Source organism: Microbulbifer rhizosphaerae, from assembly GCF_014191725.1.
Classification (GTDB): domain Bacteria; phylum Pseudomonadota; class Gammaproteobacteria; order Pseudomonadales; family Cellvibrionaceae; genus Microbulbifer; species Microbulbifer rhizosphaerae.
Genome location: NZ_JACHWZ010000009.1, coordinates 57,672 through 115,342, shown reverse-complemented (window position 1 = coordinate 115,342; position 57,671 = coordinate 57,672). Strand labels below are relative to the sequence as shown.

50 protein-coding genes and 3 tRNA genes (2 of these 53 cut by a window edge) are annotated in these 57,671 nt (G+C 60.7%); 41 read left to right on the top strand and 12 right to left on the bottom strand.

Annotated elements, in window-relative coordinates; genetic code table 11:
- Positions 1 to 620 carry the end of a bifunctional 2-methylcitrate dehydratase/aconitate hydratase gene (locus FHS09_RS10885; protein ID WP_183459722.1) on the top strand. Its footprint begins 877 nt before the window's first position, so 620 of the gene's 1,497 nt are visible here — the last part of the coding sequence; its start codon lies off the left edge, out of view; it ends in the stop codon at positions 618 to 620.
- Between the two features lie 149 nt (positions 621 to 769).
- Here the strand turns inward: FHS09_RS10885 and FHS09_RS10880 are convergent, their stop codons facing one another.
- Positions 770 to 1,705, bottom strand: a complete 936-nt coding sequence (locus FHS09_RS10880) for a porin (protein WP_183459720.1) — start codon at positions 1,703 to 1,705, stop codon at positions 770 to 772.
- A 276-nt stretch (positions 1,706 to 1,981) separates the two neighbouring features.
- Here FHS09_RS10880 and FHS09_RS10875 point away from each other — a divergent pair, with 276 nt between their 5' ends.
- The 14 genes from FHS09_RS10875 to FHS09_RS10810 all read left to right on the top strand — a co-directional run bounded on the left by FHS09_RS10875 (position 1,982) and on the right by FHS09_RS10810 (position 17,379).
- Entirely contained in the window at positions 1,982 to 4,462 is a 2,481-nt protein-coding gene (locus FHS09_RS10875) for a DNA internalization-related competence protein ComEC/Rec2 (protein ID WP_183459718.1), read from the top strand.
- Between the two features lie 153 nt (positions 4,463 to 4,615).
- Positions 4,616 to 5,431 (top strand): hypothetical protein, encoded by an 816-nt coding sequence (locus tag FHS09_RS10870; RefSeq protein ID WP_183459716.1) that lies wholly within the window; start codon positions 4,616 to 4,618, stop codon positions 5,429 to 5,431.
- 93 nt (positions 5,432 to 5,524) lie between these two features.
- Positions 5,525 to 6,316 carry a hypothetical protein gene (locus tag FHS09_RS10865; protein WP_183459714.1) on the top strand — a complete coding sequence of 264 codons (792 nt, stop codon included), beginning with the start codon at positions 5,525 to 5,527 and terminating at the stop codon, positions 6,314 to 6,316.
- A gap of 424 nt (positions 6,317 to 6,740) precedes the next feature.
- A complete protein-coding gene (locus FHS09_RS10860) occupies positions 6,741 to 7,358 on the top strand; it encodes a MotA/TolQ/ExbB proton channel family protein (protein ID WP_183459712.1) in 618 nt (205 codons plus the stop codon).
- A gap of 5 nt (positions 7,359 to 7,363) precedes the next feature.
- On the top strand, positions 7,364 to 7,798 hold the full coding sequence (locus tag FHS09_RS10855; RefSeq protein ID WP_183459710.1) for an ExbD/TolR family protein: 435 nt from the start codon (positions 7,364 to 7,366) through the stop codon (positions 7,796 to 7,798).
- A gap of 48 nt (positions 7,799 to 7,846) precedes the next feature.
- Positions 7,847 to 9,670 carry a lipid A export permease/ATP-binding protein MsbA gene (gene msbA / locus FHS09_RS10850; protein ID WP_183459709.1) on the top strand — a complete coding sequence of 608 codons (1,824 nt, stop codon included), beginning with the start codon at positions 7,847 to 7,849 and terminating at the stop codon, positions 9,668 to 9,670.
- A 1-nt stretch (position 9,671) separates the two neighbouring features.
- Positions 9,672 to 10,700, top strand: coding sequence for a tetraacyldisaccharide 4'-kinase (gene lpxK / locus FHS09_RS10845; RefSeq protein WP_183459708.1), 1,029 nt, complete (start codon positions 9,672 to 9,674; stop codon positions 10,698 to 10,700).
- Positions 10,693 to 11,451, top strand: coding sequence for a 3-deoxy-manno-octulosonate cytidylyltransferase (kdsB, locus tag FHS09_RS10840; protein ID WP_183459707.1), 759 nt, complete (start codon positions 10,693 to 10,695; stop codon positions 11,449 to 11,451). Before lpxK ends, kdsB begins: the two co-directional genes overlap by 8 nt.
- On the top strand, positions 11,448 to 12,464 hold the full coding sequence (murB, locus tag FHS09_RS10835) for a UDP-N-acetylmuramate dehydrogenase (protein WP_183459706.1): 1,017 nt from the start codon (positions 11,448 to 11,450) through the stop codon (positions 12,462 to 12,464). Before kdsB ends, murB begins: the two co-directional genes overlap by 4 nt.
- Before the next feature lie 78 nt (positions 12,465 to 12,542).
- Positions 12,543 to 13,142, top strand: a complete 600-nt coding sequence (locus tag FHS09_RS10830) for an alpha-ketoglutarate-dependent dioxygenase AlkB family protein (protein ID WP_183459705.1) — start codon at positions 12,543 to 12,545, stop codon at positions 13,140 to 13,142.
- 216 nt (positions 13,143 to 13,358) lie between these two features.
- Positions 13,359 to 14,012 carry a UvrY/SirA/GacA family response regulator transcription factor gene (gene uvrY, locus FHS09_RS10825; protein ID WP_183459704.1) on the top strand — a complete coding sequence of 218 codons (654 nt, stop codon included), beginning with the start codon at positions 13,359 to 13,361 and terminating at the stop codon, positions 14,010 to 14,012.
- A gap of 95 nt (positions 14,013 to 14,107) precedes the next feature.
- Positions 14,108 to 15,922, top strand: coding sequence for an excinuclease ABC subunit UvrC (gene uvrC / locus FHS09_RS10820; RefSeq protein WP_183459919.1), 1,815 nt, complete (start codon positions 14,108 to 14,110; stop codon positions 15,920 to 15,922).
- A 100-nt stretch (positions 15,923 to 16,022) separates the two neighbouring features.
- The gene (gene pgsA, locus FHS09_RS10815; RefSeq protein WP_183459702.1) at positions 16,023 to 16,592 is read left to right on the top strand and encodes a CDP-diacylglycerol--glycerol-3-phosphate 3-phosphatidyltransferase; all 570 of its coding nucleotides are present in this window, start codon (positions 16,023 to 16,025) and stop codon (positions 16,590 to 16,592) included.
- A gap of 286 nt (positions 16,593 to 16,878) precedes the next feature.
- Entirely contained in the window at positions 16,879 to 17,379 is a 501-nt protein-coding gene (locus FHS09_RS10810; protein ID WP_246394863.1) for an acyl-CoA thioesterase, read from the top strand.
- A 126-nt stretch (positions 17,380 to 17,505) separates the two neighbouring features.
- On the opposite strand, the gene FHS09_RS10805 is transcribed toward FHS09_RS10810, so the two are convergent.
- The 5 genes from FHS09_RS10805 to tesB all read right to left on the bottom strand — a co-directional run bounded on the left by FHS09_RS10805 (position 17,506) and on the right by tesB (position 20,979).
- Positions 17,506 to 17,592: transfer RNA gene (locus tag FHS09_RS10805), tRNA-Leu, on the bottom strand.
- A gap of 98 nt (positions 17,593 to 17,690) precedes the next feature.
- Positions 17,691 to 17,764, bottom strand: a tRNA-Cys gene (locus FHS09_RS10800).
- Positions 17,765 to 18,598: 834 nt separating this feature from the next.
- Complete coding sequence (locus tag FHS09_RS10795; RefSeq protein ID WP_183459700.1) at positions 18,599 to 19,837, bottom strand: hypothetical protein; 1,239 nt, start codon at positions 19,835 to 19,837, stop codon at positions 18,599 to 18,601.
- Between the two features lie 143 nt (positions 19,838 to 19,980).
- Positions 19,981 to 20,057 (bottom strand) — tRNA-Pro (locus tag FHS09_RS10790).
- 67 nt (positions 20,058 to 20,124) lie between these two features.
- Positions 20,125 to 20,979, bottom strand: a complete 855-nt coding sequence (tesB, locus tag FHS09_RS10785) for an acyl-CoA thioesterase II (RefSeq protein WP_183459698.1) — start codon at positions 20,977 to 20,979, stop codon at positions 20,125 to 20,127.
- A gap of 99 nt (positions 20,980 to 21,078) precedes the next feature.
- Between tesB and FHS09_RS10780 the strand changes: the two genes are divergently transcribed.
- Positions 21,079 to 21,954: a GntR family transcriptional regulator gene (locus tag FHS09_RS10780; protein ID WP_183459696.1), complete on the top strand. Its 876-nt coding sequence runs from the start codon at positions 21,079 to 21,081 to the stop codon at positions 21,952 to 21,954.
- A gap of 20 nt (positions 21,955 to 21,974) precedes the next feature.
- Here FHS09_RS10780 and FHS09_RS10775 read toward each other — a convergent pair whose 3' ends face one another.
- Positions 21,975 to 22,931, bottom strand: a complete 957-nt coding sequence (locus FHS09_RS10775) for a proline racemase family protein (protein ID WP_221191939.1) — start codon at positions 22,929 to 22,931, stop codon at positions 21,975 to 21,977.
- A 30-nt stretch (positions 22,932 to 22,961) separates the two neighbouring features.
- Complete coding sequence (locus FHS09_RS10770) at positions 22,962 to 23,861, bottom strand: dihydrodipicolinate synthase family protein (RefSeq protein ID WP_183459694.1); 900 nt, start codon at positions 23,859 to 23,861, stop codon at positions 22,962 to 22,964.
- A 120-nt stretch (positions 23,862 to 23,981) separates the two neighbouring features.
- On the opposite strand from FHS09_RS10770, the gene pepQ reads away from it, so the two are divergent.
- Both pepQ and FHS09_RS10760 read left to right on the top strand, forming a co-directional pair.
- Positions 23,982 to 25,322 (top strand): Xaa-Pro dipeptidase, encoded by a 1,341-nt coding sequence (gene pepQ / locus FHS09_RS10765; protein ID WP_183459692.1) that lies wholly within the window; start codon positions 23,982 to 23,984, stop codon positions 25,320 to 25,322.
- On the top strand, positions 25,319 to 26,566 hold the full coding sequence (locus FHS09_RS10760) for an FAD-dependent oxidoreductase (protein ID WP_183459690.1): 1,248 nt from the start codon (positions 25,319 to 25,321) through the stop codon (positions 26,564 to 26,566). Before pepQ ends, FHS09_RS10760 begins: the two co-directional genes overlap by 4 nt.
- Positions 26,567 to 26,644: 78 nt before the next feature.
- Here FHS09_RS10760 and FHS09_RS10755 read toward each other — a convergent pair whose 3' ends face one another.
- Entirely contained in the window at positions 26,645 to 27,523 is an 879-nt protein-coding gene (locus tag FHS09_RS10755; RefSeq protein ID WP_183459688.1) for an SGNH/GDSL hydrolase family protein, read from the bottom strand.
- A 422-nt stretch (positions 27,524 to 27,945) separates the two neighbouring features.
- On the opposite strand from FHS09_RS10755, the gene FHS09_RS10750 reads away from it, so the two are divergent.
- From FHS09_RS10750 to FHS09_RS10735, 4 genes are all read left to right on the top strand, one after another.
- Positions 27,946 to 28,626, top strand: a complete 681-nt coding sequence (locus FHS09_RS10750) for a TetR/AcrR family transcriptional regulator (RefSeq protein ID WP_183459686.1) — start codon at positions 27,946 to 27,948, stop codon at positions 28,624 to 28,626.
- Entirely contained in the window at positions 28,619 to 29,182 is a 564-nt protein-coding gene (locus tag FHS09_RS10745) for a DUF1285 domain-containing protein (protein WP_183459684.1), read from the top strand. Before FHS09_RS10750 ends, FHS09_RS10745 begins: the two co-directional genes overlap by 8 nt.
- Positions 29,183 to 29,523: 341 nt before the next feature.
- Positions 29,524 to 31,188, top strand: coding sequence for a serine/threonine protein kinase (locus FHS09_RS10740; protein ID WP_183459682.1), 1,665 nt, complete (start codon positions 29,524 to 29,526; stop codon positions 31,186 to 31,188).
- Between the two features lie 107 nt (positions 31,189 to 31,295).
- On the top strand, positions 31,296 to 34,022 hold the full coding sequence (locus tag FHS09_RS10735; RefSeq protein ID WP_183459680.1) for a TonB-dependent receptor domain-containing protein: 2,727 nt from the start codon (positions 31,296 to 31,298) through the stop codon (positions 34,020 to 34,022).
- Between the two features lie 93 nt (positions 34,023 to 34,115).
- Here the strand turns inward: FHS09_RS10735 and FHS09_RS10730 are convergent, their stop codons facing one another.
- Both FHS09_RS10730 and FHS09_RS10725 read right to left on the bottom strand, forming a co-directional pair.
- Positions 34,116 to 34,763, bottom strand: coding sequence for a cysteine hydrolase family protein (locus FHS09_RS10730; RefSeq protein ID WP_183459678.1), 648 nt, complete (start codon positions 34,761 to 34,763; stop codon positions 34,116 to 34,118).
- A 199-nt stretch (positions 34,764 to 34,962) separates the two neighbouring features.
- Positions 34,963 to 36,585 (bottom strand): electron transfer flavoprotein-ubiquinone oxidoreductase, encoded by a 1,623-nt coding sequence (locus tag FHS09_RS10725; protein ID WP_221191948.1) that lies wholly within the window; start codon positions 36,583 to 36,585, stop codon positions 34,963 to 34,965.
- Positions 36,586 to 37,004: 419 nt separating this feature from the next.
- On the opposite strand from FHS09_RS10725, the gene FHS09_RS10720 reads away from it, so the two are divergent.
- The 19 genes from FHS09_RS10720 to FHS09_RS10630 all read left to right on the top strand — a co-directional run bounded on the left by FHS09_RS10720 (position 37,005) and on the right by FHS09_RS10630 (position 56,372).
- Positions 37,005 to 37,757: an electron transfer flavoprotein subunit beta/FixA family protein gene (locus FHS09_RS10720; RefSeq protein ID WP_183459674.1), complete on the top strand. Its 753-nt coding sequence runs from the start codon at positions 37,005 to 37,007 to the stop codon at positions 37,755 to 37,757.
- Positions 37,754 to 38,683 (top strand): electron transfer flavoprotein subunit alpha/FixB family protein, encoded by a 930-nt coding sequence (locus FHS09_RS10715; protein ID WP_183459672.1) that lies wholly within the window; start codon positions 37,754 to 37,756, stop codon positions 38,681 to 38,683. The genes FHS09_RS10720 and FHS09_RS10715 overlap by 4 nt, the downstream gene beginning before the upstream one ends.
- A gap of 257 nt (positions 38,684 to 38,940) precedes the next feature.
- A complete protein-coding gene (locus FHS09_RS10710) occupies positions 38,941 to 39,618 on the top strand; it encodes a type II secretion system protein N (RefSeq protein WP_183459670.1) in 678 nt (225 codons plus the stop codon).
- Positions 39,619 to 39,676: 58 nt separating this feature from the next.
- Complete coding sequence (gspD, locus tag FHS09_RS10705) at positions 39,677 to 41,725, top strand: type II secretion system secretin GspD (RefSeq protein WP_183459668.1); 2,049 nt, start codon at positions 39,677 to 39,679, stop codon at positions 41,723 to 41,725.
- Positions 41,722 to 43,209: a type II secretion system ATPase GspE gene (gene gspE, locus FHS09_RS10700; RefSeq protein WP_183459666.1), complete on the top strand. Its 1,488-nt coding sequence runs from the start codon at positions 41,722 to 41,724 to the stop codon at positions 43,207 to 43,209. The genes gspD and gspE overlap by 4 nt, the downstream gene beginning before the upstream one ends.
- Before the next feature lie 67 nt (positions 43,210 to 43,276).
- Positions 43,277 to 44,494 (top strand): type II secretion system inner membrane protein GspF, encoded by a 1,218-nt coding sequence (gspF, locus tag FHS09_RS10695; RefSeq protein ID WP_183459664.1) that lies wholly within the window; start codon positions 43,277 to 43,279, stop codon positions 44,492 to 44,494.
- Positions 44,495 to 44,525: 31 nt separating this feature from the next.
- Positions 44,526 to 44,954, top strand: a complete 429-nt coding sequence (gene gspG, locus FHS09_RS10690) for a type II secretion system major pseudopilin GspG (protein WP_183459662.1) — start codon at positions 44,526 to 44,528, stop codon at positions 44,952 to 44,954.
- An 11-nt stretch (positions 44,955 to 44,965) separates the two neighbouring features.
- Entirely contained in the window at positions 44,966 to 45,697 is a 732-nt protein-coding gene (gene gspH / locus FHS09_RS10685; protein WP_183459660.1) for a type II secretion system minor pseudopilin GspH, read from the top strand.
- Positions 45,690 to 46,118 (top strand): type II secretion system minor pseudopilin GspI, encoded by a 429-nt coding sequence (gene gspI / locus FHS09_RS10680; protein ID WP_183459658.1) that lies wholly within the window; start codon positions 45,690 to 45,692, stop codon positions 46,116 to 46,118. Before gspH ends, gspI begins: the two co-directional genes overlap by 8 nt.
- 85 nt (positions 46,119 to 46,203) lie before the next feature.
- On the top strand, positions 46,204 to 46,938 hold the full coding sequence (gspJ, locus tag FHS09_RS10675; RefSeq protein WP_343057471.1) for a type II secretion system minor pseudopilin GspJ: 735 nt from the start codon (positions 46,204 to 46,206) through the stop codon (positions 46,936 to 46,938).
- Positions 46,935 to 48,029 carry a type II secretion system minor pseudopilin GspK gene (gene gspK / locus FHS09_RS10670; RefSeq protein ID WP_343057470.1) on the top strand — a complete coding sequence of 365 codons (1,095 nt, stop codon included), beginning with the start codon at positions 46,935 to 46,937 and terminating at the stop codon, positions 48,027 to 48,029. The genes gspJ and gspK overlap by 4 nt, the downstream gene beginning before the upstream one ends.
- 56 nt (positions 48,030 to 48,085) lie before the next feature.
- Entirely contained in the window at positions 48,086 to 49,351 is a 1,266-nt protein-coding gene (gene gspL, locus FHS09_RS10665; protein ID WP_183459656.1) for a type II secretion system protein GspL, read from the top strand.
- Positions 49,352 to 49,384: 33 nt separating this feature from the next.
- Positions 49,385 to 49,876 (top strand): type II secretion system protein GspM, encoded by a 492-nt coding sequence (gene gspM / locus FHS09_RS10660; RefSeq protein WP_183459654.1) that lies wholly within the window; start codon positions 49,385 to 49,387, stop codon positions 49,874 to 49,876.
- A gap of 233 nt (positions 49,877 to 50,109) precedes the next feature.
- On the top strand, positions 50,110 to 50,379 hold the full coding sequence (locus tag FHS09_RS10655) for an acetyltransferase (RefSeq protein WP_183459652.1): 270 nt from the start codon (positions 50,110 to 50,112) through the stop codon (positions 50,377 to 50,379).
- A 90-nt stretch (positions 50,380 to 50,469) separates the two neighbouring features.
- Positions 50,470 to 50,673: a DUF2788 domain-containing protein gene (locus tag FHS09_RS10650; RefSeq protein ID WP_183459650.1), complete on the top strand. Its 204-nt coding sequence runs from the start codon at positions 50,470 to 50,472 to the stop codon at positions 50,671 to 50,673.
- Positions 50,674 to 50,744: 71 nt separating this feature from the next.
- On the top strand, positions 50,745 to 52,880 hold the full coding sequence (locus tag FHS09_RS10645) for a hybrid sensor histidine kinase/response regulator (RefSeq protein ID WP_246394861.1): 2,136 nt from the start codon (positions 50,745 to 50,747) through the stop codon (positions 52,878 to 52,880).
- Positions 52,881 to 53,015: 135 nt separating this feature from the next.
- Positions 53,016 to 54,443: an SH3 domain-containing protein gene (locus FHS09_RS10640; protein WP_183459646.1), complete on the top strand. Its 1,428-nt coding sequence runs from the start codon at positions 53,016 to 53,018 to the stop codon at positions 54,441 to 54,443.
- Between the two features lie 11 nt (positions 54,444 to 54,454).
- Positions 54,455 to 55,552: a dipeptide epimerase gene (locus FHS09_RS10635; protein WP_183459644.1), complete on the top strand. Its 1,098-nt coding sequence runs from the start codon at positions 54,455 to 54,457 to the stop codon at positions 55,550 to 55,552.
- Positions 55,553 to 55,580: 28 nt separating this feature from the next.
- A complete protein-coding gene (locus tag FHS09_RS10630; protein WP_183459642.1) occupies positions 55,581 to 56,372 on the top strand; it encodes a MurR/RpiR family transcriptional regulator in 792 nt (263 codons plus the stop codon).
- 205 nt (positions 56,373 to 56,577) lie between these two features.
- Here FHS09_RS10630 and FHS09_RS10625 read toward each other — a convergent pair whose 3' ends face one another.
- Positions 56,578 to 57,671, bottom strand: partial view of a transglutaminase-like domain-containing protein gene (locus FHS09_RS10625; protein WP_183459640.1) — the 3' portion only. The gene runs 334 nt beyond the window's last position; the window shows 1,094 of its 1,428 coding nt (coding positions 335-1,428); its start codon lies beyond the right edge, outside the window — the gene reads right to left on this strand; its stop codon occupies positions 56,578 to 56,580.

The window sequence follows — 57,671 nt, the reverse complement described above, 5'->3', positions numbered from 1 at the left end:
ACGTGATGGAAAACGTGTTGTTCAAGATTTCCTTTCCGGCGGAATTCCACAGCCAGACCGCCTGTGAGGCGGCGGTGATTCTCCATCCGCAGGTGAAGGACCGCATTGATGAGATCGACAGGATCGCAATCACCACGCACGAATCCGCGATCCGCATCATTTCCAAGGAGGGACAACTCGCCAATGCCGCGGACCGCGACCACTGTCTGCAGTATATGACTGCGGTGCCGCTATTGTTTGGCAACTTGGTGGCGGAGCACTATGAAGACAGCTTCCACGATGCGCATCCGGAGATCGACCGGCTGCGGGAGAAAATGGAAGTCGTCGAGGACAAGCGCTATTCGGAGGAATATCTCCACCCGGACAAACGCTCCATCGCCAATGCGGTGCAGGTGTTTTTCAAAGACGGCTCGTCGACAGAAAAAGTGGAAGTGGAATATCCCATTGGTCATCGCCGCCGGCGGAAGGAGGGGATTCCGCTGCTGGAGAAAAAATTCCGGGACAGTTTGGAGACCCGTTTTCCGCCTGGTCGCTGTGAGGGGATCTTTGCCCGGTGCAAGGACCGGAAGGCGCTGGAGCAAACGCCAGTGCACGAATTTATGGATTTGTTTGTGATCTAGGAAATCCTCGTCATACCGGCGCAGGCCGGTATCCAGTTCGGAGGCGCCTGGATTCCGGCCTGCGCCGGAATGACGAAAGTACCCTATATAGGGGCGCCCAAACGAAAGAGGCGGCCAGTGGCCGCCTCTTTCGTACCGTTCAAGTTCGATCAGAACTTGAACTCGGTACCGATACCAGCGTAACTGCGCTCGTAATCGTTCGCCGCGGTTTCATCGGTATAGAAACCGAACACCTTGGCCGCAGCGGACAGCTTGTAGTCCACACCCAGGCTGTAGGTTTCCGCCTCGGCTACCACGATATCGGATTCGCCGTATTGGGCCTTGAGGGTCCAGGCGCTGATCTTGTAGGCGGCGGAGGCCATCCAGCCATCCTGTTCGCTGCCGTCGGGTAGCTCCTGCTCTTCGTAGAGGGCGCCGACCTGCACCGGGCCAATGTTGTACTGGGCTACAAGGCGCTGTACATCCCAGTCGTTGGCTTCCACGTCCTGGTCGTAGGCGTAGGCCAGGTAGACGCCGTAGTTATCGTAGGCGAGGGACACGGAAGTGCCGTTGTCGCGGGTGTCGATGACATTGCCCAGCTCGTCTTCGATCTCCTGATCGCGATTGCTGATATAGGCCGTGGACAGCTTGAAGCCGGCGAAAGAGGGCGTGGTGTACTGCAGGTTGTTGGATTCGCGGTTGTCACTCTTGGTGATTACGCTCTTGATATCGCCTTCCAGGTCGTTGAACAGATCGACCTTGTTCTGTGCCACCTTCAGTGGAGTATCGAACTTGCCACCGATCACCTGACCGAAACCGCCCTCCAGGCCCGCGTAGATGTTGCGCTGCTCAAAGGTTTCCTCGGCTTCCCCATCGATATCCACCTGGTACTCCATCTTGTAGATACCCTTGATACCGTTGTCGAAGGGCAGCTCGCCCTTCACGCCCAGGCGGGAGGCGTTGCTCTTGATATCGGTATTGGAGCCTTCGCCCTCGTCGGCGGATTGAAAGTCCACATTGGCCTTGCCGTAGAACTCGAATACCTCGGCGCTGGCCAGGGCCGGAGTCAGGGCGACGATGGCCAGGGAGATTGCGGTCTTTTTCATCGGTCGTCTCGCACAGTTATGATTTTTGGAAAAGAGGCGGATGCTGTCCGGGCACCCGGTCTCTAGTTGGTGCGGATTCTGCGAGCCGAATATTACAAGAGTGTTAAAGATGGCACTTTTCTTAAAAAATTGTGACTGCAGGGTGCCAGCTTATACAGGAAAGGCATTTTATTCGGTCCGATGATGCTGAATAGAGACCCAAGGGCAGCCCCTGTTTTGCGACAGGCCGGAAAATCTGGCACAACGAACGCTTCGGCACAGGATGTGGACTGACATATGCAATGGTTGGTGGGGCAGTGGGCGGCGGGCGCAAGAACGGCGGAAGGGCGGAATTCGCTTTCGCCGACCCTGTTGCTTTGGAGCTACGCCCTGGCGATCGCTGCCGTGGGCTGCCTGCCCCGGATTCCCCCGCCCATATTCCTCGCCACACTGGCCGTCGCGCTCCTCTGCTGCGCCCTGTTGCTGCAGTCCCGCCGGCGCCTTGTGCCGCTGCTTCTGGCGGTATTTGCCGGGGCGGGGTGGGGCAGTTGGCACAACCGGCAGGCACTGGCGGAACGCCTGCCGCTCAGTGCCCACGGTGCCGACTTCCTGTTACAGGTCGAAGTGGCTTCCCTGCCGGAGAGCCGGGTCTCCGCCCTCCGCGAGGGCGATTCCGAGGCCGCGATTAATCTGCGCTTCAGCGCGCGGGTGCTGGGACAGCTGGAAGGCGGCGAACTTTCGTCGCCGCCCCAAGGGCAACTGCTGGATCTCACCTGGTACCGGGCGGATGCCGACATCCGCCGTCAACTGCGCGCCGGCAGCCGCTGGAATTTGCCGGTGCGCCTCAAGCGCCCCCGCGGCAGCGTCAATCCCCACGGTTTTGATTACGAGGGCTGGCTGCTGCGCCGCGGCGTTTACGCCACCGGCTATGTGCGCCCAGGGGATCACACGCCGCAATTTCTCGACAGCTTCAAGGGCCTGCCGGCGATGCGCCACTGGCTGCGGGACCGGCTGGTGGAGCAGCCGGCGCGGCGCCCGGAGCTGCTGCGCGCGCTTCTGCTCGGTGATCGCAGCGGGCTGGACAGCGACGACCGCCGTTTGCTGCGGGAGACGGGCACCGCGCACCTGTTGGCGATTTCCGGCCTGCATGTGGGCATGGTGGCCGGCTTCTTCCTGCTGATCGGCAATCTGCTGGGGCGCCTTATCGGCGCGGTGACCGGGACATCGCTCTTCGCGCCGGCGGTGTTTCTCGCCCTGGCCGGCTCCCTGGGCTACACGCTGCTGGCGGGGGCGCCGCTGTCCGCACAGCGGGCCCTGGCGATGACCTGGGTGTTGCTGCTCGCCTGGCAGTGGCGGCGCAGAATCGGTCCCGGTCTCGCCTACAGCCTGGCGTTGGCGCTGGTATTGACGCTGCAACCGCTGGCATTTTTCGGCGCCGGTTTTTGGCTCTCCTTTATCGCCGTGGGAGCGCTGCTGCTTGCTTTCAGCCATCGCGTGCGGCTGCGGCGGGACACGGACGATACCGAACCGGGGTACGCTCGCCGGATGGGTCGCGGTTTTGCCGGCCTGTTGTTCAGCCAGTGGGTGGTGACGCTGGCATTGCTGTTGCCCTCATTGGTGTTTTTCTCCGGTTTCAGCCTCGCCGGGATGTTGATGAACCTGGTGGCGATCCCCTGGTTGGGTCTGCTGATACTGCCGATGCTGCTGCTGGGTACCCTGTTGATCTGGACTCCGGTGAGCGGTTGGTTTATCGGCTTTGCCGGCTGGCAACTGGATCTGTTGATGGGGTTTCTCGAACAGGGCCGCAGCATGCTGCCGGCCTGGCAGACACTGGCTCTGCCGCTGGGAACCTTCGGCCTGTTTCTGGCGGCGCTGGGTGTGTTGCTGTTGCTGCTGCCCGCGGGATTACCCGGGCGCCGGTTGGGCTGGCTGTTTCTGTTGCCGCCGCTGCTGCCGTTTCTGCCCCAGGTAAATGGAGAGGATGACCTGCGGGTGACTGTGCTGGACGTGGGGCAGGGGCTGGCGGTGGTGCTGCGCACGCGTCAGCAGCGCCTGCTCTACGACACCGGGCCTCTGTCCGGATCAGGTTGGAGCGCGGGCAGCCAAATAATTGCACCCTATCTCCTAGGGGAGGGTATACCGGTGCTGGATACGGTTGTGGTCAGCCACGGCGACCGGGATCACGCCGGTGGCTTCGTCGGGCTGGTGGAAACCATACCACCTGGCCGGGTCATCGCTCCCGGCCTCCTGACTGACAGATTCAACAACTTTCCGCAGCGGACGACGGCCAACTGCAGGGCTGGTGAGAAAGAAACGCTGGGTGATCTCAATCTGCTGTGGCTCTGGCCTGAAGACGGGGAGGTCTCGGGGGAGGAGAACGACCACAGCTGCGTGGCCCTGGTCGAGTGGCGCGGTGTGCGCCTCCTGTTGGCCGGGGATATCTCCAGTGGGGTTGAGCAGCAGCTCGCCCTGCGCTATCCGGACCTGCCGCCGGTGGATCTCCTGCTCGCGCCACATCACGGTTCCCGAAGTTCCTCCTCGGCTGTGTTTATTCGCTGGGCGCAACCGGCGAACGCGATCTTCAGTGCCGGTTTCCGCCACCACTTCGGCCACCCGCATCCGGAGGTGGTGGAGCGCTATCGCAATGCTGGCGCCCGTATCTGGAATACCGCAAGCAGCGGTGCCGTCACCTTCTCATGGTCGGGGGCGAAAGAGCCTCGGATTTCGCTGGCCCGCGACGCCGGGCGCTTCTGGTATCGCAAATCCGCCGACAAATAACTGCTCAATTTTTGTGCAAAAAATGCACAGGGCATACTTTGTTCCGGGCACGATGAAACTGAGAGGTGGATCGCGGTGTAATACCGCGCCTGTGCTAAGGTTCGGGGAGTTTGAGTGGCAAGAAATATCGAATTGGAAGTATCAGGTTTTTGCATGAATAAAAAAGTACTTTGCAGCGCGATGCTGTCGTTGGCGGCTGCGCTCACCAGTCACGCCTCCAGTGCATCGGAGTGGAAATACACCCTGGGAACCGATATCAGCAGTGGCGACTACGGCGATACCTCCGAAACCGAAATCGTCAGCACCCCCTTTACCGTCAGCTACTCGCCATCGGCCAGCTGGACCTTCAAGGCTTCTCTGCCGTGGACACAGATCGAGGGACCGGGCGGGGTGGTTCCCGGCGGCGATGGCGGCGTTGTTGTCGGGGGTGGCAATGGCCGCGGTAACGGCAATGGTGGGGATACCGAAACCGGGATCACCCGGGAGTCGGGCATCGGCGACCTGTGGCTCACCGGTACCTACAGCCTGGAGCCGGTGGCGGAGCGCTGGTTCTTCGATCTGTCCGCCAAGTACAAGGTGCCCACCGCGGATGAGGATAAGGGCCTGGGGACCGGCGAAGCGGATTACACCCTGCAGGCCGAGGTCTTTACCCTGGTCGGCGATTTCACCCCCTTCGCCACTGTGGCGCGCAAGTTCAAGGGCGACCTGCCGGAAACGGAAATCAGGGATGTCTGGTACACCTCGGTGGGCAGCGGTTATCGCCTGAACGAGCAGAACAGTGTGGGCGCATCGCTGGACTACCAGCAGGCGACCACCGACGGCAGCGATCCGTCTACAGAGCTTTTCGGCTATTTCAATCACAAGTTGAACGCCCAGTGGAGCGGCATGGTGTACGCCTATCTGGGCCTCGCGGATGGCAGTCCGGATCAGGGTTTTGGATTTCAGGTGAGTTATCGCCCCGACAATTAATTTTTTTGAACTGCCGGGAACGTTTCGAAGCGGATATACGTGTTAAGTATGACGCCCCCGGTGGGTCAATCAATTGAACTGGAGAAGACAACGATGAGAATGCCATTCAAGACCCGCCTGCTGCCGGCAGTGTTGGCCGGGATGCTGGTGGGAAATTTCGCCTGGGCCGATGAGGATATGCCGGAAACCGATGCGGCGGATACCGAAGTCGTGGAGTCGGTTGCCGAGGTACCCTCCGGCAAGATTGCCGGTTTCTTCAGCGACTTCCTCGGCGGGGAAGAGCAATCCCAGGCCACGGTGGAGGGTCTTCGCGGTGGCTCGATCAGCTATCAGCCGCCGGAAGATACCGGGGATGGTGCAGAAGGCGACGCGGTCGAAGATGTCGCCGATGGCGATACCGATGTTGACGAAGTCGAGGGCGAAGCCGGCGAGGCGGCCGCTGGAATGGGCTACGGCAATGTGTTTATCACCCTGGCGCTGGCGGAGCAGTTGGCTATGTCCTCTACCGCCGAGGCCGTTGGGGAGGCCGGTATGACGCCGGAGGAATCCCTGAACGAGGTGCTCTACCTGCGCCAGGTCGAGGGTATGGGCTGGGGCCGGATCGCGAAAGAGCTGGGCGTGAACCTCGGCGAGGTGATCAGCGGCATCCGCTCCAACCACCCCGACAAGGTGGAAAGTACCAAGGCCGAGAAAATGGCCAAGGCAGACAAAGGGATGCGGTCGGAAAGAGCACTCAAGGTGGAGAGGGTCGACAAGGTTGAGAAGGTGGCCAAGCTCGAGCGACCCGAGCGCCCGGAGAAACTGGAGCGCCCAGAGAAAGTGCAGCGTCCGGAAAAAGTGGAGCGGCCGGAAAAACCCGCGCGCCCGGAGCGTCCATCGCGCTAAGTTAGTAGCGCCCGCGACGCGAAGGCCGCCGGCAGCAATGCCGGCGGCTATTTATTCGGGCCGTCCCTGGCTCGGAACGCCGAACCGCTCACCCTACGGGCAGCCTTAGGCTGTGCAAAACGGCAATCCTGCCGTTTTGTTATTCGGGCCGTCCCTGGCTCGGAACGCCGAACCGCTCACCCTACGGGCAGCCTTCGGCTGCGCAAAACGGTAATCCTGCCGTTTTGTTATTCGGGCCGTCCCTGGCACGCCGAATCGCTCACCCTACGGGCAGCCTTCAGCTGCACAAAACGGCAATCCTGCCGTTTTGTGGTATCGCCGTCACATAGAAGAAAAAGACGCCCCCGCGGTCTTAGCTGCCGTCGCCGGCTGTGGTAGAGTCTTCATCCGAATTTCCTCTTCCGCAGCCTGGGACCTAAGAAAAGTGTTGGAAATAATAAAATCCGGCGGCTGGTTGATGCTGCCCATCCTGCTCTGTTCCGTTGCCGTCATCGCCATCTGTATCGAGCGCCTGTGGACCCTGAATCCACACAGAATTGCCCCCCGCACCCTGCTGGGTGAAGTCTGGGGGTGGTTGAAAAACAATCAGATCAGTGGCGACAAGCTTAAGGAGCTGCGGGATTCCAGTCATCTGGGCCGCATCTTCGCCGCCGGCCTGTCCAACTCCCGCCACGGCCGCGATGTGATGAAGGACAGTATCGAAGAGGCCGCCAGCCAGGTGGTACACGAACTGGAACGCTTCCTCGGCGCTCTCGGCACCATCGCCGCGGTGGCGCCGCTGATCGGCCTGCTGGGGACGGTGGTGGGGATGATCCAGGTGTTTACCGCGATCATGCTGGAGGGTACCGGCAACGCCGGCGTGCTCGCCGGTGGTATCTCCCAGGCGCTGATCACCACTGCCGCCGGCCTCACCGTGGCAATTCCCGCGCTGATGGCGCACCGCTACTTCCAGCGCCGGGTGGACACTATCGTGGTCACTATGGAGCAGGAGGCCGTCAAGCTGGTGGATGCGCTGCACAGCGACCGCCGTATCGCGGAGTAGCTGTCATGCAATTCCGCCGTCAAGCCCGGGAGCAGGATGGAGTCAACCTCACGCCGCTGATCGACGTGGTGTTCCTGCTGCTGATTTTCTTTATGGTCTCCACCACCTTTACCAAGGAGAGCCACCTGAAGCTGGACCTGCCGGAAGCGGCGGGGCCCCAGGCGGACAACCCGCCCAGGACCATCGAGGTGGTGATCAATGCGGATGGCTCCTACGCAGTGGACGGCCGCGCGCTGATCAACAAAAAGCTGGCCACCCTGAAATCGGCGCTGTCGGAAGTTTCCGCGGGCGAGTACAATCGCCCACTCGTTATTACGGCCGATGCCATTGCCCAGCACCAGGCCGTGGTCCGTGCCATGGATGCCGCCGGCCAGTTGGGTTTCGTCCATCTGAGCATCACGACGCGGCAGCCCTCCGGAGAGCAGGAAACGGGGGATTGAGTCTCTTTTTTTCCTCATTCTGTTTTTGTGGTCTGAAACAAATATCCTATGGATAAAATCGCTAACCCGGCGGCGCCCGATCGCCGGGGATCGAAAACCTACCGCCGCCTGCTCTCCTACGCTCTGCCTCTCTGGCCGATCTTCACCCTCGCGGTGTTCGGTTTCATGCTGTTTTCCCTGATGAATGTCAGCCTGATCGCAGTGACCGAGCTGTTGCTCGACGCCGTGGGGGCGGGCATCCAGGCGGGCCGGGGTTTTCTCTCCAAATATGTTGCCGGCTATTTTCCCGGCGGGATCATGCCCCAGGAGACTGCGCGCTGGCTGATCCCGACGGCGATGCTGGGAATTATCCTGTTTCGGGCCATCGGCAACTTTATCGGCAGCTATGGTCTGGCCTATGTGGCGCGCTCGGTGATCCACAAACTTCGCACGGAACTTTTCTCCCATATCGGCGAATTGCCCAGCGCCTATTTCGATCGCTATACCGGCGCCTACCTGATTTCCAAGGTGTCCTACAATGTGGAGCAGGTGACCAACTCCATTACCAAGGCGCTGAAAATCCTGATCAGGGAATCCTTCACCACCATTGGCCTGCTCACCTACCTGCTTATGGTGAACTGGAAACTGACTCTGACTTTTTTCCTGTTCGCGCCACTTATTGCCGTGATCGTGCGCACCGTGGGCAAGCGTTTTCGCAAACTGAGCCATCGCATCCAGAACACCATGGGGGATGTGACCCACGTGACCCAGGAAGCGATCGGCGGCTACCAGGTGGTGCGCATGTACGGTGGGCGCGAATATGAAAATGCCCGCTTTGTCGCCGCCAGCGACAACAACCGCCAGCAGTATATGAAGCTGGTGGTGGCGGACAACGGCAGCGTATCGGTAATCCAGGTACTGGTGGGTGTGGCCACCGCTTCCATCGTCTGGCTCGCGCTGGCGCCGGGAATGGTGGAGGCCATGACCGCCGGGGTTTTCGCCTCCTATATCGGCGCCGCGGCTTCGCTAGCCAAGCCAGTGCGCAACCTGTCGGAAGTCTATGCAGATATCCAGAAGGGTGTGGCCGCGGCGGAAAGTATCTTTGAAGTGATCGACGCGCCCAAGGAGCCCCGCGGCGGTACCGCGCACCTGCCGTCGCGGGTGCGCGGCGCGGTGACCTTCGAGCAGCTGGGCTTCCGCTACGACGAAGCCGCCCCTCCGGTGCTGACGGACATCGATTTTTTCGTGGAGCCGGGGCAGACGGTAGCGCTGGTGGGCGCCTCCGGTTCTGGCAAGAGCACCCTGGTCAGCCTGCTGGCACGCTTCTACGAACCGACCAGCGGGCGCATTCTGCTGGACGGCGTGGATATCACCAAAGTGCCCCTGGAGGAACTGCGCCGGCAGATCGGCATGGTGTCGCAGAATATCGTATTGTTTAACGATACCGTGTACCGCAATATCGCCTACGGGGAATTGCAGTCGCGCACGCCGGAAGAAGTGCGGCGGGCCGTGGAGCTGGCTCACGCCAGCGATTTTATCGACGAGCTGCCGGAGGGCCTGCACACGGTGCTCGGGGACAATGCCCAGATGCTCTCCGGCGGCCAGCGCCAGCGCCTGGCCATCGCCCGCGCGCTGCTCAAGGACGCACCGGTCCTGATACTCGATGAGGCTACCTCGGCGCTGGACAATGAGTCAGAGCGCGCGATTCAAATGGCCCTGGCGGAGGTGATGAAAAATCGCACCACTTTTGTGATTGCCCACCGGCTCAGCACTATTGAAAGTGCCGATCGCATTCTGGTGATGGAGCAGGGGGCGATTATCGAGAGCGGTACCCATGCCGAACTGCTCGCACGGGGCGGTCGCTACGCCACTTTACTACAGCAGCAGACCTGAGATGTCATTGGAAGACTGGTTCAACAAACGCTGGTACCCGGAAAGAGAGCGCGCTTCTCTGCTTTCGCTGCTCGCGCCCGTGGAATCCCTCTACCGGTCGATCAGCCGCCGCCGTCGCCGCCTCGCGCTGGAGGACCCGCCGCCGTCACTGCCGGTGCCGGTGATCGTGGTGGGCAATATTACCGCCGGCGGCGCGGGCAAGACTCCGCTGGTTGCGGAGCTGGCGCGCTGGCTCCGGGATCGGGGCATGAACCCGGGAATTGTCAGCCGCGGCTATGGCGGCCGCGCCAAACAGTACCCCTATCAGGTCACCGCCCAGTCCCACCCGCTGGAGTCCGGCGACGAACCGCTGATGCTTCACCTGGTCACCGGCCTGCCGGTAATGGTTTCCCCCGACCGCGCGGAGGCGGCCCGCGCGCTGATCGACTACCACCAGTGCGATGTGATCCTCTCCGACGACGGCCTGCAACACTACAAGCTCTGGCGCAGCCTGGAGATCTGTGTGGTGGACGGCCAGCGGGGCCTGGGCAACGGCCGCCTGCTGCCCAGGGGCCCGTTGAGGGAACCCGCCGAGCGGCTGCGCACGGTGGATCTGGTGGTGTCCAACGGCGAGCCACAGGAGCGGGTGAAGTCCCAGTGTGGCGAATTGCTGGAATTCCACATGAAGCTGGCGCCGTCCAGCTGGCACCAGTTCAACCTGGACCAGACCTCCACCCTGAAATTGACCTCGGGACCGGAGCCGGGGCCCTGCCACGGCGTCGCCGCCATCGGCAATCCGCAACGTTTCTTTCGCGAGCTGCGCCAGCTGGGCTACAAGGTGACGGAGCAGCCCTATGCCGACCACCACCAGTTCAGCGCCCAGGAGCTGCAGTTCGATGGTGTGACGCCGGTGATCATGACTATGAAGGACGCGGTAAAATGCCGGGACTTCTGGCAGAGCCACTGGTGGGCGCTGGAGGTGCGGGGCCAACTGCCGGACCTTTTCTTCCAGAGGGTACACCATCACCTGCAGAGTTTTAGATGTGACTGATTTCGACGTGATTATTCCCGCCCGCTACGGCTCCAGCCGCCTGCCGGGCAAGCCCCTGGCGGATATCGGCGGCCTGCCGATGGTGCAGCACGTCTACCGCCGAGCCCGCGAGAGCGGCGCCGGGCGGGTGATCGTGGCCACCGACGATATGCGCGTGGCGGAAGCGGTGCGCGCCTTCGGTGGAGAGGTGTGCATGACCGCCGACGATTGCGCCTCCGGTACCGATCGCCTGCAGGAGGTGGCCGCCAACCTGGGGCTGGCGGAGGATCGCATCCTGGTCAACGTGCAGGGGGACGAGCCGCTGATACCCCCCGCGGTGATCGACCAGGTGGCCGCCAACCTGGCTGCCAACCCGCAGGCGGGGGTGGCCACCCTGGCGGAGCCGATCCGCACCCTGGAGGACTTTCGCAACCCCAATATCGTCAAGGTGGTGGCCGCCGAGAGCGGCCTCGCCCGCTACTTTTCCCGCGCTCCCATCCCCTGGCCGCGGGACGCTTTCGCCGGCGAATGCCGTGAACTGCCCCGGGGGCTGGAACCTCGCCGGCACATCGGCATCTATGCTTACCGGGTGGTGCTGTTGAACCGCTTCGTGTCCTGGCCGATGGCGCCGCTGGAGCAGTTCGAGGCGCTGGAGCAGTTGCGCTTCCTTTACCATGGCGAGGATATCCACGTGGCGGATGCACAGGAGGAGGTTCCCGGCGGCGTGGATACCGAGCAGGACCTGGAGCGCATGCGCGAGTTGTTGGCGTGATTCAGACCGATATCGATTTACAACCTCTCAATACCCTGGCAATCGCCGCCCGAGCCGCGTACTTCGCGCGGGTGGAAAGCCTCGAGCAGTTGCGGGAGGCATTGGCGTTCGCCCGCGGGAGGAAGCTGCCGATACTCCCCCTCGGGGGCGGCAGCAATATCGTGTTGACCGGCGACTACCCGGGCCTGGTGATCCATATGGAGCTTCACGGCCTGTCCCTGGAGGAGACTCCTGAAGGCGCTCGCGTGAACGCCGCCGCGGGGGAGAACTGGCACCAGTTGGTGATGCATACGGTGGAGCGGGGCCTCGGAGGACTGGAAAACCTGGCCTTGATCCCCGGAAAAATCGGTGCGGCGCCGATCCAGAATATCGGCGCCTACGGCGTCGAACTGCGGGACTCCTTTATCGACCTCCAGGCGGTGCATATCGCCACCGGCGAGCTGCGTGAATTCTCCGCCGCGGACTGCGAGTTCGGTTATCGCGACAGCGTGTTCAAAGGGCGCGCGCGGGATCGGTACATCATTACCCGGGTGCGTCTGGAGCTGTCCTCGGACTGGTGCCCGCGCATCGACTACCCTGCACTGGGGGAGTATTTCGGCCGTCGCGAACAGGGCGGCGGGGCACTGACACCGGAGGAGGTGGCGCGGGCGGTGATCGCGATCCGCAACAGCAAGCTGCCGTCACCGGACGAGATACCCAACGCCGGCAGTTTTTTCAAAAATCCCCTGGTGGACGCGGACCTCTACCACAGCCTAAAGAAGGTCCATCCCGACCTGGTGGCCTTTGCCGCCGGTGAGCGCTGGAAACTGGCCGCCGCCTGGCTGATCGACCGCGCCGGCTGGCGTGGCCGGCGGCGCAATGCGGTGGGAGTGCACGACCGCCAAGCCCTGGTACTGGTAAACCCGGGGCGGGGCGCCGGCGCCGAAGTAACCGCCCTCGCGGCAGAGATAGCGGCGGATGTCCGTGCCAGGTTCGGCGTGGAACTGGAGCCGGAACCCCGCTACTATCCCTGATTCGGCTGTACGGCGCTCCAGTCCTGTCCTCACTTTGGTCAGCTTATGGATGAGAAAACTTTCATACAACAGGCGGGTTTGTTACAGAGCGCGTACGCCGGTACGCAGTGGCTCGATCTGCCTCCCGGCCATGCTCTGCTGATCCCCACCTGGCTGGCGCCGAGCGAGGCCGCCTCGCTGTTGGATCACTGCCTGCAGGATCTGCAGTGGGAACAGCCGATGGTACGGGTCTTCGGCAAGCAGCACCCGATTCCCCGGCGCCACGCCTTTGTCGGCGACAACGGTGTCGTCTATCGCTGGTCCGGCCTGGAGCAGCGACCACAGCCCTGGACCGAGTCCCTGGCCGTCCTGCGGGCTCAGCTGGTCCGCGCCGGCTTTCAGTTCAACAGCCTCCTCGTCAATCACTACCGCAATGGAACGGACGGCATGGGCTGGCATGCCGACAACGAAAAGGAGCTGGGCGAGAACCCGGTGGTGGCCACGGTCAGCCTGGGTCAGGAGCGCAGGCTGAGCTTCAAGCAGCGCGATGGAGCGGGGCGCCTGTCGGTGATTCTGTCCAGTGGTTCGCTGCTGCTGACATCCGGAGCGGTACAAAAACACTGGTTGCACCAGTTGGCAAAAAGCACCCGACCGCTGAAAGAACGGATCAGCCTAACTTTTCGTTATATCAATTCGTAACCCCTTCACACTTATCACTTTTTGGCTGATGGTGAACCACTGGTCTCGCTTTGCACATGGGTATTTGTCTGGTATGTTGCTGGAAGGCTCTGTGGATGGATCTCGGGTGGGGCGGCCGCTCCACTGAGCAAATAACAACAACCTTTTGCCGCGTACACACGGGTGACGTATGAAGCCGTGTGGGGCTGCACTGAAATATCCGTAGTTGGGGCTAATTTGATCAAAGTCTTGGTGGTGGACGATCACGACCTTGTGCGGATGGGAATTTCGCGCATGCTGGGTGACGTCAGTGGTGTACAAGTTGCGGGTGAAGCCAGCAGCGGCGAAGAGGCGCTCGCATTCGTGCGCGAGACCGACGTGGACGTTATTCTGATGGACGTCAAGATGCCCGGTATGGGCGGGCTGGAAGCCACCCGTAAACTCCTTGCCCGACGTCCTCAGGCCAAGGTGATCGCGGTTAGCGCTCTGGACGACGATCTCTTTCCCGGCCGCTTGATGCAGGCTGGCGCCCGCGGTTATGTGACCAAGGGCGCGGACCTGGAGGAGATGATCAAGGCTATCCATACGGTAGTGGCCGGCGATGTCTATATCAGCAGCTCCATGGCGACCAAGATGGCCCTGCGCAATGTCAGCGGCAAGGCGGAGAAGGCCTCGCCCTTCGATGTTCTCTCCGAGCGCGAACTGCAGACGGCGGTAATGATCGTCAACGGTAACAAGGTGGCGGAGATCGCCGATACTCTGTCGATCAGCCCGAAAACCATCAACAGTTACCGCTACCGCATTTTTGAAAAGCTGGGCATACACAGCGACGTGGAGCTGACGTTGCTGGCGGTGAAATATCAGCTTCTGGACCCGGAAGCTGCCTTGTAGAGTTCGATTGTATTGTAGGATGGGCAAAGCGCAGCGTGCCCATCACTCGCTTGCTGATGGGCACGCTGCGCTTTGCCCATCTTACCAGTTCCCAGATGTTTGACAGCAAACGCTTCCTGCAGACTACCACCCGCAAGCCGGGCGTCTACCAGATGTTCGACGCCGAGGGCCGCATTCTCTATGTGGGCAAGGCGAAGAACCTGCGCAACCGCCTGACCAGCTACTTCCGCGCCTCCGGGCTCACTGCCAAGACCATGGCGCTGGTTCAGCGCATTGACAGCATCGAAGTTACGGTTACCCGCAGCGAAACCGAGGCGCTGGTGTTGGAACAGAGCCTGATCAAGTCCCAGCGGCCCACCTACAACGTGATGCTCAAGGACGACAAAGGCTATCCGTATATTTTTGTTTCAGACAAAGACACATTTCCGCGGATCGCCCTGCACCGCGGCGCCAAGCGCAAAAAAGGGCAGTATTTCGGTCCCTTCCCCAACGCCTCCTCGGTGCGCGACAGCCTGAATTTTTTGCAGAAGACTTTTCGTATCCGCTCCTGCGAAGACAGTGTATTCCGCAATCGTTCGCGCCCCTGCCTGCAATATCAGATCCAGCGCTGCACCGCGCCCTGCGTGGACTTTATCGCCGAGGAGGACTACCGGGCGGATGTGCGCCACGCTGAGATGTTTCTCACCGGCAGGAGCGACAAGATAATCCGCGAGCTGGCGGATGAGATGGACCGGGCCTCCCGCGAGCTGGAATTCGAAAAGGCCGCTCGCCTGCGCGACCAGATCTCCGCACTGCGCCGCCTGCACGCGGACCAGGTGGCGGAGCGGTCGAGCGGCGACGTGGACGTGCTGGGCATCGCCAGCCAGGGCGGTTCCAGCTGCGTGCACATACTGTTTATCCGCCAGGGGCGCATTCTTGGCAGTCGCAGTTATTTTCCCGACGAGCGCCTGGGGCTCTCCACCGCGGAACTGCTCTCTGCCTTTATCCCCCAGTTCTACCTGGGTACCCAGCGGGAGGTGCCGCGGCAGATTCTCACCTCCGAGCCCATCGAGGATCTGGAGCCGCTACAGCAGGCCCTCAGCGAACAGAGTGGCCGCGAGGTGGCCATTCTCCACCGCCTGCGGGGCAACCGGGCCACCTGGGTGGACATGGCCCGGCAGGCGGCGGAGCAGAACCTGGGCAGCCGCACCGCGGCGCAACAGAAACTGCAGAGCCGTTTCGAATCCCTGCAGGAGGCCCTGCGCCTGGAACAATTGCCGGAGCGCCTGGAATGTTTCGATATCAGCCATTCCGGCGGCGAGGCCACGGTGGCCTCCTGTGTGGTTTTCGATACGGGTGGTCCGGTAAAGTCCGACTATCGCCGCTTCAATATCGAGAATATCCAGCCGGGGGACGACTACGCGGCCATGGCCCAGGCGCTGAAGCGCCGCTATACCCGCCTGTCCAGCGGCGAGGGCCGGTTTCCCAACATTCTGCTGATCGACGGCGGCAAGGGGCAGGTGCGCCAGGCGGTGGACAGCCTCAACGAGCTGGGCGTAGTGGGCGTGCAGATAGTGGGTGTGGCCAAGGGCACCACCCGCAAGGCGGGTTTCGAAACTCTCTATGTGGTCGCCGGCAACCGGGAACTGGTATTGTCCGCGGACTCGCCGGCGCTGCACCTGATCCAGCAAGTCCGGGACGAGGCGCACCGTTTCGCGATCACCGGCCACCGCCAGCGGCGCGACAAGAAACGTCGCGAATCCCCCCTCGAAGGTATCCCTGGCGTGGGTCCCGCGCGCCGGCGCGCACTGCTGCGCCACTTCGGCGGCCTACAGGAAATCCGTCGCGCCTCGGTGGATGAGATCGCGGGTGTCGAAGGCGTCAGCCGCAAGCTCGCACAGGATATATACTCCGCACTACACAGTGAGTAACTGCGGGCGCTGACAAAATTTAACGCTTCGAACCCCGTCTGGCGTTTCTTTTTGCGAAATGCCTTGGTAAGTTACGCCCACGGAAAATACAGGGACAAGCATGACTCTCGCCAACCAACTGACACTACTCCGCGTCGCATTGATTCCGGTTTTCGTGCTGGTGTTCTATTTGCCGTACAAATGGAGCTACATGGCCTCTGCGATTATTTTTGCGGCGGCCGCGGTAACGGACTGGCTCGACGGCTATCTGGCACGCAAACTGAACCAGAGCACGCCTTTCGGCGCCTTTCTCGATCCGGTGGCGGACAAGCTGATGGTGGCCACCGCCTTGGTGCTGCTGGTGGGCCTGCATCAAAACGCCTGGTTCACCATCGCCGCGGCGGTGATTATCGGACGGGAAATCGCGGTTTCCGGATTGCGCGAGTGGATGGCGGAACTGGGCCAGCGCGCCAGCGTTGCGGTAACCGTCGTCGCCAAGTTCAAGACTACCGCGCAGATGGCGGCGATTATCGTACTGCTCGCCTTTGATGTGCGCGAGTATCCGATAATGGAAACCATTGGGTACGTGTTGCTGTATATCGCTGCGGCACTGACCCTGTGGACCATGGTGGTGTATCTGCGCGCAGCTTGGCCGGTGCTGATGAGCGACGAGAGCAGCGGTAAATCCTGAGTCTTGTAGCTGGGGTGGGGCGGCTATGACTGTCTCACCGGGCACGTTTTAGTTATCGCTACACAAATGTGCCATGGGTTGCGCCACTGCCACTATCTGTTAATCCCACCTTTCTTATAGCCGGTTTTTCGGCTTTCCCTTCCCTATGTTGTCGAAACTATTTCTGGGCGGTTGAGTACAACTTTAAGCGACCACTACATGCAGATCGCGAGCAGAGGTTGGCGAGGCTGGCTCAAGTCCGGCAATGCAGTTAATGTGGGAGTCATCTTCTTTTTAAGGAAATCCTATGATGGAAACCCATGACTACCAGCTCAGTATGAGCGTCCTGATGACTCCCGACATGGCCAACTTTTCCGGCAAGGTTCACGGCGGCGAACTGCTTTCCTATCTCGACAAGGTGGCCTATGCCTGCGCCAGCCGCTACGCCGGGACTTATGTGGTGACTCTGTCGGTGGATAGGGTAATGTTTCGCCAGGCCATCAACGTTGGCGAGCTTGTGACTTTCCTGGCCTCAGTCAACTACACCGGCACCACCTCGATGGAGGTGGGTATCAAAGTGGTGACGGAGGATATCCGTAACAAAATCGTGCGTCATACCAATAGCTGCTATTTCACCATGGTGGCATTGGACGACGAGGGCAGCCCGACCCCGGTACCGCCGCTCGAACCCCGGAGTCTGGAGGAAAAGCAGCGCTTTCAGGCGGCCATACTGCGCCGCAAATTGCTGCGCGACCAGGAGGCCGCTCACGATTCCATCAAGAAGGAAGTGCGTGGTCTGGAAGGGTAGTTGAGCTTGCCAGAATGGGTATGCAAAGAAGCGCTGGATGCGCGAGTCAAAGGAGCGCAGCGACGCGCTCATCTTCCGCGGCCTTGATGGGCACGCTAAGCTTTGCCCGCATTTTAATTAAGGTGTTGGTGCCCGGGGCCGGACTTGAACCGGCACGGCCGTAAGGCCGGGAGATTTTAAGTCTCCTGTGTCTACCGATTCCACCACCCGGGCGGGGAGGTGTGCGAGGGGGTTTTGGTGATGCCCAAAATCTGGATCGGGCCCCTCGCTGGTCGCCGGACTTAACAGGGGCAAGTCGGCGGTGGTGAAAATGGAGGCTAGGGTCGGAATCGAACCGGCGTACACGGAGTTGCAGTCCGCTGCATGACCACTCTGCCACCTAGCCAAAAATAACTCTGTAGAGGATTTGCTCGCCGGTTCGAGTCTCACCGGCCCTCTTTAATTGGCCGCAGGCGCTGGAGTTGCAGTCCGCTGCATGACCACTCTGCCACCTAGCCAAAAATAACTCTGTAGAGGATCTGTTCGCCGGTTCGAGTCTCACCGGCCCTCTTTAATTCGCCGCAGGCGCTGGAGTTGCAGTCCGCTGCATGACCACTCTGCCACCTAGCCAAAAATAACTCTGTAGAGGATCTGTTCGCCGGTTCGAGTCTCACCGGCCCTCTTTAATTCGCCGCAGGCGCTGGAGTTGCAGTCCGCTGCATGACCACTCTGCCACCTAGCCTTGTATCCCGCTCTGAGCAGGAGTGAAAACGCCGCGGATTCTATCCGATCAAGACGAAAAATCCCAGCATTTTCTTATACTTACGTGCGGCTCGGCACGTAAGAAGGCGCTATTCTAGGGACTGGCGGGGATTAGTCAAGCCGGTACTTCCTGTCCAGTGCGGATAAAGGGGGCGCACCTGGGGAGGGTCCAGGAATTCCTCTTCGGAAGCCCCTAGTTACTTGGTGGTTGCTTTTTATACAAGGGAACTGGCTTTTAATAACTTTTGGTACTAGTTGTGTTCAGCCTATTTCCAATCGATCTAAATTTTTGTCTTGCCAGCCTGGAAATTTTTCGGGTCTGTTCGATACTTTCCTTAGCTGGCTAGCACAACCTCCCCCCAAACGTGTTTAGTAATGCCGGCAGGGCATGAATTAGGTATGCCCGCTGTGTTGTAAGGATGAAATCCTCCAAGTTTCACTCCTAATGGTCTTGGCCCTGACGCTCTCCCCCCCATCGTCAGGGCTTTTTTTTGCCTGCCTTTTGTGCCTTCCCCAGTTTTTCCGGGGCCAGGGCCTCTATCTTTGCGCCTGCTGCCTGCTCCGCCAGCTTGGTGAACTGTTCCAGGGAGACCTCGCCGCGCTGTTCCGCCAAGCCCTGTGCCACGTCGTCGAGGCTGGCCTTGTTATCGCTGGCAGCGCGAATTTTCCGGTCCAGTTCACGCATGACGCCCACGGCCCGGGCGGTTATGGGGCCGGAGGAGCGTTTGGCCAACAGTGACGGGGCTTCCTCTCCCCAGTGGGCGAGTTTCTCCATGGCCTCGTCATACCGGCGCTGGCTGATACCCCCAGAGCGCCGCAGGATTTCCAGCGAGTAGTACTCCGCGAGACCCTCCACGATCCAGTCACTCTGCCCGTCGCCGCGGATGCCGGTGGCTACGTGGACCAATTCGTGGATCACGCTGCTGGTGCGATTGCCGCTGATCAGCGGGCGGTCGGCGTGCATGTACAGGGAGCGGGTGCCGGACAGGCCACCGCGCCACATGGGGTCCCCCGCACTGACTACCAGAAGATGGCTCGGAAACTTCGGGAAGACTTTCTTGAGTTCGGGCAGGTTCCAACTGAGGAAGGCGAGGGTATCCTGGCGGTGGATATCTTCGCCCAGTGGGGCGGCCACCATGGTGTCGACGCCGGCGATAATATCCTGGCGACTGCCGATACGGCCGATGATCATCCAGCCTTTGGGGCGGATAAAGCGGCGGCCGGGATCGATCAGTTTGTAGCGGCCATCGTCGTCCTTGTCATAGGGGAGCGCTGAGGACCAGCCCTCTGGCAAGTCCAGTTGCAGCCGGGCTCGGGAGCGCAGGCCGGCGACGGCAGTGGCCGCTATCGACGGAACCAGTTTGTCGCTGCGCAGTATTGCCCAGTCCTCGGTAATGCGGGAGTCGTAGCTGCGCCGGCCCTTTTTCTTGTCGATCTCGAACTGGTAGCTGAGGGTCGCCTTGGGGCCGTCCGGCCGCCATATGGCCCGGTCGTCGGTCAGTTCCAGTGGCTGCTCGCTGCGTACTTCGCGGTAGCGGCCGGATTCCAGGTTCAGCGCCAGCTCCCGCGGCAGTTCATCGCCCTGCAGTTCTATCTGTACCTCCGCCAGGCCGGTGTCCTGGTCTATACCGACGCGATAGAGGAGGTCATAGGTCTTGGCCAGTGTGCTGAGAGGGAGCAGGAGGGTAAGGAGCAGGGTAGAAATTCTGGGAAGCATAGGAACGCCGTAGCCAGTGAACTTGAAACCGTTGGACAGCGCGCAAGGGTAACGGTGCCGCGACAAGGCTTTCAAGTGACTTGAATCCTGAAGGAGCCCGGGTTCTGAAAATTGTGAAATGGATAAAGAAGTAGAAGGGAAAATGGTCGGTGAGAGAGGATTCGAACCTCCGACCCCTTCGTCCCGAACGAAGTGCGCTACCAGGCTGCGCTACTCACCGACTGCAGTGCTTCATCAGCGAAGCGGGCGGCATTATAACAGCCGCACCGCGGCTGTAAACCACTGATTTAAGGGGTTTTGTCGACCTGCCGAATCAGGCCCTCCTGGGCTGTGGAGGCCACCAGGACACCGTCGCGGGTGAAGATCTGCCCGCGGCAGAAGCCCCGCGCACCGCTGGCGGAGGGGCTGTCGGTCACATACAGTAGCCAGTCGTCGGCGCGGAAGTCCCTGTGAAACCACATGGCGTGATCCAGGCTCGCGGGCATCAGGTGCCGGTCGAACAGGGAGATGGGGTGGGGCTGCAGGCTGGTGCCGAGTAGCGCCATATCTGAGGCGTAGCAGAGGGCGCAGCGGTGTTCCACCGGGTCGTCGGACATCTCGCCTTCGGCACGGAGCCAGAACATGCAGCGCGCCTCGCGTACCTCGTCGCCGAAGTAGCTATGCGGGTCCACCGGACGGAAGTCGATCATATAGCGGCGCTGGTCATTCTGCGGTGTGGCCAAGCCGGCTTCTTCCGCCAACTGCTGGGTGTTCTTCAGGGTTTCCGGCTCGGGGACACCGGTGGTGGGCATATGGCTCTGGTGGTCGAAGCCGGGCTCGCGGATCTGGAAGGAGGCGGACATATTAAAAATCGCCCGGCCTTTCTGCCGCGCCACCACTCGCCGGGTGGTAAAGCTGCCGCCGTCACGAATCGGGTCCACGTCGTAGATTACGGGCATTTCGCTGCTGCCCGGGCGCAGGAAATAGGCGTGCAGCGAGTGGGGAAGGCGATCCTGCACGGTGCGGGTGGCGGCCATCAGTGCCTGCCCCAGCACTTGACCACCGAACAGTACCTTGCGGTAGTTTTCCACGTGCTGACGGCTGCGAAACAGATTGTTGTCCAGTTCTTCGACGTCGAGTAGCTTGCTCAGCTTTTCCAACATGGGCGATACTGCCTGTCATCTATTAACGAGAGGGTTCCGATAGTATGGAGTAGGCCATGGGCCTGTTCCGTCGGCGGGATAATAACAACAGTTGGCGCAATGACCATTACCGAATTTATCAAGACCGATGTCAAAGCGGCGCTGCATGCGCGGGGACGGTTGCCTTTCAAACTTACCCTGGGTGCTATGTCCAGCCACTACGGTGTCAGCCTGACGCCGGTGCGCCACGCTGTCGATGAACTGGTTGAGGAGGGGGTGATCCGGCGCAAGGAGAATGGACGGCTGGAGTTGGTGCCGGACGCGCTGAAAGGGCAGGTGGTGGAGGCGCCGCAGTCCGAGTCGCCAGATCAGAAACTGGACGAGCAGATCCGCCAGGATGTGATTGCGCGCAGTCTCCAGCAGGACACCGAATATCTGCGCGAGCAGGCCACAGCGGAAAAGTACGGGGCCGGGCGCACGGTGGTACGGCAGGTTTTCTCCCGCCTGGCCGGTGCGGGGCTGATCGAGCACGTGCCCCGCTGCGGCTGGCGGGTGCGCGCCTTCAGTGAGCAGGACATGCACGACTACCTGGATATCCGCGAAATGCTCGAACTGAGAGCACTGGACCTGGCCCGGGATAAGTTCGATGAAGACGAACTGCACCAACTGCTCAAGGCCAACCGGCCGGGGCAGGGCAAAGACCGCTCGCTACTGGATTTCGATCTGCACGATTGCTGGATAGAGCGTTGCGGCAACCGCTATATCCGCGAGTTTTTTGCCCGCTACAGTCCTTTTTACAATGCCCTGTTCAACTATGCGGTCATCGATGAAGAGGTGAAGCGGGAAATGGCCCGGGAGCATTGCGAGATTATCGAGTGCCTGCTGGAGCGGGATTGGAAGGGCGCACGCCAGGCGTTGTCTCACCATATTCGCGAGCAGCGGAGTGCGGTTTCGCGAATGATCGATTATCTGAACAGCAGGAAGAAGGCTTCTTGATGTAGGAGGCAATTTCCAGGTTAGACGGGGATACCGTGGATAAACGGGTCCTCCGGTTCCAGCACCAGCCTGGCCTCGGCGCTGATATAGGCACTGCCGGTGATCGTCGGAATCAGCTGCCCGCTTTGCAGGCGCACCCGCCCCTCGAAAACGCTGCCGATAATGCTCTCCTGGCGCCACACTTCGCCCTCTTTTAGCAAGCCATCGGCATGGAGGCAGGCGAGTTTTGCACTGGTACCGGTGCCGCAGGGAGAGCGGTCGTAGGCCTTGCCGGGGCAGAGCACGAAGTTGCGGCTGTCCGCCAGCGCGGTATCCGACGGCGGGCCGAAGAGTTCGATATGATCGATCTCGCCGCCGTTACCGCCGCGGATTCCGCTCTGCTCCAGCGCCTGGCGAATGCGCCAGCAGTAGTCGGTCAGCCGGTCGGTATTGTCCGCCTGCAAAATCTGGCCGTGCCCGGAGACCAGGAAAAACCAGTTGCCGCCCCAGGCGATATCCCCGCGAACTTCACCGATCCCGTCCACCTCCACCGGCACCGCTTTGCGGTAGCGGTAGCTGGGCACATTGTCGATGCTCACCCGATTGTTGTTATGCAGGGTGAAGGAAACCCGACCCACCGGGGTTTCCAGGCGGTGTTCGCCGGGACCGATCAAGCCGCGGCGCGCCAGGGTCACCGCCAGCCCAATGGTACCGTGGCCGCACATGCCCAGGTAGCCGACGTTGTTGAAGAAGATCACCCCGGCCACGCAGTCCCTGTCCACCGGTTCGCAGAGCAGGGCACCGACCCAGACATCGGAGCCCCGGGGCTCGCGCACGGCGGCGGCGCGCAGGTGCTCGTATCGGTCTCGAAAGCGTTGCAGCCTTTCCATCATGGAACCGCTGCCCAGGTCCGGGCCGCCGGAGACGATTACCCGGGTGGGTTCGCCGCCGGTGTGGGAGTCGATAACCTCGATACTGTGCACTGTGAATTTCTCCAACTGATATTTTTTACTGCCGAACCCTGCTGCTTAATTGATCTCCGGACGCGTGGCGATGGCCTTGCGAATCATTCCCAACACTTCCTCGCGCTCTTCCCCGCTCACCGGGAGGCGCGGGTTGCGACACAGTTCGCTGCCGTAGCCGCACTCCTGTACCGCCAGTTTGATGTACTGGACCAGCTTGGGCTTGGTATCCAGGTGGAGCAGGGGGGTGTACCAGCGGTAGAGCTTGCGCGCCTCTTCGTAGTTGCCGCTGGTGGCCAGGTCCCAGAGCAGGCGGTTCTCCGCGGGGAAGGCGTTCACCAAGCCGGAAATCCAGCCGTGGGCGCCCAGCGCGACGCTCTCCAGGGCCAAGTCGTCCACGCCGCAGAAGAGGATAAAGTCGTCGTCCACCAGGTTGGCGATATCGGTCAGGCGGCGGGGATCGTCAGAGGACTCCTTCACCGCGACGATATTGGGCACCGCGGCCAGTTCGGCCACGGTTTCCGCGGAGATGTCTACGCCGTAACAGGCGGGGTTGTTGTAGATCATCACTGGCAGGTCGGTGGCTTCAGCCACCGCGCGGATATGCGCCGTTACTTCAGTGCTGTCGGCTTTATAGGACATTGGCGGCAGCACCATCAGGCCGTCGACGCCGGCCTCCCGGGCGGAGCGGGCAAAGGCGCAGGCACCAGTGGTGGTGTATTCGGCCACGCCGGTGAGTACCGGTACCCGCCCGGCCACCTGTTTCACCGTCGCGCTCAGCACTTCCAGCTTTTCTTCGACGCCCAGCGAGCAGTTCTCACCCACCGTGCCTAGCATAACGAGCCCGTTGATGCCTGCGTTGAGCATCACTTCCAGGTGTTCCATAGTGCCGGGGATATTCAGGCTCTCGTCGGCGTTGAGTTGGGTGGTGGCTGCGGGGAAAACGCCGCTCCAGTTGGTTTGCATGATACTTCCTCGTTGGGTCAAGAAATCGCTTCAATCTGAATTGTTATTGTGTACAATAAATAAGGTTTGCAAACACTGTCAATAACAATCATGCCGCCTGGCCGTTTTGCCGGAGGAAAAATGAATCTGGATCTGCTTTACCGCGAACATATTGCCGAATTGAGCGCCCGCAGCGCCAGGGCCTTGGAGAACAGCGGCTACGATCGCCTGCTGATCCACGCCGGCGCCCCCAGAGTGCCGTTTCTGGACGACAACAGCTACCCCTTCCGCACCAATCCGCATTTCAAGCACTGGCTGCCGCTGTTGGAGCATCCCTATTCAGTGCTGGTGATTTCCGCCGGGGACAGGCCGCAGCTGATCTACTTCCAGCCGCGGGATTATTGGCACAAGCCGCCGACGGACCCGGAGGGCTACTGGGTGGAGCACTTCGATATCGTGTTGGCCACCTCGCCGGAAGAGATCTCCGCAGCCCTGCCGGCGGATCTGGAGCGCTGCGCATATATCGGCGAGAACTCTCAACTGCTGGGCGGATTCCGCGCCGAACAGATCAATCCACCGCAACTCATCGCCGAGCTGCACTACCGGCGTGTCTATAAAACCGATTACGAGATCGAGTGCCTGCGCCGGGCCAACCGCAGTGCTGCGCGCGGACACACTGCCGCGCGGGAGGTATTTTTCGACGGCGGTACCGAGCTGGATATCCACCATGCCTACCTGGGCGACGCCGAGGTGCTGGAGTGCGAGTTGCCCTATGCCAATATCGTGGCGGTCAATCAACACGGCTCAATACTGCACTACCACGGTGCCGAGCGTGAGCTGTTACGGTCCGAAGATATCCATTCGCTGGTGATCGATGCCGGTGCAGGATACCGGGGTTACGCCAGCGATATCACCCGCAGCTACGCCTACCGCGACGGTGAATACGCCGAACTGGTGGAAGCTGTGGACGCGGTGCAGCGGGCGCTGGTGGATGAGGTGCGCATCGGCGTGGACTTTGCAGAGTTACACTGGCGGGCGCACCTGTACCTGGCGGAGCTGCTGTCCCGCTTTGAATTTGTACATCTTGAACCGGAGGATATTGTGGCGCAGGGCATCAGCCGCTCCTTCTTTCCCTGCGGCCTGGGGCACTTTATCGGCCTGCAGGTGCACGATGTGGGCGGTTACCTGAAAAGTCCCGGCGGCGAGGAATATCCCCGCGATCCCAAGGCGCCTTTCCTGCGCCTGGTGCGCAAGGTGGAGGAGCGCCAGGCGTTTACCATTGAACCGGGAATTTATTTCAGCGATATGCTGCTGGAGGAGCTGGCGCAGGGCCCGGATGCCAGCCGGGTAAACTGGAGAAAAGTGGATGAATTTCGCCGCTACGGCGGCGTACGCGTAGAAGATTGCGTGGTGGTCCATGCTGATGGAGTAGAAAACCAGAGCCGCGACGCCTTTCGCGCAACCGACGGGGGAAAGGCGTGAACAGCGTGGAAGTCGACACCCTGGTGGTCGGCGCCGGCGTAATCGGCACTGCCATTGCCGAGCAGTTACAGAGCCGGGGGGACAGAGTGTTGTTGGTGGACCGAGCGGAGCCGGGTAGCGGCTGTTCCTCTGGCAATGCCGGCCATTTCGCCACCGACGCGGTGCTGCCACTGGCCAACCCGCAGATGATTCTGTCGATTCCCAAAATGCTGATGGACCCCCTGGGCCCGCTGGCAATCCGCTGGTCGTACTTGCCAAGCATGCTGCCTTGGCTGCTGCGCTTCGCGCGGGCCGCGCTGCCCGCCAATGCGCGCGCCTCCACCCGCACCCTGCGCGAGCTGAATCGCCACTCTATTGCCAGCTTCGACCGCTTGCTGGCGCGCACCGGTTTGCAGGATTTAATGGTCAAGCGCGGCGCGCTAACCCTGTACCAGACGGAAAAGGGTCGCAGGGCCCACCGCGCCACCGTGACAGTGTTGCGGGATTACGGTATAGAGATCGAGGAACTGGACATCGGCGCATTGCGCGAGCTGGAACCGGCACTCAGCGAATCCCTGGTCGGCGGTCTCTACTTTCCCAATACCGCGCACACAGTGAACCCACTGCGACTGCTGCGGGAGCTGGCGCGGGTTTTCCGGGCCGGTGGCGGCACCTTCGAGCGTGCCGAAGTGCAGCGGCTGACACCACAGGCCGACGGCGAGGTGGCGGTGCAATTGGAAAACAGCGCCCTGAATGCGCGCCGGGTCATTGTCGCTGCCGGGGCTTGGTCCAAATCCCTGGCCGCGCAGTTGGGTTACCGGGTGCCGCTGGATACCGAGCGGGGCTATCACCTGATGCTGCCGCATCCCGCCATAGAACTCAAACGACCACTCGTTTCTTTCGAGCGCTCCTTTGTGATGACGCCGATGGAGGAAGGGTTGCGCCTGGCCGGCACGGTGGAACTCGCCGGGCTGAAAGCCCCGCCCAACTACCAGCGCGCGGATATTCTCTATCGGCACGCAGAGGCGATTCTACCTGGACTGCGGCGGGACGATGCGCAGCGCTGGATGGGCTTCCGCCCCTCGCTGCCGGACTCCCTACCGGTGATCGGCCGCGCGCCAAACCGTAAAAATATTTACTTCGCTTTCGGCCATCAACACCTGGGGCTGACCCAGGCGGCGATCACTGCGGAGATTGTCGGCGACCTGGTCGAAGGGCGGCGGCCGGAGGTGGATATCCGGCCGCTGGCGGTGGATCGTTTTTGAAACCTTGTAGGGTGGATGCGCTTCGCTTATCCGCCCTACACCGGGGGTGAAAATCGTTTAAATTCAGTGTTACCCGGGTCAGAACTGAAAGACAACCGGCAACCCCAACGCCTCGGCAAAGGTGTCGGCAATCAGCTGGTAGCCGGCGTCGTTGGCGTGGATATCGCCGAGTTCGCACATCCAGGTGAACTGGCAGATGCGTACCACGTTAGTTGGCATCACCCGGCTGCGATAAATGGTGGGCTGCTGGTTGAGGATTTCGAAGGCGTCGCCGATATGGGCGATGCGCACGCCCTGAGCGGCGTAGATGCTCGCCTCCAGTAGATTGAAGCTGGTGACCGCGAGAGACGTCAGTTCCGCCTGCAACCGGCCTTCCTCTCCCAGTAGCCAGTGGGCGAGAAAGGGATCGTAATAGGTCATTGCGGCGATCCTTGTTTCCGGTTCAGCTGCCCGGCGCAAGGCGTATAGGATTGGTGGCAGTTCTGCGCTGACAGTGGCCGCCTGATGAACCAGGCAGGTGGTATCGGGGGCGTCGATTTCGCAGCCGCTGAAATTGTCAGCGCCGATATTGAGAGTGACCGCCATCACCTGGCCGGGATGGGTCAGCAGGAACTGTACGGCCGCGTCGAGCTGTGAAACAGCGCCGGGATAGGTGCATCGGGAACCGATACCGTAGATCATCGAGGAGGTGGTTTCGCCACTGCAGCCGAGGTTGACCAGTTCCACATCGGGCCCGAAATGTGACAGCAGGCGCTCTGCGTAGCCGTCCCCGACAATCTGCCCCCCCTTGCCGTCGGGCTGTTCGCCGGCGGCCAGGGAATCGCCCAAGGCGAGGTAGTAGAAAGCGGCGCCAGACGGGGCCAGCTCGGTGGTATCGGCGGCGGCGGCGAGCGAACTGCCGAAAATCAGGGCGGCGGTAAAAAGGCCGGGTACAACAAGGTTTTTATTCTTGAACATGCCGTGCTCCTTGCGTGGCCGGCGAAAAGACGCTGCGGTTGCCGGTTGACTTGCCTTATAGCATATCCCGGGATAAATGCGCTCGGCCAGTGGTTATCGAAAGGGCGATTCACTCCTGCGGTGGTTCAACTTGGGGGTGGGAGTTCCCACATCGCAGTATCCGGCTCCATCGGGTTTGCCTGCGTCTCCATACTCCGGTAGGTCCCCCGGTATTTATATTGAGTCCAATAACAAGGTTGTCGAGGTTGAAGTGTCGCCACGGCCATCAGATGGCGATGATTGCTTCGGCGAGAGCCGAAGCAAGGTGGTTCGAAAGGACGAATTTCCCGGATTCGCTTTTCCAAATTGGATGAATTGCCTATCATTCATGAATGAATAGTCAATTTCAGTCCCCAAATTTAACGGCAGCCAAGGTCGGGAGTATGGATAAGGCAAAAGAGAAGGTTCAGCGTTTCCGCGCGCGGGAGCAGCGTATCCTGGATGCTGCGCTGGAGCTGTTGCTGGAACACGGCGAAGAAAAGGTCACCGTGGAACAGATCGCCGAGCGGGTGGATATCGGCAAGGGCACCATCTACAAGCATTTCATTTCAAAAACAGAGATTTACATGCGCTTGTTAATGGACTACGAGAAGTCCCTTACCGAGCGCTTGAAATCCGCCGTGGCCACTGCGGAGCAGGGAGATATCACTGCGCCGGCGCGAGCCTACTTCGAGTCGCGCATGGCGGACCCGGCCAAGGACCGCCTGTTCCAGCGCCTGGAGGAGAAAATCATCGCTCTCAACCAGGCGCCTGAGATGATTGAGGAATTGCACGCCATCCGCAACTCCAACGCCTCGGCCCTGAATCGGGTATTCGAGCGGCGAATGGAACAGGGCGTGTTGAAAAAAGTGCCTCCCTACTTCTATTACTCCACCTACTGGGCACTGGTGCAGGGGGCCGTGGAGTTGTACCACTCCAAGTCCTTCGCCGATGTGATCGAGGATATGGAGGGGTTGATGGAGTTCATCATGGATGTAGGGGTGCATATCGGCGATATCTCCGGCCGTCGCGGACAGGAGGAAAAACGCCCCGAAAGCGGCAGCGCGGGTTCATCGTTTGGCTGAACCGCTGTTCGACCAGCTGCAGCGGCTGCAGCAGGAGTTTCGCGGCCACCCGCCGGTAGAGCGATGGCATCCTGAACTCAGCGGCGATATGGATCTGCGGATTTGCCGGGATGGCCGCTGGGTTCACGAAGGGACGGAGATCCAGCGCCAGTCCCTGGTCAGGCTGTTTGCCAGTATCCTCAAGCGCGAGGGTGACGAGTATTTTTTAGTCACTCCCGTGGAGAAATGGCGTATCCAGGTAGAAGATGTTCCTTTTATCGCCACCCAGGTGGCGATCGGACGGGAGCGGAATCGGGAGCTGCTGCTGTTTACCACCAACACCGGCGATGTGGTACCCCTGGACCACGGCCATCCTTTCCAGTTAAACCCCTTCGGCGAACCGCCGCAGCCCGTGCCCTATATCGAAGTGCGGGATGGCCTGCAGGCGCGCCTTTCCCGAGACGTCTACTACCAGCTGGTGGAATGGGCGGAAGATGTTCCCGTAGAGGAAAAAAATACCGACGGCCAGCTCTGGATTCGCAGTGCCGGCGCGCGGTTCCTGCTCGGTAAATACTGAGCCAGCCGTATTCGGATATTTTTTCCATTCGCTTGTTTTTCCGTTTGTCTGCGTGCCTTTTAGTCTTTTCCTGAAACCTTTTTGAAATAAAAAGTTAATTTATCTTCCCGAGATAAAATCCGTCACCAATTTTTCGGTAAAAGACCGTAAAGGTAACAAATTCGCAACATTCCCTTCCTACACTCCCTCGCGTCCAAATCACCAAGGCGAAAACAAATAGGGTTTCAGGGCTATCTGAAGATCTGTTTTTGACATCCGAATGCACAGCTGAAGCATAAAAACCGATTTTTAGCTGCCCGGCTTTTCATATGAATAGGCAAAACTTCCGTTAGGGGGAATGTATGAAGCGAGTAAACAACAAGCTGCTGTTGGCAGCGACAATCGCCGCATTGCTGGCCGGTTGTGACAGCGGCGGTATCGATATCGAGCCGACTACCGTAGACAATTCTACGGACAACTCTGTAACCAACCCGGGTGGCGACACTACCAACTCTTGCGCCACTATTGAAAGCACCGGTGTTCAGGGTACTCCAGAAGGTGCCAATTGCCGCTACGGCACTGACTTCGTGTCTTCCTCCAACCCGCTGACGGAAGATCTCTACCTTCCGGCCTTGCCGAATGACGGTGCACATATTTTCGACGGCAGCCTGTTCGTGGGCGAGAGCTATGGTAGCAACGCGGAGCTGCAGACGGCCGGTATCGCCCAGGGCGGCGACGCCGTCAAGCTGGAAGTCCAGGCTGGCGCCACCATTGCATTCAAAGACAGCTCTGCCTTCATGGTAATCAATCGCGGTTCCCAGATTTTTGCCCGCGGTACCGAATCCGCCCCGATCACTTTCACTTCCGAAACCGACGTGCGTGGCACCGTAGCTGCTGAAGACGTTTCCCAGTGGGGCGGAATGGTGATCAATGGCTTTGGCGTTACCAACAAGTGCGCTTACACCGGCAACCTGGATGCCGGTACTCTGGCGCTCAGCGGCGAGTGCCATGTGGCCGCCGAAGGCTCCACCGACGACGAGGCTTCATACTACGGTGGTGACAACAACGCCGACAGCTCCGGTGAACTGACTTTCGTACGGGTCAAGCATACCGGTGCCCAGGTTGCCGCTGGTGACGAATTGAATGGTGTCGCTTTCGATGCCGTCGGCAGTGGCACCATCGTCCGCAATCTGCAGGCCTATTCCACCTATGATGACGGCATCGAATTCTTCGGCGGTGCCGTGAATATCGAAAACTACGTTGCTTTATACGTGCGCGACGACTCCATCGATATCGACGAAGGCTACCGCGGCACTATCACCAACGCCCTGGTAATTCAGAGCGAGGCCGATGGCAACCATTGTATCGAGTCCGATGGTATCGGCTCCTATGCGGCGGGCGAGGCCAGAAACGCGGACATCATTGGTCAGGACATCAACAGTCGCCCGGTGATCGATGGACTGACCTGTATCGTCTCTGCCCAGGCGGCAGGTACTCATGATCCGGGTGCCGGCTGGCGTTTCCGCGAAGGTATCTATCCGATGATCACCAACTCCATGATCGTCGCCTCCTTCAGTGCCGACGAAAACGGTGCTGAGGGCAGCAACTACTGCCTGCGTGTCGAGAGTGATGAGACCCTGGCCGAAGCGGAAGCTGGCACTGAAGTTGCTATCACCTCCAACATCTTCGCTTGCGAAGACAAGACCAAAGGCGGCCCGGTAGGCGCCGATGATCTGGAAACCTGGGCCGTAAACAGCGGCAACCAGTTCGCCGCCATCTCCGGTGCGGTAGATCCCACCCAAAATGCCGATACCAACCTCGTCCTACTGGCCGGAACCCCGGCCATGTACACCGCGGATGCCCTGGTTGTGGGTTCGGATGTGGACGGAAACCCTGCCCCTGCTACCGTGACTCCGGTGGAACGCGCCTACCTGGGTGCCCTGGATGTCAATGGTACTGACTGGACCCGGGGCTGGACTTACGGCCTGCACGAAGGCAGCCGCGCTCAGCCGCTGTGGTTTGAGTAAGCCGCAAGCGGGTTAATCCCCGATGCAAGGGCGCCGCTTCGCAACGGGAGCCGGCGCCCTCTTTGCTTCTACCGCAGTGATAAACAGGAACACAAGAGGCCTGGGTAATGGTTAAGAATGAAAAATTTCAGAGAGCGCCGCTGGTACTGGCTATTGCCGCGGCCTCCTCACTGACTCCGCAAGTTTGGGCGCAGGTAGAAATGGACGATGTCCAGGCACCGCAAGCCCAGCAAATTGAAGAGGTGATGGTTCAGGGGCGCCTGCGTGATTCGGCGGAAATGCTGGTCAGTGAGCGCCTGGAAGAAGAGGTGGTCACCGACATTCTCGGTTCCGAGATGATCGGCCGCGTCGGCGATTCGACCGTGGCCGCGGCTCTGCGTCGGGTGTCTGGCCTGTCTTTGGTCAATGACAAATTTGTGTATGTTCGGGGTCTGGGTGAGCGCTATTCCAGCACCACACTGAACGGTGCCACTGTGCCGTCTCCGGATCTGTCCCGCAATGTGATACCACTGGATCTTTTCCCCACCTCCGTGGTGGAATCCCTGGCAGTGCAGAAAAGCTATTCCGCCGACAAGGCCGCTGGCTTCGGTGGCGGCAACGTGGATATTCGCACCAAGGGCATTCCGGATGCTCTGACCTACTCGATTGAAATCGGCACCGGTATGAACACCGAGACCGATGGTGACGTATTGAGCTATTCCGGTGGAAGCGACGATGAGTTCGGGACTGACGACGGCACCCGCGCCCTGTCCGGCAATATCAAGGCCGCGATGCAGCGTTTCAGGGGCGATCTGAGCGTAGCGGGTATCCGCAGGACGTTGATTGCCGAAGGCAACGAGTATGCCACGGAACAGGAGGCCGAGGCGGCAGCCCAGGCACTGAACCGGGAACTGGCTCTGAATCTGAACCGGGACATCGCCGTCGAAGAGGATTCCAGCGATCCGGATATGGACATCAAGGCCAGTGTGGGCAACCGCTTCTACTTTGGTGAGCAGTGGGAACTGGGCTTCCTGGCCGGCGGTTCCTACAAAAGCCAATGGCGGGAAACGGAGCGTATCAAGCGGAGTCACGGTTTCCCGGAGGAGCGTACCGATACCCGCAACGAATCCACTTATGCGGTGAATATGAGCGGCAACCTGAATATCGGGGTGCGCTTCGCCGACGAACACGAGGTTGAAGCAACTACTCTGTTCCTGCGCAATACCGATGACGAAACTTCCATCAGCGACTATTTCAACGAAAACCGGGAGATTTCCGACGGCCTGGGCTTCCGCGAATACGCATTGAAGTATGAAGAGCGGGAAATGCTGGTCAATCAAGTCAAGGGTAGTCATTCCCTTGGCCTGCAAAGCAAGGCAATGGTTCCCGGTGGCATGCTGGACTGGGTACCGGAAGAGCTGCGGGTCGATTGGTTCTATACGGATGCTGCGGCTTCCACGGATATTCCGAATGAAGTCAATGTGTACTCGGACAATATCACCAACCCGGCTACCGGTGAGACCATCATCTCTGTCGTGAGTACCGGCTCCCGCAGTGCGGACTTCCGTTTTACGGAACTGGAAGACGAGGTGCGCAACTACGGCTGGTCCGTCACCTTGCCGTTGGAATTTTCCGCTTCCACTCTGGAGCTGAGCGGCGGCTTTGCCCGAACGGAAAAGGGCCGCACCTACAAGCAGACACAGTTGCGCTTGGATATTTTCAGCGTCGCCGACAATTCCATCCTGGGTGGATCACTGGATCAGGTGTTCGGCGATGAGAATATCACCGATACGGACAACAATTTTGTGTTCGACCGCGCCGGCAGCAACAAGCAGAGTTATATCGCCGCCACCCTGACCGATGCGGTGTACGGTAAGTTCGACTGGACCTTCAACGAAACCTGGCGCCTCTCCGCCGGCGCCCGCTGGGAGGATTACAACCAGGTGGCGTTGGAGTGGAACCCCTACGGTTATACCCCGGACGACCCGCAGATTCCAACCGATCCGGATGAGCTGGCGCAGGCTGTTTATGCGCAGGACGACGTTTACCCCTCGCTCTCCCTGACCTATATGGGCTCCCTGTGGGCGGAGACTTTCCAATTGCGTTTCGGCGCTTCGAAAACCGCCGTGCGCCCGGATCTGCGCGAGATTACCGACGCTATCTATATAGATCCGATAACGGACGAACAGGTTAAGGGGAATGCCAATGTGCGCCCGTCGGAGATCAACAACTACGATGTGCGTGGGGAATGGTTCTTCGACAGCGGGGACAGCCTGACCATCTCCGCCTTCTACAAGGATATTACCGATCCAATCGAATTTTTCGAAGCGGCTACCAGTGATACCAACCAGCTCCGCGAAATTGTTAACGCCGAGTCCGGTGAAATTACCGGTGTCGAGATAGAGGGTATGAAGAGCTTGGGTTTCATGGGCGGCCTTATGGAGATCTTCTTCATACAGGGCAACCTGACCCTGCAGGATTCGGAGTTGGTGGCCGGCATAGAAGCCGACGCACCGACTAACCAAGTGCGCGAAATGGCCGGTGCTTCCGAGTATGTGGTCAATATGCTGGTGGGCTTCGACTCTCCGAACGGCAGTCATTCCGCCACTCTGGGCTACAACGTCTTTGGTGAACGCCTGTATCTGGCTGGCCGCAACGGCGCACCAGATGCCTTCGAGCAGCCGTTTCACTCGCTGGATCTGACTTACTCCTGGTATCCCAGCAACGAGATGACCATCAAGGCGAAGCTGCAAAACCTGCTTGACGAGTCCATCGAGATTGAGCGCAGTGATGTGATCGTATTCGAGGAGAAGCCGGGTTCATCTTTTGCGTTGAGTGCGCAATACAAGTTTTGAAAATTTCGGGACGAGTAAGTTCGAAAAACAGGAATAGAGCCACAGGGATGTGGCAAGCGATTGGTCAAAGCCATCTTTCACAACCGGGTACTGTCACCAGTACCCGGTTTTTTCTCTTACCGAGCGAATATGCTGCTCCAAGTCTTCCTGCAGACTCGGGGTTCGCACTACTTCGCAGAAGCGGCCGTCGAGACGGTTGACACACTCAGCCTGGACGGTATCGCTGGCCGAGGCGGTGGCGTCCTCAATCAGCATCGGGCAGTAACCGAAGTCGGCCGCCGCGCGGATGGTGGATTCCACGGCCACATCAGTAAAAACGCCGCAGCAGTAGAGCTGCGCAATGCCCAGTCGGCGCAGAAGGGTGTGGATATCGCTGTTGCCGAAAGGGCTGGCAGCAGTCTTGTTGATGACCAAGTCGTCGCCCCGGGGGGCGACGGGCTCGATGAACTCGGCTTCCTGCGAACCGGGCGGGCAGTGCAGCCCGAGCTTCTTGTGCCAATAAGTGCGGTCGCGGCCATCCTCGGTCTGCGACATGACCCGGATATGGGCAACCTCCAGCCCCTTGTCGCGAAACAGCGCCTGCAGTTTCTGCACATTGGGCAATACCTGCTTTTCCAGGCGCGCAAAATAGTATTCCTCTCCTTCCTTGCCGAAGGCGCTGTAGCCCGGGTCGGCGAAGACTCCGCAGCCGCGCGCGGCATCCAGGTATTGCAGATCGATACAGAGTAGGGCGGGTTTCATGGATTCAGTGCACCAGGGGCTTTACTGAGTCAGTTTAGCCGGTGGTGCGAGGGCGGTTGATTCCTCTATGTAGGAGCGGCCGTTGGCCGCGATCGGTGATGGCCACGAAGTTGTAGGGTGGATAGCGAGCGCATCTGCCCTTGGCGGGCCTCCGGCCCGCAAGCGGAGCTGGAGCTCCGCGGTCCCGGGCCCCGACCATTTACATATTCGGATAGTTGGGCCCGCCGCCGCCCTCCGGCGCGACCCAGACGATATTCTGCGTCGGGTCCTTGATATCGCAGGTCTTGCAGTGCACGCAGTTCTGGGCGTTGATCTGGAAGCGCAGCTTGCCCGCTTCCTCCACCACCTCGTAGACGGCGGCGGGGCAGTAGCGCTGGGCCGGTTCGTCGTAGATGGGCAGGTTGTGGTTCAGCGGTATCTCGTCATCCTTCAGGGTCAGGTGGCAGGGCTGGTCTTCCTCGTGGTTGGTGTTGGAGATAAACACAGAGGACAGCTTGTCGAAGCTGAGCACGCCGTCGGGCTTGGGGTAGTCGATTTTCTTGCAGTCTGCGGCCGGCCTCAGTTGGGCGTGGTCGGCCTTGGGATCGCGCAGAGTCCAGGGCAGCTTGCCCTGGAAGATGTTGATGTCGATAAAGGCGTAGGCGGAGCCGAGGATATTGCCCCATTTGTGCTGGGCCGGACCGAAGTTGCGCTGCTTGTGCAGCTCCTTCCAGGCCCAGCTGTTGCGATACCTGGTGGTGTATTCGGTGAGCTCATCGTTGGCCCGGTCCGCCGCCAGGGCCTCCACCGCAGCTTCCGCGGCGATCATGCCGGACTTCATCGCGGTGTGGTTGCCTTTGATCTTGGCGAAGTTCAGGGTGCCGGCGTTGTCGCCGATCAGCAGGCCGCCGGGGAAGGTCATCTTCGGCTGGGACTGCAGACCACCCTTGGTGATGGCGCGGGCGCCATAGGCCACCCGGTGGCCGCCTTCCAGGTACTGTTTGATCACCGGGTGGTGCTTGTAGCGCTGGAATTCGTCAAAGGGGCTGACGTGGGGGTTGCTGTAGGCCAGGTCGGTGATCAGGCCCACCACCACTTGGCTGTCCTCCAGGTGATAGAGGAAGCCGCCGCCGTGAGAGCCGCTCTCGTCCAGGGGCCAGCCGGCGGTGTGCACCACCAGACCCTGCTGGTGCTTATCGTCGCTGACTTTCCAGATTTCCTTGATGCCGATGCCGTAATGCTGCGGGTCCACGCCCTCGTTCAGCTTGAAGCGCTCGATCAGCTGTTTGCCCAGGTGGCCGCGGCAGCCCTCGGCGAAGAGGGTGTACTTGGCGTGCAGCTCCATGCCGGGCATGTAGGAGTCCTTGTGCTCGCCATTGGCACCCACGCCCATATCGCCGGTGGCGATGCCTTTGACGGAGCCGTCCTCGTTGTAGAGCACTTCGGCGGCGGCGAAGCCGGGGAAGATCTCCACTCCCAGGTTCTCCGCCTGTTCCGCCAGCCAGCGGCACAGGTTGCCGAGGCTGATAATGTAGTTGCCCTCATTGTGCATGGTGCTGGGCACAAAGAGGTTGGGTACGCGGGTGGCTTTCTCTGCGCTGCCCATCACATAGATGTCGTCGCCTTTGACAGGAGTATTGAGGGGGGCGCCGCGGTCTTTCCAGTCCGGGAAGAGTTCGTTCAGGGCGGTGGGTTCGAATACCGCGCCGGAGAGAATATGGGCACCCACTTCGGAGCCCTTTTCCACCACGCACACGGAGATGTCTTCGTTGAGCTGGCGAAGACGGCAGGCCGCCGCCAGTCCCGCGGGGCCGGCGCCCACGATCACTACATCGTATTCCATTGATTCGCGTTCCACGGCGCTCTCCTCAGCTGGTTGTTTTATGAGCTGTGTTTTACAACTCGGGCCTGCGCATCATGTATCTTTTATTCTGTCCGGGTGATTCGACGTTGAATCCCGGCCCCTGATTGGCAGCGGATTATATAGGCCTTTAACCAGCGCTACCAATTGCAGGATTATTCAATTGCCGTGGCAAATACGCCGCAGTTCGGTGAGATAGGCTGTTGAAATTGCTCGCTTTTATACCCGGAAATAGATTTGTTGAATGGCGTCGGACGCGGCTATTCGACTATTGATTTTGGCCGTTAGAAGGGTCAACATAGCCGCCGTTCAAACGCCTGTTTGACTCGAAGACCGTATTTGTTCGCGATGTGAACAGTCAGTCGCGGTTCCCAAGTAAAGACTACTGAGACGGGATATCCATGAAAGTTCTTGTAGCTGTGAAACGCGTTGTGGACTTCAACGTCAAGGTCCGCCCGAAGGCGGACGGCTCCGACGTCGATACTGCCAACGTGAAAATGTCTATCAATCCCTTCTGCGAAATCGCCGTGGAAGAGGCGGTACGCTTGAAGGAGAAAGGCGTTGTCAGCGAGATAGTCGCCGTCTCCATGGGACCCAAGCAGTGCCAGGAGCAGATCCGCACCGCGCTGGCGCTGGGCGCCGACCGCGGCATCCTGGTGGAAACCGACGCCGAGCTGCAGCCGTTGGCGGTGGCCAAGTGCCTGAAGGCCATCGCGGATAAGGAAGAGCCCCAACTGGTGATCCTGGGTAAACAGTCCATCGACGGCGACAACAACCAGACCGGCCAGATGCTGGGCGCGTTGACTGGCATGGGGCAGGGCACCTTCGCCTCCGAAGTGGTGGTGGAAGATGGTTCCGTCAAGGTGACCCGCGAGGTCGACGGCGGCCTGCAGACCGTCTCCCTGAAGCTGCCGGCGATCGTCACCACCGACCTGCGCCTGAACGAGCCGCGCTACGCCTCCCTCCCCAACATCATGAAGGCGAAGAAGAAGCCGCTCGACACCACTAGCCCGGAAGAGCTGGGTGTGGATGTTACCCCGCGTACCACGACCCTGAAAGTCGAGCCGCCGGCCGAGCGCCAGGCGGGCGTCAAGGTCGCCAGCGTGGACGAATTGCTAGAGAAACTGAAGAATGAGGCGAAGGTAATCCAATGAGCATTCTGGTTATTGCGGAACACGACAACGCCGAGATCAAGGGCGCCACGCTCAATACCGTCGCCGCGGCCAAGGCCATCGGTGGCGATATTCACATACTGGTAGCCGGCGCCGAGTGCGGCGCCGCAGCCGAGGCAGCGGCCAGGATCGACGGCGTCGCCAAGGTTCTGGTGGCGGACAACGCCGGCTACGAACACCAACTGGCGGAGAATGTGGCCAAGCTGGTGGCGGACCTGGGTGGGGACTATAGCCATATCCTGGCTCCGGCCACCACCACCGGCAAGAACATGCTGCCGCGCGTTGCGGCGCTGTTGGACGTGCAGCCCATCTCCGACATCCTCGCTGTGGAGAGCGCCGATACTTTCAAGCGCCCCATCTACGCCGGCAACGTGATCGCCACGGTACAGAGTTCCGACACCACCAAGGTGATCACAGTGCGCACCACCGCCTTCGATGCTGCGGTTGCGGAGGGGGGCAGCGCCGCGGTGGAGACTGTGGATATCGCCGAGGACGCCGGCGTCTCCTCTTTCGTTGGCGAAGAGCTGGCGGTATCCGACCGCCCGGAACTGACCTCTGCGAAGGTGGTGATCTCCGGCGGCCGCGGTATGCAGAACGGTGACAACTTCGAGATGCTGTACAAGCTGGCTGACAAACTCGGAGCCGCTGTAGGTGCCTCCCGCGCCGCGGTGGACGCCGGCTTCGTGCCCAACGACATGCAAGTGGGCCAGACCGGCAAGATAGTCGCGCCCGACCTGTACATCGCCGTGGGCATCTCCGGTGCCATTCAGCACCTGGCGGGGATGAAGGATTCCAAGGTGATCGTGGCCATCAACAAGGACGAGGAAGCGCCGATTTTCTCCGTTGCGGACTATGGCCTGGTGGCGGATCTCTTCGATGCAGTGCCGGAACTGGAAACAAAGCTGTAATTTTCAGTTAGTATACTGATCGACCCCGAAGGGCGGCATTGAGCCGCCTTTTTGTTTTTATTTGAGTCGCTCTGCTGAGAAGGGCTATCACTGGGCGGTTTTGCAGGGGGGGGGGTGATCAAATAGTGTACTGACTAAATAGTATGCTGTATGATGCGCCAAATAGTGAACGTTGCGTTTCATTAGGTGACGAAAGAGAATAGGCGTCAATAATTGATAAATATAGTCAATCGTTGAAGTGACTCACAAGGTTGTTCATGTCCGCAGTAAAACAAGCCTTTATCTCTATTGGTGCAGTCGTTGGGCGGCGCAAGTCTTTGCCGCGCAGCACCCTGGCTTCTACCGCTGTCGTCGGTGGCTGGTTGCTGCTCAACCTGGCGGCCTACGGTGCACTGGTGGTTCCCGACAATAGCGAGGAGTCGCTGTTGGCCCGGCGTAGTGTGCAGGCATCCGCTGTCGGCCGGGTGGAATCCCTGCCCAATACTCCTTTCTTCGGCCGGGCCCCAATGAAGGCTGCCACCCAGCAGCCGGAAGTGGATCTGGCCAATATTCCCATCACCCAGCTCAACCTGGTGCTGTCGGGAGTACTCGACAGCAGTGCCAAGGATAAGGCCAGCGCCCTGGTGTCGGAGAAGGGCAAACCGGCCCAGCGCGTCTATATCGGTGACAGTCTGCCCGGGGGGGCGGAACTTTACTCCGTGGCGGTGGACCATATTGTGCTACAGCGCAACGGCAAAATGGAAAAGCTGACCTATCCGGATGAGGATGGCCGCCCCAGCGTTCCCATGCGGGAGATTGCCAACTACGCCCGCCAGGCAGTGGAAGCCAGTGCGGCCGGCGCGGTCAGCAGCTCTGAGAAGCAGCAGTCCATCCGCGAGCGCCTGGAGGAACTGCGAGAGCTGGCCCGCGAGCGGAGGGCTGCCCGCAGAAACTGATCGCCAGATTGCCAAGACCATTTCTTTCAGACTTACAAAATAAAAGAGCCAGATAATAATGATGAGGATGTTCTATCGACGGCTGTTCGCAGTCAGCCTGGGTTTGTTGATATCGACTTCAATACTGGCTCAACCCCCGGAAGGGGAAGTTCTGGCGCGGGGCCCGGAAGGGGCAGCGCTGACCCAAGGTCCGGAAAGGGTGACCCTGTCGCTGGACAACGCCGATATCCGTGACCTGATCAACTGGGCGGCGGATTTCACCGGCAAGAACATCATTGTGCACCCCAATGTGAAGGGTAAGGTCACCGTCGTTGCCGGCGACCCCATGTCCCATCAAGAGGCCTTTGAAGTCTTTATGTCAGTGCTCCAGGTCAATGGCTTCAGCCTGGTGGAGCAGGGGGGGGCCTGGAAAGTGGTGCCCGATGCCCTGGCCAAGCAGCAGGCGATTCCGGTCGTGAGCGACGAGACCCGCGCACCGCCAGAGTCCCTGGTGGTGCGTACCGTGCGGGTGGAGAACATCTCTGCGGCCCAACTGATTGCCATGCTGCGCCCGCTGATTCCGCAGACCGGCCACCTGGCCGCCTACGCCGACACCAACACCCTGATCATCGCCGACCGCGCCGCAAACATCGATCAGATAGTGCATCTGGTCAAGCAGCTGGACCGCGCCGGCGCCATCGAGATTGAACTGGTGCCACTGCAGTTCGCCTCCGCCAAGGAAGTAAAACAGGTATTGGGTGAGTTGCTGCAGGCGGGTGGCAAGAGCAGCCCAGGTAGTGAGGTGCAGCCTCTGCGCATCGCAGTGGACGAGCGCTCCAACAGCGTGCTGCTCACCGGCGACCCGGTGACCCGCCAGCAACTGAAGAATGTGATAGCCCGTCTCGACCAGCCGCTGGATGGTGAGGGCAACACTGCAGTGGTCTATGTGCAGTACGCGAGCGCCGTGGATCTCAAGCCGATCCTCGAGGGCATGAGCGGCAGCATCCAGAAGACCGAGAAGGACCAGCAGATCGCCGATGTGGAAGTGAGCATCCAGGTCAACGAGGCTCTCAACGCCCTGATACTCACCGCGCCGCCGTCGCTGCTGGAAACCATGAAAGGGGTGATCGCCAAGCTGGACGTGCGCCGCGCGCAGGTATTGATCGAGGCGATTATCGTCGAGGTGACCGAGGGTACCGGCAACGAACTGGGTATCAGCTGGATCGCCGGCGCCAACGAGAATGTCGTGGCCGGCTGGAACAACAGCCCCGCCACTCAGGCTATCAATGAGGATGGCGAAGTGGTCGAAACCTTGAACCCCTTCTCTCTGCCGCTGCGCAGTCTGGCCGGCGCCGGTGCCCTGAACCTGGGCTATTTGAGCGGCACCGATATCCGCGCCGCGATCAATGCCATCGCCTCGGAGAGCAACGCCAATATCCTCTCCACGCCAACCATCATGGCGCTGGACAACGAGGAGGCGGAGATACTGGTGGGCCAGAATGTGCCCTTCGTTACCGGTGAGCAGTTGCTCTCCGGCAGCAGCCGCGACCCCTTTACCACCATTCAGCGCGAGGATATCGGCACCGAACTCAAAGTGACTCCGCGGGTGAACAACAACAACTCGGTGACACTGGAGATAGAGCAGAAGGTGGAGAATGTGCTGCCCAGCAACGAGGGCGCGGTGGATATCGTGACCAGCAAGCGGGAGATCCGCACCAAGGTATTGGTCGACGACGGCGCCATACTGGTGCTCGGCGGCCTGATCGAGGATCAGGTCAACGAGTCCGTATCCAAGGTGCCGCTGCTGGGGGATATCCCGGGTATCGGCCGGCTGTTTCGCAATACTAGAAAAGATGTCAAGAAGACCAACCTGATGGTGTTCATACGCCCAAAAATCCTCAACACCCAGATTGCTGGCTACGAGGAGACCCGCAAGCGCTACCTGGACCTGCAGGAGAAACAGATTCACCTGAAGGACAGGACCAGCCTGATTTGGGACTGGCACCGCGGCGATGTGCTGCCGGACCTGCTGCCGCCCACCGGCGGCTACGACGGCATGGGAGTGAAACCGGAGGGAGAGACGCCGGTGGAAGTTCTCGATGCAGAGGTGATAGAGGCGGAAAAATGACGGCCAGTGCGGAAGTGACAATCCGGGCAGTAAAGCGGTTGCCCTATGCCTTCGCCAAGCGCCACCGTGCGCTGCTGCTCGACGTGGACGGCGGTGCCCGCTGCCAGTATGTCGCGCCACTGAACCCGTCTGTACTGGCGGAAGTGCAGCGTCTCTGTGGTCGGCCGGTGGAGATCGAGGCGGTGGGGGAGGAGGCTTTCCAGGCCGCTCTGCAGCGGCTGTACGAAAACCGCGAGGGTGGCAATCTCTCCGATGTCGAGACTCTGGGCGACGACCTGGACCTGGCCGCGGTGGCCGACTCCCTGCCGGAGACCGAAGACCTGCTGGAGCAGGAAGACGATGCCCCCATCGTCAAGCTGATCAACGCCATCTTCGCCGAGTCCCTCAAGCAGGGGGCCTCGGATATCCACATCGAGACCTTCGAGAAGCGGCTGGTGGTGCGTTTCCGCGTGGACGGCGTGCTGCGCGAAGTGCTGCAGCCGCGCCGCGCGCTGGCGCCGCTGTTGGTGTCCCGTATCAAGGTAATGGCCAAGCTGGACATCGCCGAGAAGCGCGTTCCCCAGGACGGCCGCATCTCCCTGCTGATGGCCGGGCGCGAGGTGGACGTGCGCGTCTCCACCATGCCGTCCTCTGCCGGCGAGCGGGTGGTGATGCGCCTGCTGGACAAGCAGGCGGGCAAGATGGACATGGGCAAGCTGGGCATGGCGGACCGCGACCTGCAGGTGATGACCGAACTGCTGGGGCGCCCCCACGGCATCCTGCTGGTCACTGGCCCCACCGGCTCCGGCAAGACCACCACCCTCTATGCCGGCCTCGCCAGCATCAACAACCGGGAGAAGAACATCCTCACAGTCGAGGACCCGGTGGAGTACAACCTGGAGGGCGTCGGCCAGACCCAGGTGAATACGAAGGCGGACATGACCTTCGCCCGCGGCCTGCGCGCGATACTGCGCCAGGACCCGGACGTGGTGATGGTGGGGGAGATCCGCGACCTGGAGACCATGCAGATCGCAATCCAGGCGAGTCTCACCGGCCACCTGGTGCTCTCCACCCTGCACACCAATACCGCCCTGGGCGCGGTGACCCGCCTGGTGGACATGGGCATCGAACCCTTCCTGCTCTCCTCCAGCCTGATCGGTGTGCTGGCCCAGCGCCTGGTGCGGGTGCTCTGCCCGGAATGCCGGCAGCCCCACAGCGCCGACGCCTCCGAGTGCCGCCTGCTGGGGATGGAGGAGGCGGTGATTTACCGTCCCGCCGGCTGCGATCACTGCAGTCAAAGCGGCTATGTAGGTCGAGTGGGTATCTATGAACTGGTACCCGTCAACGATATCCTGCGCCAGCTGATCCACGACCGCGCTTCCGAGAGCAAGCTGGTAACGGAGGCGCGCAAGGTGGCCTCCAGTATTCGCGAGGACGGCGTGGCGAAGGTATTGGCGGGGGTGACTTCGCTGGAGGAGGTGGTGCGTGTTACGCAGGAGTCTTGACGGCGGGATCGCGGGACCCGGATCCCGATTCTCCCCTACCTTTTCCGGGCTCGGAGGGCTCTAAGTCGTGGCCGCCTTCCAATACATCGCCCTTACCGATTCCGGCCGCAAGAACCGCGGCACTCTCGAGGCCGACAGCCCCCGCGCGGCGCGCCAGCAGTTGCGCGCCAAGGGGTTGGTGCCACTGGAGGTGTCCCCGGCGGCGGACAGCGCCGGCGAGAGTGGCGGCAGCCTGCTTGCCGGAAGCCCGGGTCTCAGTATCAAACACCTGGCGCTGCTCACCCGCCAGATCGCCACGCTGCTGCGCGCCGGCATTCCCCTGGAAGAGACTCTCGGCGCCATCGCCAGCCAGACCCGCAATCACAAGATTCGCCGCATCGTGCTCGCGGTGCGCGGCAAGGTGCTGGAGGGCCACAGTTTTGCCCAAGCCCTGGGCAGTTTTCCCCGGGCCTTCCCGAAACTGTATCGTGCAACGGTGGAGGCGGGGGAACACTCTGGCCACCTGGACGCGGTGCTGGAGCGTCTCGGCGACTACACCGAGAACCAGCAGAAATTCCGCCAGAAAGTGCAATTGGCGCTGATCTACCCGATGGTGCTGGTATTCATCTGTGTCCTGGTGGTGACCGGCCTGATGGTCTACGTAGTGCCGGACGTGATCGAGGTGTTTACCGGCACCGGCCAGGTATTGCCCCTGCCCACGCGCATACTGGTGGCGGTGAGCGACTTTATCTCCGCCTGGGGCTGGCTGGTGCCCCCGGCGCTGGCGGCGTTGATAGTGGCGATTATTTTCCTGTTACGCCGCCCGGCAGCCCGTTATCGCTTTCACCATCGGTTGCTGGAACTGCCTCTGATCGGCTGGCTGGTTCGGGGTGGCCAGAGCGCTCGCTATGTGGGTACCCTGGCGATTCTCACCGGCAGCAGCGTACCCCTGGTGCAGGCGATGGGCATCGCCAGTGGGGTGATGAGCAACGATTTTCTCAAGGAGCGTTTGCAGGCGGCGCAGAAATCTGTGCGCGAAGGTGGCAGTTTGCGCCGTGCGCTGGAAGACGTGGAGTATTTCCCGCCCATGATGATCTATATGATCGCCAGCGGTGAATCCTCCGGCACCCTGGATGAAATGCTCCGCCGCGCTGCGGAATCCCAGGAGCAGGATCTGCAGGGGGCGGTTACCGCGTTTGTCAGTCTGTTCGAACCGGCCATGCTGCTGCTGATGGCCGGGATCGTTCTGTTTATTGTGATGGCGATCATGATGCCCATCATGAGCATGAATCAACTGGTTGTGTAAAAGCCTGTCTACAGGCGAAGGGAGCGAGAAAATGAGAAATTTACGCAAAAGCGGCGGCTTTACGCTGATCGAGATCATGGTGGTGATCGTGATTCTCGGGGTGCTCGGCGCCCTGGTGGTGCCCAACGTGCTGGGACGCACCGGCGAGGCGCGGATGAAGGCCGCAGTGGTGGACCTGCGCGCCATCGAGACGGCGCTGGATATGTACCGCATGGATAACTTCGTGTACCCCAGCTCCGACCAGGGCCTGCAGGCACTGGTGAGCAAACCCTCCGGCTTTCCAGAGGCGAAAAACTGGAACGAGCCCTATCTGAAAAAGGCTCCCAAGGACCCCTGGGGCAATGAATACCAGTACATCAGCCCCGGCAGCACCGGCCCCTACGATCTGTACAGCCTGGGCGCTGACGGCAAGCCCGGAGGAGAAGGCGAGGCGTCGGATCTATCGCTCGCCGAACTTTGAGTTTGACCGGGATGGCGTGCCGGCTTGAAATAGGGGGGCTTGAATCGCTCCCCGGACAGATCGGGACTCGGGACTCGGGACTCGGGACTCGGGTTTGTCTGCCGGACGGGCGCTGCCAAAGCGAGGGTACTGCCGGCACTCTATCCCCAAGCCTTTCTCGCGCCGGGTCCCGGGTCCCGGGTTCCGGTTCCCGTCAATCCGGCTTCACCCTGATCGAGATTCTGGTCGTCATCGTTATCATCGCCACCCTGGCGGGGATGGCGGTGCTGTCCCTGGGCGGCGCCGGCAACCGCAACTGGACCGGCGAGGTCCAGCGCCTGGCCAGCCTGTTGCAGCTGGTGGCGGACCGGGCCTTGATCGACAAGGCGCACTACGGGGTGATGATGGAAAGTGACGGCTACAGCGTGGTGCGTTTCGATGCCGCGGCCATGAAGTGGCAGGCGCTGGACACCGAATCCGCGGGCCGCAGCGCCGCGCGTTTTGCCTCTCATCAGTTGCCGGAAAATATCCGCCTGGAAGTGCTGGAGGAAGCCCAGATGCCCGGCGCCGAATCCAAAGAGTTCGCCGCTGAGCGAAAAGAGGAGGAGGAACAACTCCCCCAGTTCGTGGCGCTTTCCAGCGGTGAAATCCTCCCGGTAGAGCTGGCCATGTTCCTGCTCAGTGACGGCGACATCAGCCGCGGGGCATCGATTTCCTATACCAGCCTGGCGGGATTGAAGGTGGAGTGGCAGGTGGATGACTGAGCGTAGATACGGGTCCCGGGTCCCGGGTCCCGCAGTTCCCGTTTCTCGCTCCTCCGGTTTCACCTTGGTGGAGGTGCTGGTCGCGCTGGTGATCTTTGGCGTAATCGCCGCCAGCGTGCTGAAAACCATGCAGGGCAGTGTGCGCCAGCAGGCAGCCATGGAGGAGCGCCTGGCCGCCAGTTGGGTGGCGCAGGAAGTGCTGGCTGAGATACGCGTGCGCAGCCCCTGGCCGCCGGTGGGAGAGAAGGCCGAACGGGTGCCGCTGGGTGGGCGCGAGTGGCAGGTGACCGCCACCGTGGAGGACACCAGAGAGGAGCGTATGCGCCATATCATCGTGGAAGTGGCGCGGCCGGACGGCGAGTATCCGGTATTCACCCTGGATGCCTGGGCGGCGAAAGGGGGGCAGAATGGTGAACGATGACAAATTTGCAGGAGCAAATTTGGACGCCGAAGGCGCCCGCAGGGCGAGCGCCATGGATGGCGCGAGTCAATGCGGAATACGGAATGTGGGACGGGCAAAGGCGCGCAGCGGGCAGATAACGGCGCATTCCGCATTCAAACAGTCCGGCTTCACCCTGATCGAGATCATGGTTGTACTGGTACTGGTTTCCATCATCAGTATCGGGTCCTACGCCCTGCTGGACACCTTCAACGCCACCGACCGGGCACTGGAAGGGCGCGCGGAGGAGCTGAGGCGGCTGTCCATGGCTTTCTACCGCATCGACGACGACCTCCGCCAGCTGACGGTACGGCCGGTCAAGAATGCCTACACAGGCTACGAACCAGCCCTGCGGGGCGACGCGGACGAAATCGAGTTTACCCGCCTGGGCGCGGCCAATCTCACCGGCGAGCCCCGCGGCGAGCTGCAGCGCGTGGGTTACTCCCTCGGTTATCGGGAGGAGGAGCCCGGCGGAAACGACCTGGAGGAGGACAGCGGCGGCTTGTTCCTGCGCAGTCGCTGGCGGGTCCTGGACCGGGCTCCCGACTCGGAGCCGGTGGCGGAGCCGTTACTCGCCGGCGTCGACGCGCTAACCCTGCGCTATTACGACCCGGATACCGAAACCTGGCTGTCCCAATGGCCGCCGGCATCCTCACAGACTACCGCCGGCCAACTGGACACCCGCTTGCCCCAGGCTCTCGAGCTGGTGCTGATGACCCGCACCGGGGGCGAGCTGCGGCGGGTCTTTCCCGTATCCAGCCCTCCCGATAAAGACGCCGGCGAGCGCGGGGAAGGCCCGTGAATAATGCCGGGCCAAGACAACAGCGCGGCGTTGCACTGATCACCGTGCTGCTGGTGATGGTCATCGCGATCGCCGCGGTAACCCACGCCATACTGCGCAACCGCATCGCCCTGTCGCGCACCGGTATGTTGCTGGCCAACACACAGCTGGCGGAGTTCGTCGGCGGCGCCGAAGCCTGGGCGCAGGTGGTCCTGGAGCGGGACTGGGAGGCGGACAAGGAGGCCGGTAGCAGGGGAGAGAATCCATCCGCCGACCATGCCGCCGAAGCCTGGGCGCAGAAAGCGTTGGAGTTCAATCCGGATAATGGAAAGATCCGGATTCAGATCAAAGACTTACATTCATGTTTTAATGTGAATAATCTCACCGCGGGCGGCTCGAGAGGCGGCTCCAGAGGCGGCTCCAGAGGCGACTCCAGAGGCGACTCCAGAGGCGGCTCGGGCAGGCAGGGGGGGGAACAAAAGGATGTTTTCGAGCGCCTCGTGCGCAATGTCAGCGGCAAGCCGGAGCTGGCCAAGGCGATCCTGGACTGGCTGGATGCCGACGATACCCCGCAGGCCCCGGGCACTGAGGATGACGGTTACCTGGGGCTGGATGTAGCCCATCGCACCCCGGATGCGCAGATTACCGATGTGTCCGAACTGGCCGCGGTGCAGGGGATGGAGGCGGAGGACTGGCAGAAATTACTTCCCTTCCTGTGCGCCCTCCCCGAAACGGACACGAAAATCAATGTGAACTTCGCACCGGTGGAATTGATCGAGGCGGTGCAGCCGGAGGCCAACAGCGAGGAGATTGTTCGCCAGCGGGAATCGGACACGTTTTTCAGTGATTACGGCGAGTTGGCCAGCTACGGTGTGACCAGTGGCTCGGGCCTGGTTTTCGAGAGCAGCTATTTTCTCGCCCGGATCGCGGTGCAGCTGGGGGACGGTGGCGACTACCGCCAGTACTGGGAGACCACTTTAAAAGTCGACCAGGGCAAAGGCAGGGCAGAGGTGTTGCATCGCCAGCGGCGCAGCTTCTCTACTGGGCATATGCAGGAGTTACTGCAGGATTCTTCCGAATCTGCGGATGATAAATCAAGAAAAACCAAATAGTTATGGCAGATAGTTTAAGTTTTGAATCAAAGGATGCAGCACCTGGGCGGCAACTGATGTTGTTGCGTTTGCAGGAGGATGAAGGTGGCCTCGGCGTCCTCTGCTGGTGCAGCGATGGCTGGCGTCCTGTGGCCCTGGATGACAGCTTTGTGCGCGCCCTCGACCCGGACCGCGAGCCGTGGGAAAACCCGGAGGGCGCAATCCAGCTCGACTTTCCCGAGAACGCCCGGGCGCTGCTACTTCTCCCCGGCAACTGGGTGTGGAGCGGCGTGGAAGCGATTCCCAAAGCCGCGCGCCGCCAGAGCAGCGCAATTGGGTACATGGTGGAGGAGCGGTTGGCCGAGGATGTGGAGGACCTGCACTTCCTGTGCCGGCCCATCAGCGGCGAGCAATGCAGTATCTATGCCGTCGCCAGGGAGAAGATGGATGCGCTGCACAGCCAATTGCAGCGCCTGCAATGGCCGGTGGTCGCGGCTGTACCAGAGTACCAGCTACTGGAACCGCTGAGCCGGGATATCGCCCTGTGGATCGACGGCAACCAGGCACATATCTGGCACAAAGCCGGGTACGGCCTCACTATTCACCGCCAGCATCTGCAGCCGCTGTTGGCCCATCTGGCGGAAGCTGGCGACAGTGACGATGACGCGGATGAGAGTGCTGAGAGTGCGGCGCCCGAGCTGCAACTGCTCGGTGCCGGCGGGGATGACTCCCTGGTCGTAGCGGAATTGGAAACCCTGTTTGGCGAGCGCCTGCAGCGCTCCGAGCGGGCGCCGGAGGAAGAACTCCTGGCCTGCGCCAGGCCCGATCGCCTGGCCAATCTGCTGAGCGGCGATTACCAGTTGGACGACGGCAGCGATGAGCGCGACTGGTGGTACAAGCCGGCGATTGCGGCGGTGGCCTGCTTCGTGCTTCAACTGATGCTGTATCTGGCTGCCGGGGGCTATTATCAATGGCGCGCGGGCGGCGCGGAGAGTGAGGCGCAGGCGCTGTTCGGCCAACTCTTTCCGCGGGACCGGCCGAGCGCGGATATTCGCCGTCAGGTGGAGGGCTATCTCAACCAGGCCGCCGCCGGCAGCAGCAGCTTTGGGCGCCAGATGCAACTGCTGAGCGGCGTCTGGGGCCAGCATAAGGGCGGCGGACTGAAGTTGCAGTCCCTGCGCTTCGACGGCAACCGCGGGGAAATGGTACTTCAACTGCAGGCTCCCAATCTGGCCGACCTGGACACCCTGGTAGGGCGCCTGTCCAACGGCGAGTACAAGGCGGAGCTGTTGGCGGCCAATGAACTCGAGAAGGGCGTGTCCGGACGTATCCGGCTGCGTTAATCAGTTATCAGTGAACTCAGTGATCGAGCAGCGATGAAAGAACAAATCGAACAATGGCGACAGAAATGGCAGGCGCTGCCGCCCAACGACCAGCGCGCCCTGGGTCTACTCTCGCTGTTTCTCGGCGGGATGTTTGTGGTCTACGGCCTGTTTATGCCCGCCAAGAACTTCTTCGACAGCGCCCGGGCCGAAGCCGAGAAATCACGTCAACTGGTGCAGTGGATCGAGTCTCAGCGCCCAATACTGGAGCGCCTGGATACCAGTTCCATGGGATCGCCGGCCCAATCCCAGGGCACTCTGTTGCAGCGGGTCACCGCCGCCGCGGAACAACACAAGATTACTATCAGGCGCTTTGAGCCGGAAGGAGAGGGGCGCATTCGCCTGTGGATAGAGCAGGCCCGTTACCAGGATCTGCAACCCTGGCTGAACAACCTGATACAGCAGCGCTTTACCATTCGCACTGTCAACCTGGACGCGCTGCCCCAGGAAGGGATGGTGTCTGCGCGTCTGACCCTGGAAGGGTGATCAGTTATCAATTATCAGCCCTCAATAGCTGGAAGTTATTTTTCGATAATTTGCAGGTCAAAATATAACCTTACGTTCGTTTTTGCGAATTTATTGGGTAGAGTTTCTATCGTTATGTTTCTTTTTTTCTGGACTGTTTATTGCTGAGCCAAGTGTGAAACCACCAGGATGGTCCAACGGAAGTGGTACCTAAACCCCTATACTTGGGGTACGAAGACGAAATGGATGCCACGATGCTGTTTAAAGATACCGCCACCAACCACCTGGTCGAGGTGGCCGATATAGTCACCCTGGCGAATCCCTACGAGTTGACCGTTGTGGGTCGCTACCTCTGGGGCGAGGAAGTGCAGGATCCGGAGGTCTTCGACAAGACTCAGTTGAGCTTCCTGTCCGGAGAAGCGCTGCCGCTCTGCTGGCATGACAGCCGATACCGTGACCGGGAAGTTCGCCGACTGCGCTGTGGTACCCGGGCGGAGGATGGGGATTACTACCAGGGAGCATGATCCTGACCGGCTAACGGTGACGATAGCGCCACTGTTAACTGATCACTGATCACTGTAGAATCCGCGCCAATTTTCGAGGCGGGTGGTTCCATGTCATTCGAACAGTTTGAAGAGTACTCCCTCTGGTTCGGTGTCGGCGGACTCATCCTTTTTATGGTCTTCATCGTTTGGAACCTGGCCAAAGAGTCCAAGGCTGGGCGTTTCGGCACCTTTATTTTGTTTATCGCCCTGGGCTTGGGCCTGCTCGGATTCCTTATAAAAACAGTCCTGGTAGAGATACTGGGCATTGGTTAGCGGATATGCCGTTATTTGACCGCCCCGAACTGAAAGTCCAGAAAGACCGCCGGGTGTGCCGGAACACAGACATGCGGGTTGCCAAGTACACCCGCCGCGGCTTGCTGTTGTCCCTGCTCGCTTTTGCCATCGCCACCGCAGTGGGGGATCTCCGCTCGGAGGCGCCGCAGTTGGTTTTGGTCCTGGGTATCGGGCTGGTGCTGCTGACCCTGGTGCGCGGCTACTATGTCTTCCGCTTCGCCGGTATCTACGCTGCGGGGCCCAATCGATGGCGCCAGCGCTATTTCCTGTCCTCCACCGTGGGGGCCCTGTGGTGGGGGATAATCCTGCTCTGCCACGTGTGGCTGGTGGGCTTTGCCCCGGAAACCCACTTCCTCTGGCTGTACACGGTGATCTTCTGTTCCAGCGTCGCCACCGTTTTCGCTCCCTACCATCGCTTTCTCGCCTGGTTTATCTCCGCCTGCCTGTTACCCGCCGCTGTCGTGGCCTTCCTGTCGGGAGATATCCTCGGCACCATCTACGGCGCGGCGACCTTTATTTTTGTGTGGTTGACGGCGCATCAGGGGCGGCGGGAATCCGAGAACTACTGGGACCGCATCGCGGCCATGTACGAGCTGCAGCAGCGCGCCAGTCACCTTGCCGCGGCGAGCAAGCACTCGGAGGCGGCGGTGGCGCTGACCAACGAATTTATCGCCAATATCGGCCAGGAATTTCGCAGCCAGGTGGCGGACTCCATGGATGCGCTGACCCTGCTGGAGGAGGAGCCGCTGACCAAGCGTCAGCATGAACTGATCCAACTGGCGAAGAGAACCGGTGGCCAGCAGCTGAAACTGGTGGACAATGTGGGACTCTTCGCCCGCGTCGCTCGCCAGGATGTCCATCTGCGCCAAGGGCCTTTCAACCTGGTCAAGGCGATCGAGAAATCCTTCAAGTTCGCGGCCGACAACGCGCACCAGCAGCATCTGGAACTGAACTTCCAGATCGACGATAACCTGCCGGTCATGGTCACAGGTGACAACCGCAGAACCGGCCAACTGATCCGCAACCTGGTGGATTCCGCCACCATGATTGCCCACCGGGGTGAACTCTGGGGGCAGGTGAGTTTCGAGTACATCAACAGTGTCGAGGGGCAGCTGACCATCCAGCTGCGCGATTCCGGCGAGGGGGAAATACTGCCGGAGGAAAGCGAGCTTTTCGGCGCTTTCTCCCGCCTGGATAGCACCCAGGTGACCACCGGCCTGGGCTTATCCATCGCCAAAGGCCTGGCGGAGATCATGGGCGGCTACATGCAGCTGTATTCCTCCGACGAGGGCAATCGCTATCAAGTGGCGATGAAATTCGCCATTGAGCCCAACCAGCGCATCTATCTTACCCCCGACCGCCGCTTGCAGGACCACGAAGTGGTGTTCCTGCACCAGGGAGGGCTGTTTGTTGCCGGCCTTGTTCAGGCACTGCACTCCTTCGGCATGGAGGTGGCCAGTTACAACTGGTCGGAAGTCAACCGCAAGGTCGCTGAGGAATCCCTGCGACAGGCACTCAGCTACGGGCGTCTGATATTGCTGGTGCCGGCAATGGGTGATCGGCAATTGCTCGCGGATGTCGCCGCGATTCTCATCGATGAGAGCGAAAGCGAATCCCCATTGCTGTGTCTTGGGGGCTGTGGCCATGAGAGCGACTTCTCTCCACTGCAGCAGGCACTGCCCAGCCCGCGATATCTGCCGCGGCCGGTAACCCGCAAGGAACTGCACGACGCGCTGATCGAACGCCTCTTCGGCAGTGCCAAAAAAGTCAGCCGGCGCATTGTTTGTCGCAGCGAAGAGCAACCGCGGCATAGATCGCTGCTGCTGATCGAGGAGACTCACCAGCACGGAGTCACTGAAGAGATGTTGCAGGCACTGGGCTACCGCGTCGATGTGGCCTCTTCGATAAAGGAGGCCCTGGAGCGCCTGCCGGAGGGTGGATACAACCTGCTGCTGGTGGATTGCCAGCAGAACACCGAGCACAGTGCACAGATTATCGAGAGCCTGCGCCGCTGGGAGGCGGACAACACCCCCGGCGACCGATTGCCGATCGTCGCCCTGACCAGCACCACACGGGAGCAGTTCGAGAGTCGCTGCTTGGCGGCGGGCATGGACAGCTTTCTTACCAAGCCGCTGGACCGGGAAAGCCTGCGTGAGACACTGGAGCGCTGGCTCGGAGGACTGTGACGTACACAGCGCTTCCCCGCACTCGAAAAGAAGCCCTTCCATTCACTAATTTATTCTTTATTGCTGTGGATGGTAGAATAATATATTCTTTTGTCATCTTTGGGGCTCACTAAAAATAGCGACAGGAGGCTCCCCATGATCGGCAATTTGCGTGGCACGGGTCAGCGGGCAGTACTGGTGGCTCTATGCCTGCTGGGACTCTTGTCCGCTTGTAGCGACTCCACTGAACCCCTGTCGTCGGACAGGAATTACGGTTTCTCCACCGACGTCCCGGGCATCCAACTGCCCATGCTGTCCGCCGCCTTTTGGATTGAGCGGATCGGGGACGACTCCGAACGCCTCACCGCTGATGTCATCGCCGAATTCAACCGGCGCAACCTGGCTTCAGACCCACACCTCCACGATCTCGCAAACCTCCCCGATACCCTTGCCCGGGAACAGCTGCTGCCGCTGCTGGACGACGTCAGCCGGCCGGCCCGGTCGCCGCGCTATTATGCCGACGGACGCGAAGTCTCCAGTGCGGATTACGCGAGACTGGAATCCGCACTGGGGCGCGAAGCCCTGCCCTCGGAGCTGGAAGTGCGGTGGGGACTGGTAGTCCGGCGCGACAGCATGCGCAGCTATCCCACCGACGAGCGGGTGTTCAGGGACCCCGCCGAAAAGGACCTGGACCGCTTCCAGGAAACCGGCGTATTCCCGGGGCAGGTGGTCGCCCTGCTGCACGAGAGTGCAGACGGCGACTGGTGGTTTGCGATGAACTATCACTACGCGGCCTGGCTGCCCAAAGCCGCTGTCGCCACCGGTCCGCGGGAGGAAATCGAACGTTGGCGGAACAGGGCTCCGCGCCTGGTGGTCACCAGCGCACAGGTTGGGACCAACTTCAATCCGGTCGACCCGCGAACATCTCAGCTGCAGTTGGATATGGGCACCAGCCTGCCACTGATGACCGGCATCGAAGCCGGGCACGACGTCAACGGGCAAAACCCCTACGCCAGCCATGTGGTGGAGCTGCCGGTGCGCGACGACGACGGCCGCCTGGAATTCCGGCCCGCACTGATCGCGCGCAGCCGCGATGTGAGTGTGGGGAATTTACCTTACCGGCCGTCGGTACTTTTGCGGCAGGCATTCAAGTTTCTCGGCGAACGCTACGGCTGGGGGCACGACTACAACGCCCGGGACTGCACCGGCTTTATCGGCGAGGTTTACAAGACCTTCGGCATCCTGATGCCGCGCAACTCCGGCCAGCAGGGACAGAGCGATTTTGCCCCCACACTTTTTTTTGCCGACGGCGATGGCGACAACGAGCGCCGGCAGCGCGCGCTGGAGCGGCTGCAAGTGGGCGACCTGATTTATACTCCCGGCCATGTAATGATGGCTATCGGCCGCGTAGAAGGCGAGCCCTACGTCATCCACGACGTAGTGGGGTTGGTCTATTACGATGAAAGTGGGGAACTCTATCGCGGCACACTCTCCGGCGTGTCGGTTACCCCTTTGACGCCCCTGTGGCTTAGCCCCGGCAAAAAACTTGTCGACAGTATCTACGCCATCAAATCGATCCGCTAACCGGTGTTTTTATGAAAATAGTTGACGTCAAGCTCGGCATGCTGAAAGTGCCCCTGATCACGCCCTTCAAAACTGCCCTGCGCACCGTCGAATGCGTGGAGGATGTGGTCGTCATCCTGGAGACCGACACCGGCCAGTTGGGCTATGGCAATGCTCCAGCCACGGCGGCGATTACCGGGGACACCCACGGTTCCGTGGTCGAGGCGATCCGCACCATCTTCACTCCGCTGCTGCTGGGCCGAGAGGTGCAGCATCTCAACCGGATCTGCGGCGAAGTGCAGGCCGCGCTGGTCAATAACTACAGCGCAAAGGCGGCGATCGAAATTGCCCTCTACGACCTGTTCGCACAACTGCATCGGGCGCCGCTGTACCGGATTCTGGGTGGGGACGGGAACGGCCTGACCACCGATATTACTATCAGTGTGGATTACATCGACAAGATGGTGGCCGATGCGAAGCGCGCGGTGGAGCGCGGTTTTGAGATACTGAAACTCAAGGTTGGCAAGGACATCGGTCTCGATATGGAACGTATAAAGGCGGTTTACGCCGCGGTGGAGGGGCAGGCGCGCCTGCGCCTGGACGCCAATCAGGGCTGGAATCCGAAACAGGCGGTGCTGGCGATCAAAAACCTGGAGGAGGCCGGGGTGGTGCTGGAGCTGGTGGAGCAGCCGGTGAGCGCCCGGGACCTGGACGGCATGCGCTATATCGCCGAGCGGGTGCAGACTCCGCTCATGGCCGATGAAAGCATTTTCGGGCCCATCGACGCGTTCGAGGTGATCAGGCAGCGCGCCGCCGAGATTATCAATATCAAACTGATGAAGACCGGCGGAATTTCCAATGCGATAAAAATCGCAGATATTGCTTCTGTCTACAATGTCGAATGCATGATGGGCTGTATGCTGGAAACCAGCATAGGCGTTTCCGCGGCTGCCCATGTGGCGGCGGCAAAGCCCTGCGCGGTGACCAAGCTCGACCTGGACGTACCCTCCCTTTGCCAATATGATCCCGTGGTTGGTGGCGTTACCTATAAAGATGCGGATATCATCCTCAGCGAAACCCCGGGGCTGGGTATTGAGCGCATCGAGGGCCTGAGGCCGCTGGACAATTGAGCGGAGTATCCAAGCGGAGCAACAGGGCATGAACTGTTTATTGAAAATGCGTTCCATGCGAGAGCAGATGTCTGTCAATGAACGCAAACTCGCTGATTTTATTCTGGACAACACCAAGCTGCTGCGCGATTACTCCTCTCAACAGCTGGCGGACGCCGTTGGGGTCAGCCAGTCCAGCGTCGTCAAGTTTTCACAGAAACTCGGTTACAAAGGTTATCCCAGCCTCAAGCTGGCCGTGCACGAATCCTATGCACTCAATTCCCGCGCCGAAGCCAGTGAGGCGGAGCCCGAGTCTTTTTTTCCCGGCCCCGAGAGTATTCTCAGCACCCTGGGCCAGAAGAAAATGGAAGTGTTGCAGCACACGGTGAGTATCAATGATCCGCAACAGCTGGGAGCGGCGGTGAAAGCGCTCGGCCATTCCCGCTGTATTCAAGTCGCCGCCTGTGCCAGGTCGGTGGCGGTGGCCCGCTACCTGAACCTGCACCTGCGGGAAAACGGCCGCTGGTCGGTGTTCGAGCAGGACATGGATCTGCAAAAATCCATCGTAGCCAATATGGAGGCGGGCGACCTGCTCTGTATCGTCTGCGACATGGGCGGCGAGGAGTCCCTGGTGGAAGTCGCCAAACGCGCCCGCGGATGCGGCGCTAAAGTATTGAGCCTCACCCGCTACAACCACAATGCGGTGAGCATGTACGCGGATATTCGCCTGTTCGTAATGCCCATGGAAGAGGAGGAGCGGGCACTGCAGCGGCTGCTGTTCCAGGCGGGGCAATTGCACTTGGTGGAAAGCCTGATAACCGGTTTGATTCTAGGCAAATAACCGTCCGGCAATTACCTTTTCCTGTAGGAGCGGCCGTTGGCCGCGATCGATCGTACTACGAAGTGAGGTTGTTGACTCAGGCTATCCTGGCGTTCGCCCCTGGGGCGCCTTCGGCGCCCAAATCGGCCGCCCCGCCGCTCCAGGTGTTCACGGTGCCTTCGGCCCTGCAGATTTGTCGCGGCCAACGGCCGCTCCTACAGCGCATTTATCGATTCTCCGCCTCGACCAGCTGCCATTCCAGATCGTAATTCCACTGATCGAAGTACAAATTCCCACCGCGCCATTCCACCTCCCCGCGCTGCGAATCCACCGTCTCTGAGCGAAAATGCTGTTTTTCCGGGAGAAAGGGCTGGCTGTAGTCGCTGTTGAACACCAAGCGGAAAGCGTCCAGCCCGCCCAGGTAGAACCAGGTTTCCGATTCCGTTTCGCCGGCCAGCACACCGTGGGTGACGTCCATGGGCAGCCAGCCGTAGGGCTCCAGGTAGAACTCTCCCCAATCGTGCATGGTATCGAAATCTCCCGGAGAAAATTCCCAACCGGACTGCCAGCGCGCAGGAATACCGTTCATGCGCATCAGGGTGATCAGCAGCAGCGTCTGCTGGCCGCAGTCGGCGTGGCCCGCATGGGCGGCGTAGTGGCTGATATTGCGGATGGTTGAGTATTCGCGGGCGCTGGCCCAGGGAATTTTGTCGACGTGGGCAAAGAGTTTTTGCGCGATCCGGTAGCTGTTGTATTCGTCGCCGACAATGTGCTGTGAGCGCGCGCGCAGTTTCGGAGTAAAAACGATATGTGGTGGGCGCTCCGCAAGGTAGGGTGCCAGCTGGCCGTCTTTAGATAGCTGTTGCACGCGCCGCTGATCTACAACGGTATGTCGGGACAGGCTGTCGAAGGCATAGCGGATCTTGAACTCCGTGGCCTCGCCGGCGCGGGCCGTTTTCTCCAGGTAAATGGTGCGTTGCGGTTGCAGTGGGGGAGCCAACTGGTAACGGCCGGGGCTGCTGGCTAACAGCTCGATATTTTCCTGACTGCCGGGCAGGGGGATGGGGAAGGGCAGCCAGGCGCGCACGGTTTCCCCGGCGGGAACCGCATCGGGTTTGACCCGCAGGGTGTAATCCACCTGGATGCGGTTGCGCAGCGGCGCCTTCGCGTTGATCACTTCGCGGTGGTGCGAGTGCAGGGAATAGAGCGGAGCCTTCTCGGCGAACCCGCGAAAATCCGCGCTGCGCTGTGCGAGCTGGTCGGAGAGTTGCAGCAGATTGTACGCAGCCATGCGGAAGTAGCGCCGCTCGCCGTCGATCT

What these genes read in the sequence shown, in the direction of transcription:
- FHS09_RS10880 (WP_183459720.1), bottom strand. Translation starts at nt 1,705, where the DNA reads ATGAAAAAGACCGCAATCTCCCTGGCCATCGTCGCCCTGACTCCGGCC.
- FHS09_RS10875 (WP_183459718.1), top strand. Translation starts at nt 1,982, where the DNA reads ATGCAATGGTTGGTGGGGCAGTGGGCGGCGGGCGCAAGAACGGCGGAA.
- FHS09_RS10870 (WP_183459716.1), top strand. Translation starts at nt 4,616, where the DNA reads ATGAATAAAAAAGTACTTTGCAGCGCGATGCTGTCGTTGGCGGCTGCG.
- FHS09_RS10865 (WP_183459714.1), top strand. Translation starts at nt 5,525, where the DNA reads ATGAGAATGCCATTCAAGACCCGCCTGCTGCCGGCAGTGTTGGCCGGG.
- FHS09_RS10855 (WP_183459710.1), top strand. Translation starts at nt 7,364, where the DNA reads ATGCAATTCCGCCGTCAAGCCCGGGAGCAGGATGGAGTCAACCTCACG.
- msbA (WP_183459709.1), top strand. Translation starts at nt 7,847, where the DNA reads ATGGATAAAATCGCTAACCCGGCGGCGCCCGATCGCCGGGGATCGAAA.
- lpxK (WP_183459708.1), top strand. Translation starts at nt 9,672, where the DNA reads ATGTCATTGGAAGACTGGTTCAACAAACGCTGGTACCCGGAAAGAGAG.
- uvrC (WP_183459919.1), top strand. Translation starts at nt 14,108, where the DNA reads ATGTTTGACAGCAAACGCTTCCTGCAGACTACCACCCGCAAGCCGGGC.
- pgsA (WP_183459702.1), top strand. Translation starts at nt 16,023, where the DNA reads ATGACTCTCGCCAACCAACTGACACTACTCCGCGTCGCATTGATTCCG.
- FHS09_RS10810 (WP_246394863.1), top strand. Translation starts at nt 16,879, where the DNA reads ATGATGGAAACCCATGACTACCAGCTCAGTATGAGCGTCCTGATGACT.
- FHS09_RS10795 (WP_183459700.1), bottom strand. Translation starts at nt 19,837, where the DNA reads ATGCTTCCCAGAATTTCTACCCTGCTCCTTACCCTCCTGCTCCCTCTC.
- tesB (WP_183459698.1), bottom strand. Translation starts at nt 20,979, where the DNA reads ATGTTGGAAAAGCTGAGCAAGCTACTCGACGTCGAAGAACTGGACAAC.
- FHS09_RS10780 (WP_183459696.1), top strand. Translation starts at nt 21,079, where the DNA reads ATGACCATTACCGAATTTATCAAGACCGATGTCAAAGCGGCGCTGCAT.
- FHS09_RS10770 (WP_183459694.1), bottom strand. Translation starts at nt 23,861, where the DNA reads ATGCAAACCAACTGGAGCGGCGTTTTCCCCGCAGCCACCACCCAACTC.
- pepQ (WP_183459692.1), top strand. Translation starts at nt 23,982, where the DNA reads ATGAATCTGGATCTGCTTTACCGCGAACATATTGCCGAATTGAGCGCC.
- FHS09_RS10755 (WP_183459688.1), bottom strand. Translation starts at nt 27,523, where the DNA reads ATGTTCAAGAATAAAAACCTTGTTGTACCCGGCCTTTTTACCGCCGCC.
- FHS09_RS10750 (WP_183459686.1), top strand. Translation starts at nt 27,946, where the DNA reads ATGGATAAGGCAAAAGAGAAGGTTCAGCGTTTCCGCGCGCGGGAGCAG.
- FHS09_RS10740 (WP_183459682.1), top strand. Translation starts at nt 29,524, where the DNA reads ATGAAGCGAGTAAACAACAAGCTGCTGTTGGCAGCGACAATCGCCGCA.
- FHS09_RS10735 (WP_183459680.1), top strand. Translation starts at nt 31,296, where the DNA reads ATGGTTAAGAATGAAAAATTTCAGAGAGCGCCGCTGGTACTGGCTATT.
- FHS09_RS10730 (WP_183459678.1), bottom strand. Translation starts at nt 34,763, where the DNA reads ATGAAACCCGCCCTACTCTGTATCGATCTGCAATACCTGGATGCCGCG.
- FHS09_RS10725 (WP_221191948.1), bottom strand. Translation starts at nt 36,585, where the DNA reads ATGGAATACGATGTAGTGATCGTGGGCGCCGGCCCCGCGGGACTGGCG.
- FHS09_RS10720 (WP_183459674.1), top strand. Translation starts at nt 37,005, where the DNA reads ATGAAAGTTCTTGTAGCTGTGAAACGCGTTGTGGACTTCAACGTCAAG.
- FHS09_RS10715 (WP_183459672.1), top strand. Translation starts at nt 37,754, where the DNA reads ATGAGCATTCTGGTTATTGCGGAACACGACAACGCCGAGATCAAGGGC.
- FHS09_RS10710 (WP_183459670.1), top strand. Translation starts at nt 38,941, where the DNA reads ATGTCCGCAGTAAAACAAGCCTTTATCTCTATTGGTGCAGTCGTTGGG.
- gspD (WP_183459668.1), top strand. Translation starts at nt 39,677, where the DNA reads ATGATGAGGATGTTCTATCGACGGCTGTTCGCAGTCAGCCTGGGTTTG.
- gspE (WP_183459666.1), top strand. Translation starts at nt 41,722, where the DNA reads ATGACGGCCAGTGCGGAAGTGACAATCCGGGCAGTAAAGCGGTTGCCC.
- gspG (WP_183459662.1), top strand. Translation starts at nt 44,526, where the DNA reads ATGAGAAATTTACGCAAAAGCGGCGGCTTTACGCTGATCGAGATCATG.
- gspH (WP_183459660.1), top strand. Translation starts at nt 44,966, where the DNA reads ATGGCGTGCCGGCTTGAAATAGGGGGGCTTGAATCGCTCCCCGGACAG.
- gspI (WP_183459658.1), top strand. Translation starts at nt 45,690, where the DNA reads ATGACTGAGCGTAGATACGGGTCCCGGGTCCCGGGTCCCGCAGTTCCC.
- gspL (WP_183459656.1), top strand. Translation starts at nt 48,086, where the DNA reads ATGTTGTTGCGTTTGCAGGAGGATGAAGGTGGCCTCGGCGTCCTCTGC.
- gspM (WP_183459654.1), top strand. Translation starts at nt 49,385, where the DNA reads ATGAAAGAACAAATCGAACAATGGCGACAGAAATGGCAGGCGCTGCCG.
- FHS09_RS10655 (WP_183459652.1), top strand. Translation starts at nt 50,110, where the DNA reads ATGCTGTTTAAAGATACCGCCACCAACCACCTGGTCGAGGTGGCCGAT.
- FHS09_RS10650 (WP_183459650.1), top strand. Translation starts at nt 50,470, where the DNA reads ATGTCATTCGAACAGTTTGAAGAGTACTCCCTCTGGTTCGGTGTCGGC.
- FHS09_RS10645 (WP_246394861.1), top strand. Translation starts at nt 50,745, where the DNA reads ATGCGGGTTGCCAAGTACACCCGCCGCGGCTTGCTGTTGTCCCTGCTC.
- FHS09_RS10640 (WP_183459646.1), top strand. Translation starts at nt 53,016, where the DNA reads ATGATCGGCAATTTGCGTGGCACGGGTCAGCGGGCAGTACTGGTGGCT.
- FHS09_RS10635 (WP_183459644.1), top strand. Translation starts at nt 54,455, where the DNA reads ATGAAAATAGTTGACGTCAAGCTCGGCATGCTGAAAGTGCCCCTGATC.
- FHS09_RS10630 (WP_183459642.1), top strand. Translation starts at nt 55,581, where the DNA reads ATGAACTGTTTATTGAAAATGCGTTCCATGCGAGAGCAGATGTCTGTC.